General features: G+C 64.6%; 51 protein-coding genes (2 of these 51 only partly in view). 36 read left to right on the top strand and 15 right to left on the bottom strand.

Annotated elements, in window-relative coordinates; all coding sequences use genetic code 11:
- The 4 genes from QCE48_RS06785 to QCE48_RS06800 form a co-directional block, all read left to right on the top strand.
- Nucleotides 1-222: the final stretch of a sugar kinase gene (locus QCE48_RS06785; RefSeq protein WP_309785578.1), read on the top strand. Its footprint begins 705 nt before the window's first position; only the last 222 of its 927 coding nucleotides appear in the window; its start codon lies off the left edge, out of view; it ends in the stop codon at nt 220-222.
- A gap of 39 nt (nt 223-261) precedes the next feature.
- Entirely contained in the window at nt 262-1446 is a 1185-nt protein-coding gene (gene bktB, locus QCE48_RS06790) for a beta-ketothiolase BktB (RefSeq protein ID WP_309785577.1), read from the top strand.
- A gap of 40 nt (nt 1447-1486) precedes the next feature.
- Nucleotides 1487-2128, top strand: a complete 642-nt coding sequence (locus QCE48_RS06795) for a hypothetical protein (protein ID WP_309785576.1) — start codon at nt 1487-1489, stop codon at nt 2126-2128.
- Nucleotides 2129-2220: 92 nt separating this feature from the next.
- Nucleotides 2221-3420, top strand: a complete 1200-nt coding sequence (locus QCE48_RS06800) for a cystathionine beta-lyase (protein WP_309785575.1) — start codon at nt 2221-2223, stop codon at nt 3418-3420.
- Between the two features lie 77 nt (nt 3421-3497).
- Here the strand turns inward: QCE48_RS06800 and serB are convergent, their stop codons facing one another.
- The gene (serB, locus tag QCE48_RS06805; RefSeq protein ID WP_309785574.1) at nt 3498-4337 is read right to left on the bottom strand and encodes a phosphoserine phosphatase SerB; all 840 of its coding nucleotides are present in this window, start codon (nt 4335-4337) and stop codon (nt 3498-3500) included.
- Nucleotides 4338-4492: 155 nt separating this feature from the next.
- On the opposite strand from serB, the gene QCE48_RS06810 reads away from it, so the two are divergent.
- On the top strand, nt 4493-5710 hold the full coding sequence (locus QCE48_RS06810; protein WP_309785573.1) for a cytochrome P450: 1218 nt from the start codon (nt 4493-4495) through the stop codon (nt 5708-5710).
- Between the two features lie 36 nt (nt 5711-5746).
- Here QCE48_RS06810 and QCE48_RS06815 read toward each other — a convergent pair whose 3' ends face one another.
- A complete protein-coding gene (locus QCE48_RS06815) occupies nt 5747-6703 on the bottom strand; it encodes a LysR substrate-binding domain-containing protein (RefSeq protein WP_309785572.1) in 957 nt (318 codons plus the stop codon).
- A 117-nt stretch (nt 6704-6820) separates the two neighbouring features.
- On the opposite strand from QCE48_RS06815, the gene QCE48_RS06820 reads away from it, so the two are divergent.
- The 11 genes from QCE48_RS06820 to QCE48_RS06870 all read left to right on the top strand — a co-directional run bounded on the left by QCE48_RS06820 (nt 6821) and on the right by QCE48_RS06870 (nt 19983).
- Nucleotides 6821-7837 carry a zinc-binding alcohol dehydrogenase family protein gene (locus QCE48_RS06820; protein ID WP_309785571.1) on the top strand — a complete coding sequence of 339 codons (1017 nt, stop codon included), beginning with the start codon at nt 6821-6823 and terminating at the stop codon, nt 7835-7837.
- Nucleotides 7838-7997: 160 nt separating this feature from the next.
- Entirely contained in the window at nt 7998-8567 is a 570-nt protein-coding gene (locus QCE48_RS06825) for a DUF6013 family protein (protein ID WP_309785570.1), read from the top strand.
- 405 nt (nt 8568-8972) lie between these two features.
- The gene (locus QCE48_RS06830) at nt 8973-9884 is read left to right on the top strand and encodes a Ku protein (protein ID WP_309785569.1); all 912 of its coding nucleotides are present in this window, start codon (nt 8973-8975) and stop codon (nt 9882-9884) included.
- A gap of 66 nt (nt 9885-9950) precedes the next feature.
- Entirely contained in the window at nt 9951-12698 is a 2748-nt protein-coding gene (ligD, locus tag QCE48_RS06835; protein WP_309788249.1) for a DNA ligase D, read from the top strand.
- Nucleotides 12699-12728: 30 nt separating this feature from the next.
- Nucleotides 12729-13031, top strand: coding sequence for a hypothetical protein (locus QCE48_RS06840; RefSeq protein ID WP_309785568.1), 303 nt, complete (start codon nt 12729-12731; stop codon nt 13029-13031).
- 275 nt (nt 13032-13306) lie between these two features.
- Nucleotides 13307-13915, top strand: a complete 609-nt coding sequence (locus QCE48_RS06845; protein WP_309785567.1) for a biliverdin-producing heme oxygenase — start codon at nt 13307-13309, stop codon at nt 13913-13915.
- The gene (locus QCE48_RS06850; RefSeq protein WP_309785565.1) at nt 13912-16317 is read left to right on the top strand and encodes an ATP-binding protein; all 2406 of its coding nucleotides are present in this window, start codon (nt 13912-13914) and stop codon (nt 16315-16317) included. Before QCE48_RS06845 ends, QCE48_RS06850 begins: the two co-directional genes overlap by 4 nt.
- Before the next feature lie 9 nt (nt 16318-16326).
- Complete coding sequence (locus QCE48_RS06855; protein WP_309785564.1) at nt 16327-16791, top strand: response regulator; 465 nt, start codon at nt 16327-16329, stop codon at nt 16789-16791.
- Between the two features lie 124 nt (nt 16792-16915).
- Nucleotides 16916-18856: a response regulator gene (locus QCE48_RS06860; protein WP_309785563.1), complete on the top strand. Its 1941-nt coding sequence runs from the start codon at nt 16916-16918 to the stop codon at nt 18854-18856.
- Nucleotides 18857-19004: 148 nt separating this feature from the next.
- Entirely contained in the window at nt 19005-19475 is a 471-nt protein-coding gene (locus QCE48_RS06865; RefSeq protein WP_309785562.1) for a VOC family protein, read from the top strand.
- A gap of 34 nt (nt 19476-19509) precedes the next feature.
- Entirely contained in the window at nt 19510-19983 is a 474-nt protein-coding gene (locus tag QCE48_RS06870) for a VOC family protein (protein WP_309785561.1), read from the top strand.
- Nucleotides 19984-20058: 75 nt separating this feature from the next.
- On the opposite strand, the gene QCE48_RS06875 is transcribed toward QCE48_RS06870, so the two are convergent.
- A complete protein-coding gene (locus QCE48_RS06875) occupies nt 20059-20859 on the bottom strand; it encodes an ABC transporter permease (protein ID WP_309785560.1) in 801 nt (266 codons plus the stop codon).
- Entirely contained in the window at nt 20856-21602 is a 747-nt protein-coding gene (locus QCE48_RS06880) for an ATP-binding cassette domain-containing protein (protein ID WP_309785559.1), read from the bottom strand. Before QCE48_RS06880 ends, QCE48_RS06875 begins: the two co-directional genes overlap by 4 nt.
- A gap of 122 nt (nt 21603-21724) precedes the next feature.
- Between QCE48_RS06880 and QCE48_RS06885 the strand changes: the two genes are divergently transcribed.
- The 7 genes from QCE48_RS06885 to QCE48_RS06915 all read left to right on the top strand — a co-directional run bounded on the left by QCE48_RS06885 (nt 21725) and on the right by QCE48_RS06915 (nt 33210).
- Nucleotides 21725-24082 carry an AsmA family protein gene (locus tag QCE48_RS06885; protein WP_309785558.1) on the top strand — a complete coding sequence of 786 codons (2358 nt, stop codon included), beginning with the start codon at nt 21725-21727 and terminating at the stop codon, nt 24080-24082.
- 463 nt (nt 24083-24545) lie between these two features.
- Nucleotides 24546-25790 (top strand): class I SAM-dependent methyltransferase, encoded by a 1245-nt coding sequence (locus tag QCE48_RS06890; RefSeq protein ID WP_309785557.1) that lies wholly within the window; start codon nt 24546-24548, stop codon nt 25788-25790.
- Between the two features lie 303 nt (nt 25791-26093).
- On the top strand, nt 26094-26237 hold the full coding sequence (locus QCE48_RS06895; protein ID WP_309785556.1) for a hypothetical protein: 144 nt from the start codon (nt 26094-26096) through the stop codon (nt 26235-26237).
- Between the two features lie 258 nt (nt 26238-26495).
- Complete coding sequence (locus QCE48_RS06900) at nt 26496-29975, top strand: type VI secretion system tip protein VgrG (protein ID WP_309785555.1); 3480 nt, start codon at nt 26496-26498, stop codon at nt 29973-29975.
- Complete coding sequence (locus tag QCE48_RS06905) at nt 29959-31467, top strand: hypothetical protein (RefSeq protein ID WP_309785554.1); 1509 nt, start codon at nt 29959-29961, stop codon at nt 31465-31467. Before QCE48_RS06900 ends, QCE48_RS06905 begins: the two co-directional genes overlap by 17 nt.
- Nucleotide 31468: 1 nt before the next feature.
- A complete protein-coding gene (locus tag QCE48_RS06910) occupies nt 31469-31753 on the top strand; it encodes a PAAR domain-containing protein (protein WP_309785553.1) in 285 nt (94 codons plus the stop codon).
- Nucleotides 31754-31764: 11 nt separating this feature from the next.
- Nucleotides 31765-33210, top strand: a complete 1446-nt coding sequence (locus QCE48_RS06915) for a hypothetical protein (protein WP_309785552.1) — start codon at nt 31765-31767, stop codon at nt 33208-33210.
- An 877-nt stretch (nt 33211-34087) separates the two neighbouring features.
- Here the strand turns inward: QCE48_RS06915 and QCE48_RS06920 are convergent.
- Genes QCE48_RS06920 through QCE48_RS06930 form a run of 3 tightly spaced genes read right to left on the bottom strand, consistent with a single transcriptional unit; the run spans nt 34088 to nt 39830 of the window.
- The gene (locus tag QCE48_RS06920) at nt 34088-35539 is read right to left on the bottom strand and encodes an efflux transporter outer membrane subunit (protein ID WP_309785551.1); all 1452 of its coding nucleotides are present in this window, start codon (nt 35537-35539) and stop codon (nt 34088-34090) included.
- A complete protein-coding gene (locus tag QCE48_RS06925) occupies nt 35536-38697 on the bottom strand; it encodes an efflux RND transporter permease subunit (protein ID WP_309785550.1) in 3162 nt (1053 codons plus the stop codon). Before QCE48_RS06925 ends, QCE48_RS06920 begins: the two co-directional genes overlap by 4 nt.
- Nucleotides 38694-39830: an efflux RND transporter periplasmic adaptor subunit gene (locus tag QCE48_RS06930; RefSeq protein ID WP_309785549.1), complete on the bottom strand. Its 1137-nt coding sequence runs from the start codon at nt 39828-39830 to the stop codon at nt 38694-38696. Before QCE48_RS06930 ends, QCE48_RS06925 begins: the two co-directional genes overlap by 4 nt.
- A 244-nt stretch (nt 39831-40074) precedes the next feature.
- On the opposite strand from QCE48_RS06930, the gene QCE48_RS06935 reads away from it, so the two are divergent.
- Entirely contained in the window at nt 40075-40692 is a 618-nt protein-coding gene (locus QCE48_RS06935) for a TetR/AcrR family transcriptional regulator (RefSeq protein WP_309785548.1), read from the top strand.
- Between the two features lie 5 nt (nt 40693-40697).
- On the opposite strand, the gene QCE48_RS06940 is transcribed toward QCE48_RS06935, so the two are convergent.
- The 6 genes from QCE48_RS06940 to QCE48_RS06965 form a co-directional block, all read right to left on the bottom strand.
- A complete protein-coding gene (locus QCE48_RS06940) occupies nt 40698-40937 on the bottom strand; it encodes a DUF2795 domain-containing protein (protein ID WP_309785547.1) in 240 nt (79 codons plus the stop codon).
- 30 nt (nt 40938-40967) lie between these two features.
- A complete protein-coding gene (locus tag QCE48_RS06945; RefSeq protein ID WP_309785546.1) occupies nt 40968-41231 on the bottom strand; it encodes a hypothetical protein in 264 nt (87 codons plus the stop codon).
- 241 nt (nt 41232-41472) lie between these two features.
- Nucleotides 41473-43209: a ClcB-like voltage-gated chloride channel protein gene (locus QCE48_RS06950; RefSeq protein WP_309785544.1), complete on the bottom strand. Its 1737-nt coding sequence runs from the start codon at nt 43207-43209 to the stop codon at nt 41473-41475.
- Nucleotides 43210-43396: 187 nt separating this feature from the next.
- Nucleotides 43397-44200, bottom strand: a complete 804-nt coding sequence (locus QCE48_RS06955; RefSeq protein ID WP_309785542.1) for an aldo/keto reductase — start codon at nt 44198-44200, stop codon at nt 43397-43399.
- A gap of 50 nt (nt 44201-44250) precedes the next feature.
- On the bottom strand, nt 44251-44988 hold the full coding sequence (locus QCE48_RS06960) for a glutathione S-transferase (protein ID WP_309785541.1): 738 nt from the start codon (nt 44986-44988) through the stop codon (nt 44251-44253).
- A gap of 136 nt (nt 44989-45124) precedes the next feature.
- The gene (locus QCE48_RS06965) at nt 45125-46192 is read right to left on the bottom strand and encodes a YeiH family protein (protein WP_309785540.1); all 1068 of its coding nucleotides are present in this window, start codon (nt 46190-46192) and stop codon (nt 45125-45127) included.
- 109 nt (nt 46193-46301) lie between these two features.
- Between QCE48_RS06965 and QCE48_RS06970 the strand changes: the two genes are divergently transcribed.
- The 8 genes from QCE48_RS06970 (at nt 46302) to QCE48_RS07005 (ending at nt 54623) form a co-directional block, all read left to right on the top strand.
- The gene (locus tag QCE48_RS06970) at nt 46302-47192 is read left to right on the top strand and encodes a LysR family transcriptional regulator (RefSeq protein WP_309785539.1); all 891 of its coding nucleotides are present in this window, start codon (nt 46302-46304) and stop codon (nt 47190-47192) included.
- A 129-nt stretch (nt 47193-47321) separates the two neighbouring features.
- The gene (locus QCE48_RS06975; RefSeq protein WP_404983312.1) at nt 47322-48125 is read left to right on the top strand and encodes a sugar phosphate isomerase/epimerase family protein; all 804 of its coding nucleotides are present in this window, start codon (nt 47322-47324) and stop codon (nt 48123-48125) included.
- Nucleotides 48126-48154: 29 nt separating this feature from the next.
- Nucleotides 48155-49159 (top strand): sugar kinase, encoded by a 1005-nt coding sequence (locus tag QCE48_RS06980; protein ID WP_309785536.1) that lies wholly within the window; start codon nt 48155-48157, stop codon nt 49157-49159.
- Between the two features lie 33 nt (nt 49160-49192).
- Nucleotides 49193-50476, top strand: a complete 1284-nt coding sequence (locus QCE48_RS06985; RefSeq protein ID WP_309785535.1) for an MFS transporter — start codon at nt 49193-49195, stop codon at nt 50474-50476.
- Nucleotides 50477-51251: 775 nt separating this feature from the next.
- Entirely contained in the window at nt 51252-52235 is a 984-nt protein-coding gene (locus QCE48_RS06990; protein WP_309785534.1) for a D-glycerate dehydrogenase, read from the top strand.
- A 127-nt stretch (nt 52236-52362) separates the two neighbouring features.
- Nucleotides 52363-53442 carry a LacI family DNA-binding transcriptional regulator gene (locus tag QCE48_RS06995; protein WP_309785533.1) on the top strand — a complete coding sequence of 360 codons (1080 nt, stop codon included), beginning with the start codon at nt 52363-52365 and terminating at the stop codon, nt 53440-53442.
- Complete coding sequence (locus tag QCE48_RS07000) at nt 53443-54255, top strand: YhfC family intramembrane metalloprotease (protein WP_309785532.1); 813 nt, start codon at nt 53443-53445, stop codon at nt 54253-54255. It abuts the gene before it with no gap.
- A gap of 2 nt (nt 54256-54257) precedes the next feature.
- Nucleotides 54258-54623 carry a DUF3022 domain-containing protein gene (locus QCE48_RS07005; protein ID WP_309785531.1) on the top strand — a complete coding sequence of 122 codons (366 nt, stop codon included), beginning with the start codon at nt 54258-54260 and terminating at the stop codon, nt 54621-54623.
- Between the two features lie 18 nt (nt 54624-54641).
- Here the strand turns inward: QCE48_RS07005 and QCE48_RS07010 are convergent, their stop codons facing one another.
- Nucleotides 54642-55073, bottom strand: coding sequence for a PGDYG domain-containing protein (locus QCE48_RS07010; RefSeq protein WP_309785530.1), 432 nt, complete (start codon nt 55071-55073; stop codon nt 54642-54644).
- 140 nt (nt 55074-55213) lie between these two features.
- Complete coding sequence (locus tag QCE48_RS07015; RefSeq protein ID WP_309785528.1) at nt 55214-55735, bottom strand: Spy/CpxP family protein refolding chaperone; 522 nt, start codon at nt 55733-55735, stop codon at nt 55214-55216.
- Nucleotides 55736-56022: 287 nt separating this feature from the next.
- Between QCE48_RS07015 and QCE48_RS07020 the strand changes: the two genes are divergently transcribed.
- The 4 genes in view from QCE48_RS07020 to QCE48_RS07035 are tightly spaced (at most 57 nt apart) and all read left to right on the top strand, a layout consistent with a single transcriptional unit that may run on beyond the window.
- Nucleotides 56023-56325: a hypothetical protein gene (locus tag QCE48_RS07020; RefSeq protein ID WP_309785527.1), complete on the top strand. Its 303-nt coding sequence runs from the start codon at nt 56023-56025 to the stop codon at nt 56323-56325.
- Nucleotides 56326-56382: 57 nt separating this feature from the next.
- Nucleotides 56383-56775 carry a DUF5594 family protein gene (locus QCE48_RS07025; RefSeq protein ID WP_309785526.1) on the top strand — a complete coding sequence of 131 codons (393 nt, stop codon included), beginning with the start codon at nt 56383-56385 and terminating at the stop codon, nt 56773-56775.
- Nucleotides 56776-56828: 53 nt separating this feature from the next.
- Nucleotides 56829-57032, top strand: coding sequence for a hypothetical protein (locus QCE48_RS07030; RefSeq protein ID WP_087630373.1), 204 nt, complete (start codon nt 56829-56831; stop codon nt 57030-57032).
- A 33-nt stretch (nt 57033-57065) separates the two neighbouring features.
- A protein-coding gene (locus QCE48_RS07035; protein WP_309785524.1) for a hypothetical protein crosses the window boundary here: on the top strand, nt 57066-57326 show its 5' portion. Its footprint extends 30 nt past the window's final position; only the first 261 of its 291 coding nucleotides appear in the window; the start codon lies at nt 57066-57068; its stop codon lies off the right edge, out of view.

A 57326-nucleotide genomic window follows, 5' to 3' on the forward strand; every position in this document is an offset into this window, starting at 1 on the left:
GAGCGGCGCGTGGTGCCGGGCCGCGTCGTGCAGGCGGTCGATGCGACCGGCGCGGGCGACTGCTTCGGCGGCGCATTCATCGCGCGCATCGTGGCGGGCGACGATCCCTTCGCGGCCGCGCGTTACGCGAACGTCGCGGCGGCACTGTCGACGCAAGGCTTCGGCGCGGTCGCGCCCATTCCGAATCAGGCGACAGTCGAGCAGGCGCTCGCGCAATGTTAAGATCGTTAGCATACACAACTATCTAAAGTGGAGACGAACATGCAACGTGAAGTCGTAGTGGTGAGCGGAGTACGCACGGCAATCGGCGATTTCGGCGGCGCGCTGAAAGACGTCAGTCCGACCGAACTCGGCGCGCGCGTCGTGCGCGAGGTGCTGTCGCGCGCGAACGTGTCGGGCGAGGACGTCGGTCACGTGGTGTTCGGCAACGTCGTGCATACCGAGCCGAAGGACATGTACCTCGCGCGCGTCGCGGCGTTGAACGGCGGCGTCGCGCAGCACACGCCCGCGCTGACGGTGAACCGGCTGTGCGGCTCAGGTCTGCAGGCGATCATCTCCGCATCGCAGTCGATCCTGCTCGGCGACGCCGACGTGGCGATCGGCGGCGGTGCGGAAAGCATGAGCCGCGCGCCCTACATCATGCCGGCGGCGCGCTTCGGCCAGCGCATGGGCGATGCGCGCATGGTCGACATGATGCTCGGCGCGCTGAACGATCCGTTCGACAAGATCCACATGGGCGTGACGGCCGAGAACGTGGCGGGCAAGTACGGCATCACGCGCGCGGACCAGGACGCGCTCGCGCTCGAATCGCACCGGCGCGCGGCGAAGGCGATCGAGGCCGGTTACTTCAAGGAGCAGATCCTGCCGATCACGCTGGCATCGAAGAAGGGCGATACCGTCTTCGACCAGGACGAACACGTGCGCATGAACGCGACCACCGACGATTTCTCGAAGCTCAAGCCCGTCTTCGCGAAGGAAAACGGCACGGTGACGGCGGGCAACGCGTCCGGCATCAACGACGCGGCGGCGGCCGTCGTGCTGATGGAGCGTAGCGTCGCGGAAAAACGCGGCCTCGCGCCGCTCGCGCGTCTCGTCGCCTACGCGCACGCGGGCGTCGATCCGAAGTACATGGGCATCGGCCCGGTGCCCGCTTCGCAAAAGGCGCTGGAACGCGCGGGTCTCACGGTCGTCGACCTCGACGTGATCGAAGCGAACGAGGCCTTTGCCGCGCAGGCGTGCGCCGTCACGAACGAACTGAAGCTCGATCCGTCGAAGGTCAATCCGAACGGTTCGGGCATCTCGCTCGGCCATCCGATCGGCGCGACGGGCGCGCTCATCACCGTGAAGGCGCTCTATGAACTGCAGCGCATCGGCGGACGCTATGCGCTCGTGACGATGTGCATCGGCGGCGGGCAGGGCATCGCGGCGATTTTCGAGCGCGTTTGATCCGGGCCGCGCCGCGATCGACATTCGAAGGAACCAGAGGATGATGCAAAGGAATACGGCGGTAATCGGCTTGCTGACAATGACGGTGCTGCTCGCCGCGTGCAATTCGCCGATGCCGCCGGACCGGCCGGCCGCGGCCACGGCCACCGCCACCGCAAAAAGCGACGAGGTGATCGGCGCCAACAACGCCATCGCGACGCTCGCGTTGCCGCCCGCGAAGCCGCTCGCGCCGAATCCGGAATACGCGCGGTTCCCGCGCTATGTCGGCACGGTCGGCGGTAAAGAGATCGAAATGCGGCTCGGTGCGAAGACCGACGAGGCATCGGGCATTCACGGCGAGTACCGCTTCGCGGGCAGCCCGTCGGTCATCCTGGTAGCGGGCGATCGCGACGGCGACACGCTCGAAATCGAGGAATCGAACGACGGCACGCACATCACCGGCAACTGGGTCGGCAAGTTCGCCGCGGACGGCAGCGTGTCCGGCGAGCGCATGAATGCCGACGATTCCAACCCGCAGCCCTTCGAATTGCGTCCGGCGGTGGCGGGCGTGACCGTCCCTGCGAATCGCGATGCGCGGCCCGCCGCGCCTTCGCTGGAACCGGCGCCGCCCGCCGCGCCCGCTGCACCCATTGCGCCGCGCAATGCCGTCGGTGGGACGAGCAACGTGATCATCGGCGAGTAGTGCGCGTTTAGCGCCGCGCCGACCGAACCCGCACGCCATCGAACCACTTCGATGGCGTTTCTTTTCCGAACAACACATCAAGCAAGCACGCCATGACCGATTCCAGCCCCAAGGACAAAGGACGCTCGGAGCAGACCCGCATCGTCCATCCGGAAGACCGCCTGACGCCCGGCTTCGAAGCGTTTCCCGTGCCCGTCACGCGCGCGTCGACGATCGTCTTCCCGAATCTCGCCGCGATGCGCAAGCTCGTCTGGAGCGACGATTCGCAATGGCGCTACGGCCTGCACGGCACGCCCACGTCGATCACGCTCGCGCAGCGGCTCGCGGCGATCGAAGGCGGTGAATACGCGCTCCTGCATCCGTCGGGGCTGTCGGCGATCTCGAACGTGTACTTCGGCTTCGTGAAATCGGGCGATCACGTGCTCGTGCCCGACAACGCGTATTCGCCGAACCGCGAGCATGCCGACTGGCTCGCGGCGGACTACGGCGTCGAAGTGACCTACTACGATCCGATGATCGGCGCGGGCATCGCCGACCTCATCCGGCCGAACACGAAGCTGATCTGGGTCGAGGCGCCGGGCTCGGTGACGATGGAAGTGCAGGACGTGCCGGCCATCGCGGCGGTCGCGCGCGCGCGCGGCGTCGTCACGGCGCTGGACAACACATACTCGGCGGGGCTCGCGTTCAAGCCGTTCGAACACGGCGTCGATATTTCGGTGCAGGCGCTCTCGAAATACCAGTCGGGCGGCAGCGATATCCTGATGGGCGCGACGATCGCCGTCGACCGCGAGCATCACATGAAGCTGAAGCGCGCGCGCATGCGGCTCGGGATCGGCATCTCGGCGGACGACTGTTCGCTCGTGCTGAGAAGCCTTCCTTCGATGACGCTGCGCTACGCCGCCCACGACCGCACCGCGTTTGCGCTCGCCACGTGGCTGAAGACGCGTCCGGAAGTATCGGCGGTGCTGCATCCGGCTCTCGCGGATTGCCCCGGACACGACATCTTCACGCGCGATTTCAAGGGCGGCGCGGGCGGCTTGTTCTCGTTCGTGTTCGACAAGCGCTATAGCGCCGCGCAGGTCGATGCGTTCGTCGAGGCGCTCGAATTGTTCGATATCGGTTGGAGCTGGGGCGGCTCGCATAGCCTCGCGATGCCGTACAACGTCGGCACGATGCGCACGGCCGCGAAGTGGCCGCACGAAGGCGTGCTGGTGCGCTTTTTCGTCGGGCTGGAGGACGAAGCCGACTTGCGCCGCGACATCGAACAGGCGTTGACGAAGGCATTCGCGTAACCCACGTTCACGCCGTGCCAATGTCAAAAGGCCGCTTTGCGTTCGCAAAGCGGCCTTTTTTGACCCTCGACGTTCGCTCAGAACAACCGCAACAAGCCGTCCAGTCCCACGAAGTTGAACGCGACGCTCGCCGCTTCGCGCACCACCGGCTTCGCGCGAAATGCCACCGACAGTCCCGCTTGCGCCATCATCTTGAGATCGTTGGAGCCGTCGCCCATCGCGATGGCGCGCGCCGGATCGATGCCGATCTGCACACAGGTTTCGGAGAGCATGCGCGCCTTCACCTCCGCGTTGACGATCTCGCCGGTCACGTTGCCCGTCAGCTTCCCGTCGACGATTTCGAGCGTGTTCGCGCGCGTGAAATCGAGGCCGAGCCGCGCCTTCAGCTGCTCCGTGAAAAACGTGAAGCCGCCCGAGACGAGCAGCGTCTTCAGTCCGGCGGCGCGTGCGCCCGCCAGCATCCGCTCCGCGCCCGGCGACAGGCGCAGCCGCTCGTCGTACACCCGTTCCAGCGCGCTTGCGTCGAGCCCCTTCAGCAGCGCGACGCGGCGCGTCAGGCTCTCGTTGAAATCCTTGATCTCGCCGCGCATCGACGCTTCCGTGATCGCCGCGACTTCCGCCTTCAGTCCGCAAAAGTCGGCGATTTCGTCGATGCATTCGATCGTGATCAGCGTCGAGTCCATGTCCATCGCGACGAGGCCGAAGTCCGCGAGGCGCGCGTCCGGTGCGACGAACGCGTAGTCGAGCCGATGCGCGCCGCAATAGGCGTCGATGTCGGGACGCTGCAGCGGATCGGCGCCGATGAAGCGCACGAGCGTGTCGTCGGCGCGCGCGGTTTCCGACGAGCGGGCGAGGGCGGCGAGCGGCCGGAGGTGCGAATCGGCGATCGGGGAAGGGCTTTGGACGACGAGGTTCATGGGCGCGAAGCGGGAAGGCGAAAGCATCCATTGTAATGGTGCCGACCGATGGCGCTCCCGCGCGCGGCGCGGCTATGATGCGCCAAAGGCAAAAATTCAACCAAGCGACCCGGGCAAGCGTCAGCGCGCTGGCTCCGGTCGAATAAGGAGATGCGATGAACCCCGCGGACCTCGCACGCGATTTCGACCTGCGCCGCCTCGACGCGTCGTTCTATGCGAACCCGTACCCCGTCTACGACGCGCTGCGTACGCACGAGCCCGTGCGGCGCATGCCCGACGGGTCGCTGTTTCTCACGCGCTATCGCGACGTTCAGTCGGTGTATCGGGACGCGAAGTCGTTCAGCTCCGACAAGACCGTCGAGTTCGGCCCGAAGTACGGCGTCTCGACGCCGCTCTACGCGCATCACACGACGAGCCTCGTCTTCAACGATGCGCCGCGCCACACGCGCGTGCGCCGGCTGATCGCGGGCGCGCTGACGGCGCGTGCGATCGCCGCGATGGAACCGGGGCTCGTGCGGCTCGTCGACGGCTTGCTCGATCGCGGCGAGGCGCGCGGGCAGTTCGATCTGATCGACGATTTCGCTTCGGCGATTCCGGTCGAGGTGATCGGCAATCTGCTCGACGTGCCGCACGACGAGCGCGAACCGCTGCGCGAATGGTCGCTCGCGATTCTCGGCGCGCTGGAGCCCGCGCTCACGGCGGAGCAGGAAGCGCGGGGCAATCGCGCGGTGAGCGAGTTCATCGACTACCTGCAAGTGCTGGTGGCGCGCCGGCGCGCGCGTCCCGGCGATCCGCAGCATGACGTGCTGACGCGCCTCATTCAAGGCGAAGCGGACGGCGAGCGGCTCGACGAAGCGGAACTGCTGCACAACTGCATCTTCATTCTGAACGCCGGACACGAGACGACGACGAACCTGATCGGCAACGGGCTCGTCCTCTTCGCCGCGTGGCCGGGCGAGCGCGACCGGCTGCAGCAGGAACCGACGCTCATCGAAAGCGCGATCGAAGAGTGTCTGCGTTTCGAGAGTTCGAACCAGCTGGGCAACCGGATCGCCGTCGCGGATGCAACGATCGGCGATGTTCCGGTGCCGCGCGGCACGCCCGTGACGCTGTGCATCGGCGCGGCGAATCGCGACCCGGAGCAGTTCGCGGCGCCCGGACGCTTCGACATCGCGCGCGAACCCAACCGGCATCTCGCATTCGGCTTCGGCATTCATCAGTGCGCGGGCTTGTCGCTCGCGCGGCTGGAGGCGCGCATCGCGATCGGCCGGTTCGTCGCGCGGTTTTCGCGCTATCGCATGAACGGCGCGCCCGAACGCGCGCCTCGGGCTCGTTTTCGCGGGTTCGTCAGCGCGCCGGTCGCGCTCGAATAGCGCGCACGCGATTCACGCGATTCGCAATGCCGCGCTTCAGCGCATCACGCGCGAGGGGTCAGCGTCCCAGTACGGCGGTTCGCCGAAGCGCGCGGCGAGAAACTCGATGAACGCGTGCGTCTTCGGCGGCACGAACGCGCGGCTCGGATACACCGCCCAGATCGCGACCGTTTCGGCGAGCGGGTAGTCGTCGAGCACGGTCACGAGTTCGCCGCTCGCGATGAGCGGCGCGACGCTCCACGTCGACTTGAGTCCGATGCCGAAGCCCGCCGCGATCGCATCGCGAATCACCTCGCCGTTGTCCGTCACGAGCCGCCCCGACACGCGCACGTCGATCACGCCCGTCGGCGTGACGAATCCCCAGTCGCGCTGGTCGGCGAGGATCACGCATTCGTGCTCAGCGAGATCGGCGGGATGGCGCGGCGTGCCGTGCGCCGCGAGATACGCCGGCGACGCGCACAGCACGCGCCGGTTGCTCGCGAGCTTCCTCGCGACGAGCGTCGAATCCTTCAGCGCACCGATGCGGATCGCGAGATCGATGCCTTCGTCCACCAGGTCGACGAGCTGGTCGGTCAGGCGCAACTCGACGGAAACGCCCGGGTATTGCGTGAGAAAAGCGGGAATCAGCGGCGAAACGTGCTGCCGTCCGAGCGACGAGGGCATCGTCACGCGCAGCCGCCCGTGCGGCTCGGCGAGCGCGCGGCCGACCGAGGCGCGCGCGGCATCGGCCGCATCGAGCAGATGCCGCGCATGCGCCGCGAAGACTTCGCCTTCCTGCGTGACGCTGACGCGGCGTGTCGTGCGATGCAGGAGCCGCGCGCCGAGCGTGCGTTCGAGCGCCGCGAGCCGCGCGCTCGCCGCCGCGGCGGACAAACCGAATTCGCGTCCCGCCGACGACACGTTCGCGAGCGCCGCCGCGCGCACGAACAACGCGACGTCGAGCAGATCGAGCCGGCCGCGCGCGGGGTCGTCGAAAGGGGAATCGGATGCCATTTGCTTGTTTTTCCGAATAATGTTTCAGTGATTATGACGGTTTTCATTGGATGCGGATCGGTTTAGCATCGGGTCCACGCTTTGCAAAACCCTCGCACGTTCATTGAAGGAGCCACCATGAAAGCCATCGGCCTGACCCGTTATCTTCCGATCTCGAATCCGGAAGCGCTGATCGACATCGAACTCGACAAACCCGCGCCGACCGGCCGCGATCTGCTCGTCAGAATCGAGGCGATCGCGGTCAATCCGGTCGACACCAAGGTCCGCGCGCCGAAGGACAAGGTCGAAGACACGCCGCGGGTGCTCGGCTGGGACGCGGCGGGCGTCGTCGAGGCGGTCGGCCCGGAGGCGTCGCTCTTCAAGCCCGGCGACGCCGTGTACTACGCGGGCAGCATCACGCGGCAGGGCGCGAACAGCGAATTTCATCTGGTCGACGAGCGCATCGTCGGCGCGAAGCCGAAGTCGCTCGATTTCACGCACGCGGCGGCGCTCCCGCTCACGACCATCACCGCGTGGGAAGCGCTCTTCGAGCGCCTTAACGTGTCTGCACAAGGCGCGGACGAGGGCAAGTCGGTGCTGATCGTCGGCGGCGCGGGCGGCGTCGGGTCGATCGGCATCCAGCTCGCGAAGAAGGTTGCGAAGCTGAAGGTGATCGCGACCGCATCGCGGCCCGAGTCGGCGAAATGGGCAACGGAGCTGGGCGCGGATCACATCGTCAATCATTTCGAAGACATCCCGAAGCAACTCGAGGCGGCAGGCTTCGCCGAGGTCGACTACGTGCTGATCTTCAACGACACCGACAAGCATTTCCCGGCCGCGGCGCAGGTCATCAAGCCGCAGGGCGGAATCTGCACGATCGTCGAGAACAGCGGGCCGCTCGACATCGCCCTCCTGAAAGCGAAAAGCGCCGCGTTTCATTGGGAGTTCATGTTCACGCGCTCGATGTTCGGCACGCCGGACATGATCGAGCAGCACAAGCTGCTCTCGGAAGTGGCGCGACTGATCGACGCAGGCACGCTGACGACGACGCTCGGCCGCGATCTCGGACGGATCGACGCCGCGAATCTGCGCGAGGCGCACCGGCTGCTGGAAGAAGGGCGCGCGATCGGCAAGCTGGTTTTGACCGGCTTCTGACCGCCGCAAAGCGACGTGACGACGCCCGCGGCGCGCGCGGGTTTTCCCTAAGCCCGCCGGACGTGCGCCGCGCTAGACTGGATCGGCTCGCGTGCGATCCGGCCAGGCGCTTACCGCACCTCGCTGGTTTCGCGTCGACGACCCACTCGGAGGTGCCGGCATGAACCGTCGTCTGAACGTCTGTCGCTTTCGAACCGGCATCGCGGCGCTCGCACTCGGTGCGGCGCTCGGCGTGTGCACGCCGGCCGTCAACGCGACCCCCGGCATCAAGGTCCAGGACGGTGCGTCCAATGACGGACCGATCAAGTACACGGTCAAGATGGCGTCGAAAACCTACGGCAACCAGCAGGAAACGCGCACCATCCGCTCGGGCCAGACCGACGACTTCACCTGGCAGAGCGCTGCGCCCGGCGGGGCGAAGGCGGTCCCCGACGACTGTCCCGGCGCCTCGGGCCTCGCTCGCAATGCCGAAGGCGCGGCGGTCAGGCAGGTGCAGATCCGCTTTGCATCGGTGGTCGGCGACAACGGTTCGGCCAACGTTCAGCTGAGCTTCCAGGCGCGCGCGCCGAGCGGCACGAACAAGGTGATGGTGAGCGGCAAGGCGCTGCAATGTCCGGTCGAGCAGCGCCTGAGCCAGATCGTGCGATTCTCGATGCCGACGACAGGCGGCTCGAAGACCGTCACGTTGTCCGATGGCACTCAGTTGACGGTGAGCGCAGCACGCAAATAGCGGTTCGATCGGCGATGCGCGGGGCGTCGTCCCGGAGCACATACGCAACTAACGGTCGAAGCGTGTCGACCCCGCGACCGGCACGCCGCACCGCTTTCACAGATTTTCAAACCTGCCTCCAGGACCTCGGCTCAAATCCCTCGCCGACGCTCGATCCGGTGAAAAATGCCTCATCGCGGCAATCCTTACAGCCCGGCATCGCCTAACGGCTCGCTCGCCATCGCACGATCATGTCCAACGTCGGCCCCATCGCCCGCTGACGCCGCGCCCGGCGCAAACCCCACGCGGCCCGGCATCTGGCATGTTTCCTGCGGGCACCGATGAGCGCCGCTATTCGAGACGACGCGAGGCCGCAAGCTTCTCAACCCCAACGCGCACCGAGTCAGGTTCGAGCGAGGAATCGCGATGCCGCACATGATCTGGAAAGGCGCAATCAGCTTCGGGCTGGTCCACGTGCCCGTGCAACTCTATCCGGCGACGCAGTCGGAGAAAGTCGGCTTCAATCTGCTCGACAAGCGCTCGATGGACCCCATCGGCTACAAGCAGATCAACAAGAACACCGGCAAGGAAGTCACGCGCGACAACATCGTGCGCGGCTTCGAGTACGAAAAGGGCAAGTACGTCGTGATGAGCGACGCCGAGATCCGCTCGGCGAATCCCGAATCGACGCAGACGGTCGATATCCTCGCCTTCATCGATGCGCCCGACATCTCGTTCCTCTCGCTCGACACGCCGTATTACCTCGCGCCCGATCGCAAGGGCGAGAAGGTGTATGCGCTCTTGCGCGATGCGCTCAAGGACAGCGGCAAGATCGGCATTGCAAGCGTCGTGCTGCACAACAAGCAGCATTTGGCGGCGCTGATTCCGGTCGGTCCCGCGCTCGCGCTCGAAACACTGCGCTGGGCCGACGAAGTGCGCGATTTCAGTCAGTTCAAGTTCCCCGACGAGGACACCAAGAAGGCCGGCGTCACGCCGAAGGAACTGGAGATGGCGAAGCGCCTGATCGAAGACATGAGCGATAGCTGGGACCCCGCGAAATATCACGACACGTTCCGCGACGACATCATGGCGCTCGTCGACAAGAAGGTGCGCGAAGGCAAGACGGCCGAAGTCGCGGAAGTGCACGAGTCGGGCGAGCGCCCATCGTCGGCGGATATTCTCGACCTGTCCGAACTGCTCAAGCGCAGCCTGAAGAAGGGCAAGCCCGCAAAGCGCGGCGCCTCCGCCGATGAAGGCGAAGACGAGGGCAACGACGAAAGCGGCGAGGAAGCGCCCGCGCGTCCTGCCCGCAAGACGACGCGCCGCAAGCGCGCCTGAACGTCGCGCGTGCGCGGCCACCGCGACGACATCACGATCACCGAAGAACGACAGCACACGACTGCGATGCCCGGAAAACTCGACACTTACCAGCGCAAGCGCCGCTTCGACGACACGCCCGAGCCGTCGGGCCGCGCGGCCAAGGCGGCAGCAAAAAAGGCGGCCACGAAGAAGGCACCCGCGCAGTCGAAAGCGCTGTCGTTCGTGATCCAGGAACACGACGCACGGCGCCTTCATTACGACTTCCGTCTCGAACTCGACGGCACGCTCAGGTCGTGGGCCGTGCCAAAGGGACCGAGCCTCGATCCATCTGTTAAGCGGCTTGCGGTGCACGTCGAGGATCATCCGATCGACTACGGCTCCTTCGAAGGCGAGATTCCCGAAGGCAACTACGGCGCCGGCAGTGTGATCGTATGGGATCGCGGAACGTGGGAACCGCAATCGGGCACGATCCGCGAAGCGCTCGAATCGTATGAGAAGGGCAAGCTGAAGTTCAGGCTCGACGGCGAAAAGCTGCACGGCGGCTGGACGCTCGTGCGCAGCCACATGCGCGGCAACGGCGACAAGGAACAGTGGCTCCTCATCAAGGAACGCGACGACGATGCGCGCGCCGAAGCCGACTACGACATCCTCCTGAAGAAGCCCGGCAGCGTGCTCACCGACTCGCTCGGCGCGCGCAACGAGAAGGGCGAAATCATCGCGCGCACCGAACGCAAGGCGCCCGCGAAAAAGACCGCGGCGAAAGCGTCGAAGAAGCCGGCGAAGGACGACCGTCCCGACATCGTCGCGAATCGCAATGCCGAGTCGCTGCGCACGCTCGCGCACGAGCCGTCGGTCGAAGGCGCGGTCAAAGCGAAGCTGCCCGCGACGCTCAAGCCGCAGCTCGCCACGCTCGTCGATGCCGCGCCGCACGGCGACGACTGGTCCTACGAGATCAAGTTCGACGGCTATCGCGTGCTTGCGCGCATCGACCGGTCGGCGTCGTCTTCGGGTGGCGTGCAGATATGGACACGCAACGGCAACGACTGGACCGCGAAATTTAGCCGGCAGGTGAAGGCGCTCGACAAACTGGAGATCGACAGCGGCTGGCTCGACGGCGAAGCCGTCGTGCTCGACGATCGCGGCCTGCCGGACTTCCAGGCGCTGCAGAACGCATTCGACGCGGGCCGTCCGCAGGATATCGTCGTCTACTGGTTCGACGTGCCGTTCCTGAATGGCTACGACCTGCGTCAGGTGCCGCTCGTGCAGCGGCGCGCGATCCTTAAGGCGCTGATCGAACCCGTCGACGATCCCGTGCTGCGCTTCTCCGACGACTTCGCGTTCAGGCCCGACGACCTGCTGAAAAGCGCATGCGACATGGCGCTCGAAGGCATCATCGGCAAGCGCGTCGACAGCACGTACCTGTCGGGCCGCAGCAGCGCGTGGATCAAGCTCAAGTGCCGGCGCCGCCAGGAATTCGTGATCGGCGGGTACTCCGAGCCGTCGGGCAGCCGCGGACACTTCGGCGCGCTCCTGCTCGGTGTCCACGATGCGAGCGGCAAGCTGCAGTATGCGGGGCGCGTCGGCAGCGGCTTCGATCAGTCGATGCTGCGCGAGATCAAGCAGGAACTCGACAAACGCGAAACCGGCAAGATGCCGTTCGCGCGCGAGCCCGTGGAAAGGAGCCGCACGCGCGTGCATTGGGTCAAGCCCGAGCTGGTCGCGGAGTGTAATTTCGCTGAATGGACCAAGGAGCGCATCGTGAGGCAAGCATCGTTCGTCAGCCTGCGCAGCGACAAGCCGGCGCGGCAGATCGTCAGGGAAGAGCCGAAGCCGGCCGGGCAAGTCGAAGAGCAGGCAGCCGAAGAGACGGCGAAGCCGGCGAGAAAGACCGCTGTCAAGAAAGCCGCCGCGAAGAAGACCGCGCCGTCGAAGGACGCGAGTTCCGTCGCCGGCGTGAAGATCAGCCACCCCGAGCGCGTGATCGACAAGTCGGCGGGCATCCGCAAGATCGACGTCGTGAACTACTACGAGTCGGTCGCGGACGCGATGCTGCCGCATCTGCAGGATCGCCCGGTGTCGCTCGTGCGCGCGCCCGAGGATATCGCCGGCGAACTGTTCTTCCAGAAGCACAGCGCGAAACTCGCGATCCCCCACATCACGCAGCACGAGGGCATCGATCCCGGACACCCGCCGCTCCTGACGATCGAATCGGTCGGGGCGCTCGTCGGCACCGCGCAGATGGGCACGGTCGAACTGCACACGTGGAACGCGCTCGCATCGTCGATCGAGAAGCCCGACCGCATGGTGTTCGATCTCGATCCGGGCGAGGGCGTCGGCTGGGAGCGCATGATCGAGGCCGCGCGGCTGACGAAGGAACTGCTCGGCGAACTCGGGCTCGAGGCGTTCTGCAAGACAAGCGGCGGCAAGGGCCTGCACGTGGTCGTGCCGATCGCGAAGCAGGCGGGCTGGGACGAGGTCAAAGGCTTCTCGCAGGCGGTCGCGCAGCACATGGCGAGCACGCTGCCGAAGCTCTTCTCCGCGAAGATGGGAATGCAGAACAGGAAGGGCAAAATCTTCATCGACTATCTGCGCAACAACCGCGGCTCCAGCACGGTCGCGGCGTTCTCGCTGCGCGCGCGGCCGGGAATGGGCGCATCGGTGACCATCGACTGGAACGAACTCGACGAGGTGAAAAGCGGCGACCAGTGGAACATCGGCAACGTGCGCGAGCGGCTCGATTCGCTTCGGGCCGATCCCTGGGCAGGCTACGGCAAGAAGCGCCAGCGCCTGACCGTCGCGATGAAAAAGCGTCTCGGCATAGAAGGCAAATGAGACGTCAACCCGAAAGGACAGGAGGGTCGAATGAAGCAGTCGACGAATGAACCCAAAGGCGTGACCGACCACGGCCGCGAACTGGAAAGCCGCGATGCGAATCAGCAGAAGCGCGACGACGCCCGTGACGCGCCGCTGCCGCACGAAGCCGATCAGAGTCCGGAATCGCAGCATGAAGAAGGCACGCGCGAAGTCGGCGAGCAGGCGCATCGCGATGTCGAGCGGGGGCTCGTCGACACCGACCGGCGCGGCGGCGACGAGTACCAGAAGCAGACCCAGCGCGACGAGCACGCAAACGTGAACAGCCCGGACAAGGGCCCGAAGGGAACCTGAGCGCGTGGCAAAGGCCGGCATCGTTGCGTAAAATGATTCGCAACACGCGGCCACGCGCGCTTCACCGATAAGGCACAGCGGAAGCTGACATTTATACCGGCCGGGGAGCGTTCGAGCCGCGCTTCCCCGGTAAGCGATACCGACGGGGAATCTCTTATTCGCGATGCGGTCGCACTGCTTTGTGACTGCATCGATGTATCGAACGACCCCGCCCGCGCCTCACGCAATAACCCGGTGCCCCCGCTTCGCGGGAGGACGCCGAAACCGAATGGAACATGCAATACGATCTCCTGGCCCGTCTCAAACATGAAACCGCCGCGTGTCATACGCGGCTGGAGAACGCACTCGACCTCATGCGCGACGACTGGTCGCGCGATGACTATGTCGCGCTGCTTGAACGGTTCTTCGGCTATGTCGCCGTCTGGGAGAACGCGGCGGGCAACCGGATGCCCGCGCATCTGCGCGAATTCTTCGACGCGCGCCGCAAGGCCGCGTTGCTTGCCGCCGACCTCTGCGTGCTGACGGGCGACGACCGCCGTGCCGACACCGTGCCGCTCGCTGATCCCGATGCCGATCTTCCCGCGCTCGACGGACTCGGCCGCGTATTTGGATCGATGTACGTGATGGAAGGCTCGACGCTCGGCGGCCGCTTCATCGCGCCGCATGTCGCACGCCTCTTCGGTCTCGCGAACGGCGAAGGCAACGCGTACTTCGACGGTTATGGCGCGCGCACGGGCAGCATGTGGAATACGTTTCGCGAGACGGCCGCCGCGAGCGTTGCGCCCGGCCAGCACGACGACGCCATCGAGGCCGCCATCGCGACGTTCGACGGGCTGCACGCGTGGCTCGCGGGAACGCGTATCGAGTCGGGAGCCAGCGCATGAGCGCGGACCCGGGTGCGCCGTCGAACAAGCCGAACGCGGACGCCCGGCGCTTCTCGCCGCCGCCCGATGCCGACGCACGACGCCGCACGCTCGAATCGGGCGTCGCGAACGGCGATTGCGATGCCGAGCCGATCCACGTTCCAGGCGGCATCCAGCCGCACGGCTACCTGCTCGCGGTGTCCGACGATCTGCGCATCCTGCAGGCAAGCGACAACCTCGCAACGCTCACGGGCAAGCCGGTTAAAACCTGGCTCGGCGAGCCGGTCGAGGCCTTGCTCGGACGCGCGACCGCCGAGCGGCTCGCGCACGCCGCCACGACGGCGCAACTCGACGAAGCGCCGCTCTATCTCGGCATCGTCGAAAATCCGCTGCATGCGCCGCACTCCGCGCAGCTTGCGACACGCGATAGCGAAGGCGCCGAATTCGACGTGACGATGCACCGGCACGACGGCAACCTGATCGTCGAGCTGGAAGTCGCGCGTCACGCCGACGACGACGTGTTCGCGTCGATGTATCCGCTCGTGCGCACCTTCACGCGCAGCCTGCAGGACGTCGCGACGGTCGCGGAACTCGCGCGTCTCGCGGTGCACGAGGTGCGCGCGATCACAGGCTTCGGGCGCGTGATGCTGTATCGCTTCGATGAGGAAGGCCGAAGCCACGTGCTCGCCGAAGACCGCGACGAAAGCTATGCCTCGTTTCTCAACCAGTTCTTTCCGGCCTCCGACATCCCGCGCCAGGCGCGCGCGCTTTATCTGCGCAACCGCATCCGGCTCGTCGCGAACGTCGACTACGCGCCCGCGCGCCTCGTCCCGCCGATCAATCCGGTCACCGGCCGCCCGACCGATCTCACCTACGCGACGCTGCGCAGCTTTTCGCCCGTGCACCTGGAGTACATGCGCAACATGGGCACGTATGCGTCGATGTCGGTGTCGATCGTCGTGCGCGGGCAGTTGTGGGGTCTCATCTCGTGCCACGACCACGATCCGCGGCTCGTGCCGTTCGAAGTGCGCATGGCGGTCGAGCATCTCGGGCACATCCTCTCGCTGCAGATCGAGGCGAAGGAGGAGCGCGCGGAGAGCAGCTATCTGCTGAGCCTGCGGCGCACGATGGCGCGCCTCATCGGCACGATGGGCGAGCACGACAGCTTCGTCGAAGGTCTGCGCTCGGTGCCGGAGGACATGATGTGCTTCGCGTCGTCGGGCGGGGCGGCGATCGTCGTCGACGACGCGGTGACGCTGATCGGCGCGACGCCCGATGCGGATGCCGTGCTCGCGCTCACGCAGTGGCTGGCCGCGAACACGTCGGGCGTCTACGCCACCGACGCGCTGCCGCTCGTCTGGCCGCGCGCCGTGCAGCATACGGATACCGCGTGCGGCGTGCTCGCCGTGCCGGTCTCGCAGATCTTCCGCAACTACCTGCTGTGGTTCCGGCCGGAAGTGACGCGCACGATCGAGTGGGCGGGCGAGCCGGTCAAGCTGCGCGCCGCGGACGGCAGCAACGCGCCGCGCACCGACTTCACGCCGTGGCTGGAAACCATCCACAATCACTCGATGAAATGGCGCCCCGTCGAGATCGAGATCGCGAGCGAGTTTCGGGCGGCGATGCTCAATATCGTGCTGCGGCGCGCCGAGGAAATGGCGCAGCTCGCGACCGAACTCACGCGCGCGAACAAGGAACTCGAAGCGTTCTCGTATTCGGTGTCGCACGACTTGCGCGCGCCCCTGCGGCACATCGCGGGATACGGCGACCTGCTGCGCGAACAGGAAGGCGAGCGGATGTCGGAGCGCAGCCTGCGTTTTCTTAACAACATGCTGCAGTCCGCGCGTTTTGCCGGCACGCTCGTCGACGACCTGCTGACGTTCTCGCAGATGGGCCGCGCGGCGCTCCGACCCGCCTCGGTCGACCTGAATCAGCTGGTGAGCTCGGTGGTCGGTGAGTTCGCGCCGGACACGGCCGGGCGCGACGTGGAATGGGTGATCGGCAAGCTGCCGAGCGTCACCGCCGACGCCACCTTCCTTCAACTCGCGATGCGCAACCTCGTGTCGAACGCGGTGAAATATACGCGCACGCGCGAATCGGCGAAAATCGAGATATTCGCGGACACCACGGCGACCGAACACATCGTCTGCGTGCGCGACAACGGCGTCGGCTTCGACATGAAATATGTCGGCAAGCTGTTCGGCGTGTTCCAGCGCCTGCATCGCGCGGAAGAGTTCGACGGCACCGGCATCGGCTTGGCGAACGTGCGGCGCATCATCGAACGTCACGACGGCCGCACCTGGGCCGACGGCAGCGTCGGCGGCGGCGCGGCGTTCTATTTTTCTTTGCCACTCGTATTCAGGACGGAGCCGGGCGCGCGCCGCACGCCGCCCGCTGCACCGGCAGCATCTGCACAATCGTAAAACTCGACCATGCTCAAACCCATTCTTCTTGTCGAAGACAACCCCAACGACCTGGAGCTCACGCTCGTCGCGCTGGACAAGAGCCAGCTCGCGAACGAAGTGATCATCGCGCGCGACGGCCAGGAAGCCATCGACTACCTGACGAGCGCCGGCGCGTGGAAAGAGCGCGTGCCGGGCAACCCCGCCGTGATCCTGCTCGACCTGAAACTGCCGAAGATCGACGGCCTCGAAGTGCTGGAGACGATCCGCGGCAACGCGTCGCTCAAGAGCATTCCGGTCGTGATGCTGACGTCGTCGCGCGAAGAGCAGGATCTCGTGCGCAGCTACGAGCTCGGCGTGAATGCGTATGTGGTGAAGCCCGTCGAATTTTCCGAATTTGTCGAAGCGATCGCCGATCTGGGCGTATTCTGGGCCGTGCTGAACGAACCGCCGCCGGGCTCGACGCGCTTTCGGCGTCCGAGCGCGAGCGAATGACCCCACGATCACGTTGCGAAAGACCCCGCGTATGACCTTGCGAAACCTTGCGCGAAAGCAGCACCTGCATCGGCCGGCGATGCGGTCCGCCGCCTGCGCGCCGACCGGCGGGGCCGTCTAGAACATGCAGCCCCTGCACCTGCTTCTCGTCGAAGACAACGCGCTCGATGCGGAGCTGACGCTTGCCCAGCTCGAACGCGCCGACTACGCCGTCGAGGCGCAGATCGTCTATGACGAAGTCAATTTCGTCGCGCAGCTGGAATCGACGCGGTTCGACGTGATCCTCGCCGATTTCGTGATGCCGACGTTCTCGGGCATCGAAGCGCTGACGCTCGCGATGGAGCGCGCGCCGGACACGCCCTTCATCTTCGTGTCGGGACTGCTCGGCGAAGAGCACGCGGTGGAAATGCTCAAGCGCGGCGCGACCGACTACGTCTTGAAGCAGCGCCTGCAACGGCTGCCTGCCGTCGTGCGGCGCGCGATGCGCGAGGCTGCGGAACGCCAGCAGCGCATCGCGGTGGAGCGCGTGCTGCGCGAAACGGAGACGCACTTTCGCCTGCTCGTCGACGCGCTCAAGGACTATGCCGTCATCACGCTCGATCCGGAAGGGCGCATCCGCACGTGGAACGCGGCGTCGGAGCGCATCCTGGGATATCCGGCGCAGGACGTCGTCGGCCGCTCGGCGAGCGTCTTCCTGAGCCCGGAAGACCGCGAGGCGGGCGTGTTCGAGGAGGAGCTCGCCACCGCGCGGCGCGAGGGCAGCGCAAGCGACGACCGCTGGCTGTGGCGCAAGGACGGCCATTCGTTCTTCGCCTCGGGTGTCACGACCGCGATCCGCACCGAGAGCCACGAGCTGATCGGCTTTTCGAAGATCATCCGCGACGCGACCGAAGCCCACATGGCCGCCGACGCATTGCGGCTCGCGAAGGAGCAGGCCGAGACGGCGAACCGCGCCAAGGATCACTTTCTGGCGGTGCTGTCGCACGAACTGCGCACGCCGCTCACACCAATCCTCGCCGCCGTGCGCCTCCTGGAAATGAAGCGCCAGCTGGCCGACGATGCGTTGCCCACGCTCGATCTGATTCGCCGCAACGTCGAACTGGAAGCGCGCCTGATCGACGATCTGCTCGATCTCACGAGCATCGCGCGCGGCAAGCTGAGCCTCAATTTCACCCACGTCGTGCTCGATACGCTGATGACGAGCGCGCTCGACATGTCCGTGTCCGATCTGCGCGCGAAGGGGCTGTCGCTCGACACGCGCTTCGAGGCGGGCGGCTCGCTCGTGCTCGGCGACGCCGCGCGCCTGCAGCAGATCGTCTGGAACCTGATGAAGAATGCGGTCAAGTTCACGCCGTCCGATGGACGCATCGAGGTGCGCACGTGGAACCCGGACGCGTCGACGATCGCCGTGTCGGTCGCGGACAGCGGCATCGGCATCAGCGCCGAGGCGCTGCCGCGCATCTTTTCGGCGTTCGAGCAGGCCGACGATTCGATCACGCGCGCGTTCGGCGGCCTGGGGCTCGGTCTCGCGATCGCCAGCACGCTCGCGCAGAAGCACGGCGGCACGCTGACCGCGCAGAGCGAGGGCCGCGACAAGGGCGCGCGCTTCACGCTCACGCTGCCGCTCGTGAAAGCCGAGCCGGAGCACGAGAGTTCGCCGAACGCCACGGCGGAGCCGAACGCCGCCGGTCGCTCGCTCAAGGTGCTGCTCGTCGAGGACAACGAGTACACGTCGTCGGCGATGGCCGAGGTGCTCGAAGTGCTGGGGCATCAGGTGGCCGTCGCGTCGACGGTCGGCGAGGCGCTCGCGCTGGCGAAAAGCGATTCGTTCGATCTGCTCGTGTCCGATATCGGTTTGCCGGACGGCAGCGGCCTTGATGTCGCGCGCGCGTGGCAGGACCTGCAGCCGGGCAAGCCGTCCGTTGCGATCACCGGATACGGCATGGACGAGGACATCCGGCGCTGCCGCGAGGCCGGCTTCGACGATCATCTGACCAAGCCCGTGAATTTCGCGCGGCTCGAAGCGCTGATCCATTTGCTCGCACAGAAACCAGCGAGCGAGTGACGCGTCCCGCGCCGCGGAATTTTGCGCGGCGACTGTCGATTCGGCAGCGGCTTGATCGTCGTAGGGGTGGAGCGCCCGGCAAACGGGCCAGGCGCGATCCGGTTCATCCGACGTACACCTCTGATCCTCAAGCCAAGGAGCCGCCGTCATGTCCACATCCGCCGTCAAACCGATTCCCGAAGGCATGCACTCGCTGACCCCGCATCTCGTGTGCGCGGGCGCCGCCGAGGCCATCGATTTCTACGTCAAGGCGTTCAATGCCGTCGAAATGGTGCGGCTGCCCGGTCCGGGCGGCAAGCTGATGCACGCGTCGCTGACCATCGGCGATTCGACCCTGATGCTCGTCGACGAAATGACCGATTGCGGCGCGCTCGGGCCGAAGACGCTCAAGGGATCGCCCGTCACGATTCATCTGTACGTCGAAGACGTCGATGCCGCCGTCGCGCAGGCGGTCGCGGCCGGTGCCAAGGTGACGATGCCCGTCGCCGACATGTTCTGGGGCGACCGCTACGGCCAGATCGAAGACCCGTTCGGACATCGCTGGTCGGTCGCGACGCATACGCGCGACGTCACGCCCGCGCAGATTCAGGAAGCGATGTCGAAGATGGGCAGTCAGTGAAGTCGGGTAACGCGAACCTTACATAGGAGGTTTCATGCAGAAAATCGCAACGTGCCTGTGGTTCGATGGAAATGCCGAAGAAGCGGCGAAGTTCTACACCGGCATCTTTCCCGATTCGCGCATCCGCGAGACGATGCTTCATGGCGAAGCCGGACCGGGGCCGGCGGACAGCGTGCTGACCGTGACATTCGAGTTGCTGGGCTCGGAATACATCGCGCTGAACGGGGGGCCGAACTTCTCGTTTACGCCGGCCATTTCGATCTTCGTGAAGTGCGAGACGCAGGACGAGATCGATCGCTACTGGGACAAGCTCCTGGAAGGCGGCTCGCCGATGGCGTGCGGCTGGCTGACCGACCGGTTCGGCGTGACGTGGCAAATCGCGCCGCGCAAGCTCTTGGGGATGCTGCAGGACGAGGACAAGGTGAAGGCGGCAAGGACCATGCAGATGATGCGGACGATGATCAAGCTGGATATCGCCGCGCTGGAAAAGGCTTATCGAGGGGAATGAGCGGTTCGCGTCGGCCGGCTGGCTGACGCGGACGTTCGAGGCACGCTGCACGCACGCTTCATTCTGTGCGGCGTCCTACTTCTTGCGCTCCACCAGCTTCCCCGCGATAAACCGATGCTCCGGCGAAAACAGCCGCCGATACGTGAGCACGACCGCGCCGACCGTCCCCAGCGCCGAAGACGCCGCGATCAAAAACATGATCACGATCTGATAACGCACCGCCTGCAGCGGCGACTGTCCCGCGAGCACCTGCCCGGTCATCATCCCCGGCAGGCTGACGAGCCCGACCACCGCCATCTGGTTGAGCGTCGGAATCATGCCCGCGCGCACCGCCTGCCGCGCCGGGCCTTGCGCCGCTTCCCAGCGCGTCGCACCGAGCGCAAGCGACATCTCGACCGCGCCGCGCCCGGCAGTCAGCTCCTCGGTCATCCGCTCGATGCCGAGCGACACACCCGTCAGCGTGTTGCCGAGGATCATGCCGAGAATCGGAATCGCGTATTGCGGCTCGTACCACGGATGAATCCGGATCACGACGAAAAGCCCGAACGCGCCGACCAGCCACGAACTCGCCCAGATCGACGCGATGCTGTCGGCGCGCTGCCCGGCGTAGGTACGCCGTCCGCGATTCGAGGCGGAGACACCGGCGATCAGCGTCATCACGGCCATCAGCGGGAGCACGACGTACCAGCGGTCGAATTCGAACACCCAGCCGAGCACATAGCCGATCAGAAGCAGTTGCACGACCGTGCGCACCGCCGCCCACGCGAGCTTGCGCTCCAGATCGAGCCTGAGCGCCACCGAGAGCGCCCCGTTCACGACGATCAGCGCCGCTGCCAGCGCGATGTCGAAGAGACTCAGGTTCTGATAGCCGCTCATGGCGTGCCCTCATGCGACAAAGCTTCGGCCAGCGTGCCCGCGACCATCGTCAGTTGCCGGTCGCCGACGCGCCGTGCCTGCGCGGGATCGTGCGAGATCCAGATGCTCGCGCGAGCCGGCGCTTCGGCCGACCACGCGGCAACAAGCGCCTCGATTTCTCGCGCGGAGTCCGGATCGAGCGATGCGGTCGGCTCGTCGAGCAGGAGCACGTCGGGCGCGAGTTGCAGGACGCGGATCAGCGCCGCGATCTGCGCCTCGCCGCCGGACAGCTCGCTCGCGCGTTTGTCGAGGAAATCGTCGCTGCGGCTTGCGGCCGCCGCGAGCCGCGCGACCGCCGCGCGATCGAAATGCAGATCGCGGTAGACCTTCAGCCCGAACGGATAGCGCAGATTGTCCTCGACCGATCCGTCGAGCATCGCGGGCCGCTGCGCGATATACGCGACTCGCCGCCGATACGCCGGCACGCGCGCGCGCGCGATGGGCTCGCCGCGCCAGAGAATCTGCCCGGCATCGAGCGGATCGAGCAGCGCGAGCGTGCGCAGGAATACGCTCTTGCCAGAGCCGGACGGACCCGTGATCACCGCGCGATCGCCTTCGCGCAGGACGAAGTCGGTCGGATGGAGCAGGATCGCCCGGCGCACGGGGTCGCGCCGCTCGACGCCGCATGCGGCGATCAGCGCGGCACGCGCGTCGCGCGACGGCGTCTCTGGTAAGGCGTCGAAAGCCTGCTGCGGGTTGGGCATGTCGATGGTGTGTGGGGACTGGCGAGCGATCTTAAAGCGAATCGCCAGAGCGCGGGGCGACGCGCAAAGCGGGCACGCTACATGCTGCGCCGAACGCAACTAGAAAAAATGTTGGAGCCGTCATGGCGCAAGGCCGGAAAATCGGAAAAATCGTTGCATGGTTCTTCGCCATTCTGGCGCTGTTGATCGCGGTGATCGTAGTCGTCTTTTTGACTTTCGACTGGAATCGCGCGCGGCCGTGGGTCGACGACAAGGTGTCGCAGGCCATCGGCCGGCAATTCCACATTACCGGCGATCTCAAACTCGGCTGGGCGCGCCCGCCGAGCGAAACCGGCTGGAAGCGCTGGGTGCCGTGGCCGCGCTTCACCGCGCAAAAAATCACGGTGGCGAACCCGGACTGGGCGAAACAGCAATATTTCGCGACGCTCGACGAAATCGACTTTCAGGTCGCGCTCCTGCCGCTCCTCGCGCACGACATCGTGATTCCGACCATCAACCTGGTCAATCCGTCGATCGATCTGGAACGCCTGAAGGACAACCGCAACAACTGGACGTTCAAGTTCCAGCAGTCGACCGAGCCGTCGACGTGGAATCTCAAGCTGCATGACGTCGCGTTCGCGAAAGGCGCGATCGCCTTTTCGGACGAGGTCACGAAAGCCGACATGCAGGCGGTCGTCGATACGCTTGGTCAGCCGGTGCCGATCGGCGAGGCCATGAAGCAGCAGGAAGAGGCGTCGCGCAAGTCGTCGGCGGAGGTGGTCGGCAAGAGCGGCGCGGGCAAACTCGACAAGCAGGCGAGCGCCGAGGCCGCTTCCGAGGCGTCGGCGGCCTCGGCGGCGTCAGCCGCGGCCGCGGCGAGTGCGGCGCCGGCGAATCCCGCCAGCACGTCGGCGGGCAACAGCATCACGACGAAGAACGGTCCCAAGCCGCCGGTGCCCCCGTATGGCATCGGCTGGACGGTTAGGGGCACCTACAACAAGACGGCCGTGTCGGGCGAGGGCAAGGTGGGCGGCGTGCTGGCGATACAGGACGCCGCGCGGCCGTTCCCCGTGCAGGCGGACGTGCGCGTCGGCGACACGCATATCGCGCTCGTGGGCACTGTCACCGATCCGGCGCATCTCGCGGCGCTCGACCTGCGGCTCTGGCTGCAAGGCGTGAGCATGGCGCATCTTTATCCGATCACAGGCGTCACGCTGCCGGAGACGCCACCGTATGCAACTGAAGGCCGGCTCGTCGGGCAGTTCAAGAAGGAAGGCAACGTCTTCAAGTACGAGAACTTCACGGGCCGCGTGGGCGGCAGCGACATCAACGGCTCGCTCGTCTACGCGGGACGACAGCCGCGGCCGCTTTTGTCGGGCGAACTGGTTTCGCATCTGCTGCAGTTCTCCGATCTCGCGCCGATCATCGGCGCCGATTCGAACGCGAGCAAGGTCAAGCGCGGCGAGGAGAAGAAACAGCCGTCGGCGAAGGCGCTGCCGACCGAAGAGTTCAAGACCGACCGCTGGAAGGCCATCGATACCGACGTCAAGTTCACGGGCCGCCGCATCATCAAGGACCCGGACCTGCCGATCACCGATCTCTACACGCACGTCGTGATGAAGGACGGCGTGCTCTCGCTCGAACCGCTCAAGTTCGGCGTGGCGGGCGGCTCCCTTGCGTCGAACATTCACCTCGACGGCAGCACGACGCCGCTGAAGGGCCGCGTCTCGACCGAGGCCCGGCATCTGAAGCTGAGACAGCTTTTCCCGAACGTGAAGACGATGCAGTCGGCGCTCGGCGAAGTGAACGGCGACGCGGCGCTCTCGGCGACCGGCAACTCGCCCGCGGCGCTCGCGGCGACCTCGAACGGCGAAGTGAAGGCGCTCATCACCGATGGCACGGTCAGCCGTCTTTACATGGAAGCGGCGGGGCTGAATGTGGCGAACGTCGTGTACGAGAAGCTCTTCGGCAAGCGCGACGTGAGGATCAACTGCGCGGCGGCGGATTTCGTCGCGACCAACGGCGTGCTGGAATCGCGCGTGTTCGCGCTCGATACCGACGATGCCGTCATCAACATGGATGGCAACGTCAACCTGAAGACCGAGGAAATGGATCTCGCGATCCATCCGCATACGAAGGGCTTTCGCGTGTTCTCGCTGCGCTCGCCGCTCTATGTGAAGGGCACGTTCAAGGACCCGCACGTGGGCGTGAACGCGGGCGCGCTCGCGGTGCGCGGCGCGGCGGCGGTGGGCCTCGGGCTGATCAACCCGTTCGCCGCGCTGATTCCGCTTATCGCGCCGAGCAACAACAAGCCGCTGCCTTGCCAGCAGATGCTCACCGACATGCGCAATGCGCCGAGCGCGCCGGCCGCGGGCCAGCAACAGAAGGCGAAAGCGGCGCCGGCGTATATGTCGTCGGATGCGGCGCGCGCATCGGCACCGAAGGCGCCCGCGCCGGCGAGCCCGTCGCCTGCGAGCGCGGCGCAGTACAAGGGGAGTTGAGCACGCGGGACTTCCGACACTTCTGATTCTGGCATGGCTGACGGCCGGCGACGCGCAAGCGGCGCCGGCCGGGTGTGTTTGGGGGGGGCCGGGCCGGGGGCCGGGCGGGGCCCCGCGCCCGCGCGGGGGGGGCCCCCGGGGGCGCCGTACCCGGGGTGTTGCCCCGGGGGGACTCCCGACACTTGTTTTTCGGCCTGGGGGGCGGCCCGGCGCCGCCAACGCGCCGCCGGCCGTTTCTTTTTCGTGCGTCCGTCGACGGTGACGGAGCGGAGCCCGTCGCACGCTCGTGTGCGCCACTCGTCGAAGCACACATTTTCACGTTCGATTTTCAGCGCCACGTATAGTGGCGCGCAGCGCTGTATTACCCTACGCATTCCTAAAGAGTTTCCGCAGACACGGGTTTCATGTGGCCGCGCAGCCTTTTATCGACCATCGACAACGAATCTCCAAGCCATCATCGACCATGGGAAATCTGACCCGTTTCGTTTTGAACCGCCTCGTCACCGAACACCGCGTGACGCACCTGATCGAGACGGGCTACGGCCAGGGCACGTCTTGCAACGCGGCGCTCGATGCCGGCTTTACGCAGGCGCTGTCGTGCGAGATCAACGAGCCGCTGTTCGCGAAGGCGCAGCACAGCGCGCGCGTGCAGGTCATGCACGCCGACAGCCTCAGCTTCCTGCGATCGCCGTCCGTGGTCAGTGCGCTGAGCGATTCCCGCTGCCTGGTCTTTCTCGACGCCCACTATCCGGGCGCCGACTACGCCGGCGAAAGCTACTCGGACACCGGCCGCCCCGCCGATCGACGCCTGCCGCTCTTGGCCGAACTCGAACTTTTGCGCGGGAAAATGGATGATGCACTGGTGATCGTCGACGACGTGCGGATTTATCGACGCGATTTCGACGTGGCGTTCGGGCCGTTGCCCGACGCGGTCGAGAACGCGTTTCACAAGGAAACCGAATTCGTCGCGTTGCTCGAAAGCTATCACACCACGCACAGCGTTCACTGGCATGCGGAAGAAACGGGCTTTGCGGTGCTCTGGCCGTTGGCGTGGGGCGCGTGCGACCTGACGAAATGGGTGCGTCCCGGCGACCGGACCAGTCCCAATATCCTGCATCTTGGCGTGCCCGGTACGACGTGCATGTCGATCAATCGACGCATGCACGACGCGCGCTTCAGCAATCGCTGGCTGGTGGGCAACGGCCTGGATATCGGTGGCGGGCCGGACAGCATCGGCCTGTACCGCAGCCTGTTTCCGCGTATGGGCAGCGTGACGGTCTACGACTGGGCGCAGGGCGACGCGCAGTTCCTCGCGAACGTGGGCGACGAGCAATTCGACTTCGTCTATTCGGCGCATTGCCTCGAACATGTGATGCAGCCGCGCGCGGCGGTCCAGCAGTGGCTGCGCGTGCTCACGCCCGGCGGACATCTCGTCGTCACGGTCCCGGATGAGGACATGTACGAGCAGGGCGTCTGGCCGTCCACGTTCAACGGCGACCATAAGCACACGTTCACGATGTTCAAGCACCGGAGTTGGTCGCCGGTTTCGGTCAACGTGCTGGACATGCTTCAAGGGTTCGATGGCGAAGTCAGCATCGAAAAGGTCGAGCGCCTGACTCAAGGTTTTCTGCCGGGACTTCCGCGCTTCGATCAGACGCGCACCGCATTCGCCGAATGCGGTATCGAATTCGTTGTGAAGAAGCTTTGAGGTGATGCGTGGGTGCGTATGAAAGGCGGCTGGTGACTCATATGACGTCGCCGGTCGAGCATCGGACAGTCACATAAGCCTTCGCTGCATCGATTCTCGTATGCGAAAGCTTCTTTGCCCGCCACGCGCGGGCTTTTTTTCGCCTGTTCGGGTTGCGGCATGTTTTGGCAAAACTATATGAGGAAATTCCGATTCTCCATGATTCGTTGTATCAAGTGCACGATTGAGGAGCGGTTCTAACCTGAAGATTTCATCCGGCGCTATTTTGTCGGTTGTTGCAACTAAGCATAACGAACGAACCTGATGAGTAAGAACAATTACCGGCTGGTGCTCGGCCGTCTGAGAAAAATGCCCGTCGCCGTCGATAAAACCGAGACAACAACGGGAAAGGGCGCTGGACAGACGACGGCGCGCGGGCAGAAATCACACCCTGTGATTTTTTCATAGCGGCAAACCGCTTTCGCCGCGTCCGCGGTCATTCAGCCACGCTGAACGGGACGTCCATTGCAGGCGACGGCCCGGCGCCCGGCGTTTCCATCGGCGTGAGCCAGATCGGCGGAATGTACGCGAATCGCATCGCACTGGACGGCGGCGAGCGTATCTGCAACTGCGTGTGCAACAAGAACAAGACTGGACATTGACAGGAGAAGTATGTCGGAATCTGATCGTTTGAGAACGTATCTGACGGGACGGCAGTCTGCGCACATGAAGTTCACGCCGCGCAAGCCGCAGCAGGTTGACCGGGGGACTGGCACTGGAGGGGCGAACCCCTTGCCTGTTGTATCGGTCGTATCGTGGGAAGTGCATGAGGAAATCTGCGAGCCGTACCGGATCAAGGCGGTGATCTCGACGCCAGAACCGGTCAGCAGAAAGAAGGTGCTCGGGCACCTGGCCGAGTTCTCGATCCAGCCCGAGGATGGCCGTGAACTGCGCACATTCAACGGTTTTGTGTCGCGCTTCGATCTGGTATCGGAATCGCGCGATGGTTGCACCTATCACGTTGTGGTGCGCCAGCGACTCGCCATGCTTGATGGCCCAAGCAACTGCGTCACCTACCAGCGGATGACATCGTGGGAAATCATCAAAGCCATCCTTGAGCGTCACGAAATCCGCTTCTGGATGCAGATTGAATTCCGCCTGAAACGTGTGCATCCGAGACATGACTTCCGGTTCCAGTTCAACCTAGGGGACTGGGCCTATATCAGGCTGGAAATGGAGCAGGCCGGCCTGTTCTGCTTCACGACGGCTGACGAGCACGGCGAAGTGCTGGTGATTGCCGATGATGTCGATGGTTACGAGCGGCCCCCTGTCATGGTGCTCGACCGTCCTACGGCCGGATTGTCAACGTTCGAGGAGTCCATCTTTTCCTTCAGGGTGCGTACCCGCACCGTACCTGAATCCTTTGCCGTTGCCGATTACAACCCGGAAAGTGCGTGGGAAGTTCTGCGCAACGAAAGCCGCGTTGTACCGGACGACGAGACGATGGTTGGTACGCCCTACGTGTGGGGCACACATCATGGAGACGCCGAAGGCGCGAAGCGCGAGGCACAGTTGCGGCATGAGGCAGCGCTTGCCCAGCAGGTTCGCTACAAGGTGAAGTCGACCGTGCTGGCACTCAGGCCGGGTCGTATCGTGCGTTCAGACCGGGCGCTTGAGGATACGACATGGGGCATGTTCGTTACGAAGGTCGTGCATAGCGGCGCGCGCGACGCGAGCTACATGAACCGCTTTACCGCCATCCCGGCTGACCGTCCGTACCGGATGGCTATCGACGCAAATCGGTGGCCCCGGATACATGGCACACTCGGCGCAACGATCTGTTCTCCGGATAAATACAAATTTGCCTTCCTGACTGACAAAGGGGAGTATGTCGCGCGCTTTCATTGCGACTTCGGCAACTGGCCGAAGGGCGCGGAGAGTGTCCCCTTGCGGCTGGCGAAGCCCTTCTCGGGCAAGAACTACACCGGCATGCACATGCCTGCGCTGGACGGTGATGAAGCCTTGGTCGGGTTTCGTGAGGGCAATCCGAACAAGCCGATTCTGGTGGGCTTCATGCCCAACAGCCAGCGTCCCGACCTCATCAATTCCTCGCGGCGGCGCATATCGCGTAACGAAATCCGCACCCAGTCCGGCAATAAGCTGTGGTTGGACGACTGGGACGATCAGCAGGGAATCGAACTGAGCACGGAGCATTCGGGCCGCTCGCAACTCAACCTCGGATTCATACCGGACCGTGAGCTGAAGGAGCGTGGCACGGGTGCTGAACTGAGGACGTCGGGTCACCTGGTCGGGCGCGGCGGTGCAGGCGCGATGCTGACTGCCTACAACCAGGCGGGTGGCAGCGGCAAGGTGCTCGCCATGGATGAGACGGATGCGCAACTGAAAGATCATCAGGTGTTCGTCAAGTCACTTGCTGATTCTGCCGGGGCGTCGAAGGCATCGCCCGCCGATCTGGATGCGCAGAAGGGTATCAACGATGGCCTGAAGCAACTGAAAAAGCCCGGCGTTCTGGTCACGGGTCCGGGGCCGGTTGGCGTGGCGTCCGGCGATGGTGTGCATCTTGCCGCAGACGGTTCGATCATCGGCACCGCGAAGAAGGGCGTGCATTTCAGTACGCTCAAGCGTTTCACGGTCGCTGCGCGTGACATGGTGTCGATGTTCTCGCAGAAGGGCATGAGCCTCATTACGTCGGCGGGGGATTTTGTTGCGCAGGCCCAGCGTGGCCGCATGCAGCTCGCGGCGCAGGAGGACATGTCCATCGAGTCGGTCAACGGCGTGGTTCACGTGAAAGCGGCGAAGGAAATCATCCTGAACGTGAACGGCACCTACGTGAAGATCAGCGGGGGCGGCGTCGAGATCGGTTCGCGCGGCGGAGTGGTGTACCGCACGGCTGGCGTGACGGGGACCGGGCCCGCCCAGATGGACCTGAGCGGTGCGGCGTTCGCTCCTGCGTTCGTGCCGTACACGACGGCGTGTGAAGTGTGGCGTACCAATCCAGATTTTGTACCGCCACCAGCGCCAGTGTCTGAGATGGACGGGCCGGAGAGCATGGGAACAGTGCCGCCCGCACCGTCGCTAGGTACGAGCCCGGTGCCGCCGTCTGCGCTGGGTGACTTCTTTAGCGGCAATCGTAACCCGTTGAAGGTCGATGATCCTGAGAATGCGCCGAAAACAGGATTGGAACCCAATCCTAATGAATATCCAAGAGCGGTCAAATTGGAGCAGCCTGCGCCCTGTAATTGGGTAATGAGCGCTTTCAGTACGAGTGCAACGTTGCATCGGGAAACGCCGACTTACCACAGGTACGGTTCCACCGATAGCGCACCAGAAAAGGATGCCAACAATGATCCGATCAGTTGGGCTGGGCCGGCGAATACAACTTGTCACTTTGACTATGATTCTGATGCTAAGACGTTAACGGCAAAAGTAGTCATCGCGCTGGTGCCGAAGTTACTGGTTAAAATGAATCCGGCAACCAAGCAGCCTTTGCGTGATGCTGCTGGCCGATACGTTGTCGTCAATTATGAAACTGTTAACAACGGCGCGAATTCCGGTAAGACTTTTGCTCAACAAGGGCTTATGTTGATCGACCGAAACGTGAGCGACGTTAATGGTTCGGTCTACAAAAACTTAATTGAAACGACATTGAATAAAGGTGGGTACAAACTGATTCTTGACGGTTGTCAGAAAGGTGCGTCCTGCGGTTGTCGAGTCCCTGTGAAATTTTGCGCTGACATCCGGGTTGTTACCCCAGCGGAAGCTGAAAAGCTTAATGCTGATACTACTATTAATCTGTTTCCCAACGTCGATCGGGCAGACGCGAAGAATTGGCCTGCGGCGGATCATTACGGGGTCGATAATTCCGGACAAACGGTGGCGGAAAATTGGCAAGTCAAGGCGCATGAGACAGGACATTTATTCGCGTTCCCTGATGAATATTGGAAATATGGGGGATTTGTGCACAAACAGTACGTCAAGAGTGATATGACACTTGACTTTGCGCGTGGCAGGGAAAATTCAAGTGATAACAAGACGTGGCAAATTGAGTCGCAAGATAATCTTATGGGTTATGGATGCAACAAATCAAGTGCCATTATTCAGCCGTATTATCTTGAGTACATCCGACAATGGTTTTCAAGCTATACCAATAAGAAATGGAGGGTTGGCTATGAGAATAAAGCGTGATTTTGCGGTGGAGCCGAAAGGTGTTGCGAATATAGCCCTCGTCCAGGGGCTGTTCATGTCGACAATTTTTCTCCTGTCCTTCTTCTTTTTATGGAGCACAAACGTTATGGCTGCCGATAACAAAGCGTCCCTTGGTGACGGCGGCAAATTCACGCTGCTGTGGAGCGGCGGACACGACTGGGGTTCGAGGGAGATCAGCTTCGACGGTAATCGAAGGTTTTATTATGCAATTGGGGATACCCTGCACAGCGACTCGCAGACAGGCGTTGGTGCTTTCCAGCTTGAGTTGCAGAATGCTGACCTCGAAGAGGTGAAGACTGCTGCGAATGTTCTTTGTGATAAGAGTATTCAGAAGGATGATTTCAAAACAACTGACTCCCCGGCTATTTTCTCCGTGACATGTTTTGAAGGGAGCGCGGCTGTTACAAAAAAAGGTACCCTTCGGGCGATTCCGGACGATCTCAAAAGCAAACTTTATACAATTACTTCGAGATTATCGGATAAGGCATATTTGGAAGGGAAAAAGCTGGTTAAACTTGACTTCGCGCCTGACAAGGTCGAGTACCGAGATGGAAAATTTATTGTATCAGTGCGATTCGTAAATTCGGGAAATCGGTGGATTAAATTTAATACTCCAGATCAATGGCAGGGAACTACTTGGGGAGGGCGGTTGGGCATAGGCGCGATAAACAAAATTGGAGATAATGGGGTAAGTGAGTCAGTAAAAGGTAGTTGGGGATTCGCGTTAGGCGGGCAAAAATTAATTAATAGGGATGAATTCCACGAGGGGCTTGTTACGCTAAACCCAGGGGAATCGAAGATCCTTAAATTCCAGACGATCCCTGATAACAAGGCTTCGAAGGGGGAGTACGAGTTTTCTGGTGTCGCATATATGAGTATTGAATGTGAAGGAGGTGGGGCGGCACTGTCTGGGCTTGTGGTTTTGGGTCCGATCAAGACACGCGTTACCATCGACCGCGACTATCCCTCAACACCCGAGGAACGCGAGCAGTGGGAAGCGACGCATCGCGCCACCATGTCGTCTCAACCAGTCAAGCCTGGTGAAGCGTTTGCGGAGGACGGCCTGTACCGCGCTGTACGCACGAACTCCAGCACCCATCGCAGCCTCCAGCTCGTGCAGTTCAAGGCCGGGGCCGTCGCCACTACCGACAGCGTCAAGATGCCGATGGAGAACGGCAACGGCGTCAACATCAACGGGCCAGTGCAATGGGAGTGGCAGGCCACCGCGCCGACACCGGTCAAGCAGTGGTCGTTCGACATGATCGATGACACCCGCCAGTTCTGCGCGCCGGGTTCGACCTGTCCGCGCAGCGGGCGCTGGGTGGCCCGCATCAATGCGGGATCGGATTCCCTTTACCCGGAATACCGCCATGACCTGTCGAGCCTCGTGACGCTGCGGCGCGGCCAGCCGATGCCGTCGATCAAAGGTGCGGGCGAGCGGCGGGCCGATTGGGAATGGGTGGGAGCCTGAGATGGGAGCACGCGCCCACATATACGAAGGCGATCACACCACCGCGCGCGGGACCGTGGCCGATGGCATCGATGGCACCGGCTATAACGGACGCAGGATGAGCTATATCGGCGCACCCGTGATCTGTCCGGCTTGTGGCACTACCGGCAGGATAGGCCGCAACGGTGAACGCTTCGAACAGGACTGGTACGGCAAAGTGCCCGCGCTGGAGAACGACTTCTGCCTGTGCGCCTGCAATCCGAAACCTCTGCTGCTTGCCTCGCAGCACGAATGGACGGTTGACTGACAGGAGGCTGGATGAGTTTTCGCTGGAACCCGCAGTTCCCGTCCGAGCGGGTGTCATACGAGCCGTTGCCCATCTGGTTCTATCTCGTGCTGTACGTGATTATCGAGGGTGCCGCCCTCGCAATGGTGGTGCCTGGCTTGCCGAAGACCGGCACCATGCCCTGGGACAGAATTCTGCATTACGCGGTCGCGGTGCCGTTTTTCTGCTGGCTGACACTGAGTTGTCTTGTGCATTGGTTGGCATATGACGTCCCGGCGACGCAGGCCGCAGAACATAACTCGGCGCGCTGGCACGAGATAACCCGCTGGCAGCAGCAAAGCCGCTCGGGCATGGCGGTGCTCGACAGCGTGATCCTTACGCCCGAGCCGGACCTGGCCGAGCGCATGTTGGCACTCGAAGGCACACCGCCCGAGAATCCCGGCAAGGTAATGGCGTTGGGAAGCATCGATGCGGCCGATGATGGCTCGCGTCTGAACCGCCTGCTGGATGCGCTGCTTATGCCGCTGACCGGGAAGCTCGCGCCGGCGGCGAAAGGCGGATCGTTCGAGATCGTGATGCAGTGCGAGGGTGAAGAGTGGTCTACGGCAGTCCTGGCGGCATGGAAGAAGCTGGAGCTACCGGGCAAACCGGTAGTGCGGTGGCTGGATAACCGTCGCGACGTTGGCTTTGCTGATAAGTGGTTCGAGGATGAGGCCCGCCCCTATTGGTATGCGCAGGACAGGACGCCGAAGTATCGGCTCCTGCTCGCCTGGCATCTGAACGACGCGGGACCGGATGAGAAGCCGGAGACCTCGGAAGCGGCGGTGGCACTGCTGCTGGGGTCACCTGCACTCATGGCCGAGAAGCCGGACCTGAAGCGCCAGGCGTGGCTGCTGCGCCAGATTACCGGCGACGCCGATCAGACGGACAGACTGCTCGCCTCGCTGCTCAAGGCCGAACAGGTGCCCAGCGAGCGTATCCGTCACTTCTGGCACAGCGGACTCAAGGGGCTGGCACAGCATGCGACGCTTGGCGCGGTGAGGGAGTCCGGCCTGAAGGTGGAAGCGCATGCGCTCGATCCGGCGATCGGCCCGCAGGCCCCGGTGGCGCGCTGGGTGATTCAGGCGCTGGCCGCGAAGATGGCGCATTTCGGCCAGGGGCCACAGCTCATTGCACTGCCTCACGAGCAGGGTGTCGCGCTGAACCTTGTGGCGAAGGACCCGGCTCCGGTGAACGTGCCTTGGAAGGAGGAATACGGCTACAACCCGCTATTGGGTCCAGAATGCGGCGCACTCACGTCGTTATGGATGGTCAACATGCTGCTGTCACCGGACAAGGGCTGGAGTACAACGGACACGATCGTTACGTGTCTCACTGTCTTTTTCATGCTGGTATTTTTCATCGTCCGTCGTCCTGGACTTGCCTCACGGATGGCGGACTCGACAGTGGACTTCGTGGGGAGCGTTATTGGCTTTTGAGAAGGAGAACCACATGCCTAAATATGCAGGGTATGTCGCGCCGTTCGAATCACGTGTGCAGTCCCGTGAAAGATGGCGCAGGGTCTACACGAAGGCCGGTGTTAGCAAGTGGCTGCTGTTGAGCATTGCATGTGTGGTCCTGCTTGCGGCCTTCGCCTTGTGGGGCTGGTGGGACCGGGCGCCGGCCTGGGAGTATCCCGTGACCGTAGCGGTGTGTGCGAGGGGCGCTAGCGGTTCCTATCATCGCGTCCCATGGGGAGCACGCTCGCTGTTCCCTACATTATGTGCAACGCAGCATCGACAACCAGCCTGTCCAGACTTTAGACAAGCCACTTGCCGTGTAAGTCCTCGTTAGGGACGCTGTTAGCTTGAGTCCTCGACGCGACACATGTCTAATATGTAGGATGGTCCCGCCGTAGGGGGACGAAGGTTTCCCCGCACCGCAACCTGTGGGGAAACGTAGGGGAATGGATGGTTGAGGGAGCGTGGGGGACGGAATTTTCCCCACACGCCGCCTGCAAAGCCTTATGCGGCGGGGCTGTTTATCCCAGGGTGTGATTTGCGCACAGCCTTGTGAACATTTTCTGTGGATAAGTCTGGCGCGGCCGGGCGCCCGCACGACGCTCGCCCAACTGATGCAAACCGCATCGCGAGTGTTTTATCCAGTCGAATCAACGACGTAATGCACTCGCCACGTGCTTGTCCACAGCTCTGTCAACATTCGCCGGGGATAACTCTCCCGTGCCGCAAGCGCCGTTGACGCGCTTCCGCGCAGCATCGAAATCCTTTTGCGCATCAAGCACTTGTCGTCGTTGTCCGAAGCTTTTCAACAGACTGGTCCCCATCGACTGGGGACAACTTTCCCCGTCCGGTCAGTTCATCGCGATGCCGCGTGCGCAATGCCCGTCGGCGACCCCATCGCCTGAAAGAGCGCCGCGGTATCCGTCAGTCGCGCGCTTGCATAGCGGATCGTGCTCAACTGCGCGTTGCGGTACTGCTGCTCGCTCGCGCGCGCCGCGCGCGGCGGCAGGGCGCCGAGCCGCACGCGCCCGGCGGTGTCGTCGAAGACGCCTCGCGACGCGCGGCTCGCCGCGTCGCTCGACGCGAGCGCCGCCGTATCCTGTTGGAGCGACGCCAGCGTATTCGCGACGTTCTGAAACGCCGTGAGCACCGTCTGCTTGTACTGTTCGACGGCGGCGTCGTAGGTGTCGAGCGCCGCGCGCCGCTGCGCAAGCAAGGCGCCGCCGTGAAAGATCGGCTGCGAGAGCGACGCGCCGATGCTCCACAACGCGCCCGCGCCCGACAGCGCGATCGGCCAGCTAAAGCCGCCCTTGCCCATCGATGCCGACAGCGAGAGGCTCGGGAACAACTGCGCCGTCGCCACGCCGACCTGCGCGGCCGCCGCCTTGAGCGCGGCATCGGCGGCCTGGATGTCGGGGCGCGTCGCGAGCAGCTCCGACGGCACGACCACCGGCACGCTGTCCGGCACCGCGAGGCTCGCGAAATCGAGATCGTCGGGAGCCTGGTCCGGCGTGCGCCCGAGCAGGACGGCGAGCGCATGGCGCGTCGCGAGCCATTGGGCGCGCAAGCCCGGCAGCGACGCCGCGAGCGACGCCGCGCTTTGCTCGGCACTGAGCGCCTCCGAGCGCGACGCCGAGCCGAGCGCATAGCGGCGCTGTGCGTCGAGCATGTCGTCGTTGGCGAGCGCGACGAGGCGCTCGGTCGTGTCGATCTGCGCCGCGAGCGCGGCCGCACCGATCGCGCCGGTCACGATGTTGGCGGCGAGCGCGCGGCGGGCGGCGTCGAGTTGGAACGCCTGCTGATCGACTTGCGCCGCGAGCGATGCATTCTGGTAGCGCGCCGCGCCGAACAGATCGAAGGTGTATTGCGCCTGGACCTGGCCGACGAAGAGGTTATAGACGGCGGTCGGCGGCCCGAATTCCGGCACGCCGAGTCCGCGCTGGCGTGAAGCCTGGGCGCCGGCATCGATCGACGGCAAGAGCGACGCGCCCACCTGCGCCTTCAGTTGCTCGCGCGCGGCGGCGAGGCTCTTGTCGGCGGCGGCGAGATTCGGGCTGTTGCGCAAGCCCTCGGCGACGAGCGCGTTCAGCGCGTCCGAGCGATACAGCTTCCACCATTCCGGCACCGGCTTCGCCCCGACGTCGAAGCGCTGCGATGCGCCTTGCACCATCACCGTCCGCTCAGGCTGCGGGAGTGCGCCGTAGTGCGCGGGCTGCGGTAACCAGGACAGGGCCGCGGGCGGCCCGAACGAACAGGCGGCGAGGGCAGAAGCCAGCGACACCGCGCCGATTTTCCAGACTTTCATCATGGCTCGACTCCTTCCGGCGCATCCTCGCCGGGTCGCGCGCGCTCGTCGTTCTTCACGCGAAACGACGCCGCATACAACGCCGGCAGATAGAACAGGGTGAGCACGGTCGCGCTCGTGATGCCGCCCATCAGCGCGGTCGCCATCGGACCGAAGAAGTCGCTGCGCAGCAGCGGAATGAGCGCGAGCACGGCAGCGGCGGCGGTGAGCGTGATCGGGCGGAAGCGCCGCACGGTCGCGCCGACGATCGCATCGAACCGCTTGTGTCCCGCGGCGATGTCCTGCTCGATCTGGTCCATCAGGATCACCGAGTTGCGCATGATGATCCCGAACATCGCGATCACGCCGAGCATCGCGACGAAGCCGAACGGCTTGCCGAACGCGAGCAGCGCCGCGACCACGCCGATCAGCCCGAGCGGCGCCGTGAGCACCACCATCATCACGCGCGCGAAGCTTTGCAGCTGGATCATGAGCAGCGTCAGCACGACGATCACCATGATCGGCATCTGCGCGTTGATCGACGTCTGTCCCTTCGTGTTTTCTTCGAGCGCCCCGCCGAACTCGATCCGATAACCCACCGGCAGTGTCGGACGCAGCGTGCTGTCGAGCTTCTTGCCGATCGCGTTGGTCACGTCGATGCCCTGCGCGCCCGCCTTCACGTCCGACTGCACGGTAATGGTCGGCTGCCGGTCGCGTTCCCAGATCACGCCGTATTCGAGGTCGTTGACGACGTGCCCGAGCGTGCCAAGCGGCACCGGACCGTTCGGCGTCGGCATCGCGAGCGTCGCGAGCCGCGACGGATCGACGCGTTCGGCGAGCGGCGCGCGCAAATCGACGCCGATCAGCTTGTCGCGCTCGCGATACTGCGTGACCGTGTAGCCCGAGAGCGACATCGCGAGAAAGCTCGACACGTCCTGCGAACTCACGCCGAGTTCGCGCGCTTTCTTCTGGTCGACTTCGAAGCGCACCGAGCGCTCGGACGGCTCGTCCCAGTCGAACTGAACGTTGGTCGTGCGCGAGTCCGCGCGCATGTCGGCGGCGACTTGCTCGGCGATCTTGCGCACCGTCGCGATGTCGTCGCCGGAGACGCGCAACTGCACCGGGTAGCCGACCGGCGGCCCGTTTTCGAGGCGCGAGAGACGCGTGCGGATCGCGGGGAATTTGTCGCGCAGCGTCGGTTCGAGCCATTGCGAAAGCTGCTCGCGCGCCTCGACCGTCTTCGCCGTGATGACGAATTGTGCGAAGTTCGGCTGCGGCAACTGCTGGTCGAGCGGCAGATAAAAACGCGGCGCGCCCGTGCCGACGAAGCTCACCACATGATCGATTTCCGGCCGTCCTTCGAGCGCCTTCTCCAGCCGCTTCGCTTCGCGCAGCGTCGCATCGAACGAGGCGCCTTCCTGCAGCCGCACGTCGACGAGCAGTTCCGGCCGGTTCGAACTCGGGAAGAACTGCTGCGGCACGAGGCTGAAGCCGCCGAGCGCGATCACGAACAGCACGACCGTGACGATCAACACGACGAAGCGCCGCTCGATGCACCACGTCACCCAGCCGCGCAGGCGCGCGTAGAACTTCGTGTCGTAGATGTCGTGTTCGTGATCGTCGGGGAGATGCGCCTCGTGCGCCTCGCGCTTTCTCTCGGGCAAGAGCTTGTAGCCGAGCAGCGGAATCAGCACGACGGCGGCGAGCCACGACGCGATCAGCGCAATCGCCGACACCTCGAAGATCGAGCGCGTGTATTCGCCGGTGCTCGACTTCGCGAGCGCGATCGGCAGGAAGCCCGCGACCGTGACAAGCGTGCCGGTCAGCATCGGGAAGGCCGTGCTCGTGTACGCGTAGGCCGCGGCGCGCGTGCGGTTCCAGCCCTGTTCGAGCTTCACCGCCATCATTTCGACGGCGATGATCGCGTCATCGACGAGCAGCCCGAGCGCGAGGATCAGCGTGCCGAGCGAGATCTTGTGCAGGCCGATGTCGAAGAAATACATGAAGAGCGCGGTGACCGCGAGCACGACCGGAATCGAGATCACGACGACCATGCCCGTGCGCACGCCGAGCGACACGAGACTTACGACCAGCACGATCAAGACCGCTTCGGCGACCGCCTCCAGAAAGTCGTCGACGGAATGCGAGACCGCGTGCGGCATGCTCGACACTTCCGCGAGTTTCAATCCGGCGGGCAAGTGCGCGCGCAGATCGGCGGTCTTCGCGTCGAGCGCTCGGCCGAGCCGCACGACGTCTTGCCCCGGCTGCATCGTGATGCCGATGCCGAGCACGGGTTGTCCGCCCGAGCGCATTTGCGTCGCGGGCGGATCGACGTAGCCGCGCTTGATCGTCGCGATGTCGCCGAGACGGAACGACCGGCCGTTCACGCGGATCAGCGTGTCGGCGAGCGTCTTCATGTCGGTGAACTGGCCGCTCGGGCGCACGAACACGCGATCGACGGGCGTGTTCATCGTGCCCGCCGGCGCGACCGCGTTCTGTCCGTTGATCGCGTCGGCAAGCTGTTGCGGCGAGATGTTCAGACGCGTCAGCTGCGTGTTTGGGATATCGACGTAGATGCGCTCGTCCTGATCGCCGAAGTAATCGACCTTCGCGACGCCCGGCACGCGCAGCAGCACCGCGCGCAATTGGTCGGCGTAGTCGTGCAGTTGCGCGGGCGAGAAGCCGTCGCCTTCGAGCGTGTAGATGTTGGTGTAGACGTCGCCGAATTCGTCGTTGAAGAAGGGGCCTTGCACGCCCTGCGGCAGCGTCGCCGCGATGTCGCCGACCTTCTTTCTCACCTGATACCACTCTTCTGGCACTTCGCTCGGCGGCGCGCCGTCCTTCATCGTGAAGAACAACAGCGATTCGCCGGGGCGCGAGTAGCTGCGCAGGAAATCGGTGGACGGCGTTTCCTGGAGCTTCCTCGCGATGCGGTCGGTGACTTCTTCCTGCACCTGGCGCGCGGTCGCGCCCGGCCAGAACGTGCGGATCACCATCACGCGAAACGTGAAAGGCGGGTCCTCCGACTGCGCGAGCCGCGTGTAGGCGATGATGCCGAAGATCGTCGCCATCGCGATCAGGAAGACGACCAGTGCGCGATGCCTGAGCGCCCACGCCGAGAGGTTGAAGCGGCCTTCCTCGTGGCGATAGTCGTTGTTCTGCTGCGGCTCGCGCGTGCTCATGAGGCGAAGTCCTCGGGATGCAGCGGCGCGACAACGCGTACTTTCTCGCCGGCGGAAACCGTATGCACGCCTTGCCACACGACGCGCTCGCCCGCGTTCAGGCCGCGCGTGACGGTGACGGTGCGCTCGCCGTAGCGCGCGACCTCGACGCGGCGCAGTTCGAGCGCGTTATCGCTTTTCACGACCCAGACGGCGGGCGCTTTGTCGTCGTGGAAGAGGGCGGTGGAGGGTAGCGTGAACACGCCCGCGTGCTCTGTCGCGACGGCTTGCGCGAACGTGACGTCGGCGGTCATGCCGAGGCGCACGTCGGGCGTCGGCGCTTCGAGCGTGAGTTTCGCGCGATAAGTGCGGCTCTGCGGATCGGCGGCGGGCGACAGTTCGCGCACGCGCGCGGCGAACGTCTTGCCCGGCAGCGCGCCGAGCGCGACGCGCGCGCGCGCGCCGACCGTGAGCGCGGACAGCGCGCTTTCGGGGACGTCGCAGACCACGTCGATATCGCCGTTCCACGCGAGGTTATAGACGGGCTGACCGGCGGTGACATTCTGGCCGGTATCGGCCTGCTCGGACGTGACGACGCCGGCATGATCGGCGATGAGCGTCGTGTACTTCAGCTGATCGGCGGCGAGCCCCGCCTGCTGCTGTGCCTGATTGAGCTGCGCGATGGCCGTGGCGTAGGCGTTTTGAGTCTGCTCCAGCTGTGCCGCGGCGATCAGGTTCTCGGCGGCCTGGGCGCGATCGCGATCGAGTTGCTGTCGTGCATAGACGGCCCGATGCTGGGCGGCTTCGAGCTGCGCGGCGGCGCTGGCGGCGTTCTTCGACGCATCCGCGGGATCGAGCTTCGCGACGATCTGTCCGGCTTTCACGGTATCGCCGAGACGCACGCGCCGCTCGGTGATCTTCCCGCCGACGCGAAACGAGAGCGGCGTCGAATAGCGCGATTCGATCTGGCCGGGAAGGGTGGCGCGCGGCGGCTGTCCATCGGCCTCGGCGGCCACGGCGACGACCGGCCTCGGCGCGGGTGCCGGCGCTTCCTTCTTGCCGCAGGCGGCGAGCGCGACGAACGTACAAAGGAGGGAGGCGCCGGTCAGCGCGCGGATGCGGTTCGACGGAAACACGCAGCGAAAAGAATTCACGGAAGACCTCGACGCCGAAGGCGGGATCAGGCGGCCCGAAACCTCGGCGCGGGGCGCGCGGCGGTCGATTTCGGGACACGGGGGATGCATGAAGGAGCACGGCAAGAGGCCGGAACGCCAATGACGACGGGCTTTTCGGCGATACACCGGGCAATGCACGCTGAATTCTAATACAGGTATGTATCCGAATGCAAAGCTGTATCAAAAAGCGATCTGAAAGGGGGTTGGATGCTAAACTCGACGCATGAAACCCACTCGCCTCACGCGTGAACAGAGTCGCGACCAGACGCGCCAGCGTCTTTTCGATGCGGCGCTCACGACATTCATGAACAAGGGATTCGGCGTGACGAGCGTCGAAGACATCGCGGCCGCGGCGGGCTACTCGCGCGGCGCGTTCTACTCGAATTTCGGCAGCAAGTCGGAGCTGCTGCTCGAACTGCTCAGGCGCGATCACGACGCCACGATGGGCCGCATGCGCTCGATCTTCGAAGACGGGGAGGCCACGCGTCAGGACATGGAAGCGCGCGTGCTCCAGTACTACAGCGAGATTTATCGCGAAAACAAATACTTTTTGCTGTGGGCCGAGGCGAAGCTGCATGCGAGCCGCGACGCGGCTTTTCGCGAGCAGTTCAACGCGTTCATGCGGGAGTTGCGGCAGACCACGACCGATTACATCAGCGCGTTTTCGGAGCGCGCCGGCACGCCGCTTCCGATGCCGGCCGGGCAGCTTTCGCTCGGCCTGATCGCGCTATGCGACGGCGTGCAGTTCTTCTATTCGTCGGACCCGCAGGCGGTGCCCGCCGACTTCGCCGAAGCCGTGCTCGCGGGCTTTTTTAGACGCGTAGTGTTCGGCGCAAGCTGAGTGCCCTAGATCGACAGACCCGGTCCGCCATTGCCGCCGAGCAACTGCTCGACTGCATCGGCGTCGGCGTAATCCTGCTCGGGCAGCGCGTCGAATACGGTGATCACGTCGTTGCTCACGCCCGCTTCGCGCGCGGCATCGACGATCGCATCCTTGTTCGCCGGAAAATGCATGGCGCGCAGCACCTGCGCGATTTCATCGTTGATCGGCTCGTCGTTCAAGGCGTGTTTGGGCGTGTCGGTCATTCGAATCGTTCCGGTGGTTGAGGTTGCGCTTCAGGTCTGTACCTGCACAGGCTGGCTCGCCATGCCGCGGCTCGGTGCGCGCGATTTCGGAATCTTGACGTGGCGCCAGCGCGCGTGATCGAGATCCTGCGCCGTAATCTCCGGCGCCGGTGCCGAGACGGGCGCGGCGTTCGCGCGCAGTGCGGCGCGCATTGCGTTGGTCGCAGCCGCGGAATCGGTGTCGCTCGTGTGAAGCGGCGCCGCGTAGCACGACACGGAAACCAGAGCCATCGACAACATCGTTGAGGTTTTCATCGCTCAACCCCTCCTGACGTAAGCAGCGAGAAAGCAACGAGCAAAGGCCATGCCAATCGCGTCCATGCCGCTTCGCGCCGCGCGACGACACTAACTGCTTACAACGCGCGGAACGTGGTCGAACGGGAGCGCGGTGAACACACTTCGTGTGAGTTGTGAAGTGCGGCCGCGGCGATGCCCGGTTGCATGCGGCCGGGCCGCCAGGCACCCGCACGCTGCAAATTTGCACACTTGCGCAAGTTCAGCGCGTCGTCGGGTTCAAACGGAAGTATGCGTCGAGAAGCGAAGTCTTGTACACGACGCCGAGCAGGAGCGGCTCGGCGCGCCGCTCGATCACCGGCAGCCGCTCGCCCTGGAACGCGAGGAAGTGCTGCAGCGCCTCGCCGAGCGACATGTCGGGCGTGAGCACGTCGAAGTGCGGCTGGAGATAGTCGCGCGCGGTCTTGGTGTCGGTGTCGCGCTCGTCGAGCAGGTCGGAGGTGATGTCCTTCAGCGCGACCACGCCCTGGAAGTGCTCGCCCTCGTCGACGACATACAGATACTTCACGGGATATTCGAGGAACACGCGCGTCATCTCCTTCACGTTCGCCGTGAGCGGAACGACGGTATCGGCGGGCTTCACCAGTTCGCGCATCTGCGTGGCGGCGAGCCGCGTGCGCTCCTTTTCGTCGCGCGTGCGGCGCAGCGTGACTTCGTACATCGACGTCTGCTCGGAGGTGCGCGCGATGAAGTACGCGACCACGCACGAGAGCATCAGCGGCAGCACGACCTGGTACGAGAGCGTCATCTCGAAGATCATCAGGATCGCCATCAGCGGCGCGTGCGTCGCGGCGGCGAGGAACGCGCCCATGCCGACCATCGCGTAGGCGAAGGGTTCGGAGGTCGAGTGCGGCCAGATCGTGTGCGCGGCGATGCCGAAGAGACAGCCGAGCACGGCGCCCACGAAGAGCGTCGGCGTGAAGACCCCGCCGACCGCGCCCGAGCCGGTGGTCGCGGCGGTCGCGATGATCTTGAAGACGAGCACCGTGAGAAGGGCGGTCCAGGTCCAGGGCGTATGCAGCAGCGAGTTCACGACTTCGTAGCCGTTGCCCCAGACTTCCGGCCACCAGATCGAGATCACGCCGACGATGAGCCCGCCTAGTCCGAGCCTGAGCGGCAAGGGCAGCGGCAGGAGCGCGAAGCGCTTCTTCGAGGCGGCCAGAAGCCGCAGGAAATGCGGTGCGAGCGCGCCGCACAGGAGCCCGAGCACGACGAAAAGCAGCACTTCGACGCCCGTGATGGTCGGGAACACGGGCATCTCGTAAGGTGGACGGTAGCCGGCGAACTCGCGCATCGTGATGTTGGCGACCACCGACGCGACCACGATCGGCCCGAAGCTTTCCATCGCGATCGAGCCGAGCACGATTTCGGTGACGAAGAAGGCGCCCGCGATCGGCGCGTTGTAGGCCGAGGTGATGCCGGCGGCCGCGCCGCACGCGACGAGCAGGCGCAGACGCGGCGGATCGAAGTGGACCCAGCGGCCGATCAGCGAAGCCGAGAGCGCCGCGAGCTGCACCATCGAGCCTTCGCGGCCGATCGAGCCGCCGCTTGCGATCGTGAAGAGCGACGACAGACTGCGCCAGAGGCTCTGCCACACGGGCACGGCGCCGTCGCCGATGGTGACGGCTTCCATGTAGTCGGCGTGGGTCTGTTTCGGCGCGCGGCGCCGCGCGATCAGGAGACACACGCCCGCGACCAGTCCGCCCGCCGCGGGCAGCGCGACGCGCACCGGCCACGGCAGGCGCTTCGCCATCTCGACGAAATTGCCGGCTTCGCCGCCGAACGCGCGCTGCAATTCGTCGATGCCTTCGCGAAACGCCGCCGTCGCGAACGCTCCGGCGACGCCTACGATCACGGCCCACACGAGCATCGTGTGATCGTCGGAGAGCCGGAAGAGCTTTTGCGCGCGCGTGCGCAGTTTGAGCAGGAATGAAAGCACGTGGACGGGCGTATCGGGGCGTTTCGGGAAGGACGGGCGAGCGGCCTGGATCGGTTGCGGGCCAGGCGCGCCGCAAGGATAGCATTCGCGTGTCGCGCGCACGAGCCATGCTGCGCCGGTGCGGTTCGCGCGGACAAAAAAACCCGGCGCTTTAACGCGCCGGGCTCGCGGACTCAGGCGGCGCGCGTCACCACTTCGGCGCGAACGGCGGATTCGCGTTTCGCTTGCCTTCGTCGAGTGCGTCGATGCGGGCGATGTCGTCGGCGTCGAGCTTCAGTTTCTGCGCATCCCAGTTGACCTGCTGGTGCTCCGGATTCGTCGATGCCGACAGCACCACGATCTGCCGCGACAAGAGCCACGCGAACGTCACCTGCGCGGGCGTCGCGCCGTGTTTCTTCGCGATGTCGACGAGCGTGGGATCGGTGTGCGCACGGCCTTCGCCGAGCGGCATGTACGCGGTCACTTTTACGCCGAGCTTCTGCGTCGCCTCGACGAGCGCGCGGTTCGCGAGGAACGGGCTCACTTCGAACTGGTTCGTCACGATGGCGTCGCCGCCCGGCGCGGCGAGCGCTTCTTCGAGCAGCGGCGCCGTGAAGTTCGACACGCCGTAGTGGCGGATGAGGCCGAGCTGCTGCGCTTCCTGGAACGCGGCGAGCGTTTCGGCGATCGGCACGACGCTATCGGGCGACGGCCAGTGGATGAGCGCGAGATCGATTGTGCCGATGCCGAGCTTGCGATGGCTTTCCTTCAGGCTCGCGATGAGATCGTCGCGACGCAGGCGTTCCCACCAGACTTTCGTCGTGACCCAGACGTCCGCGCGCGGAATGCCCGAATCGCGCACGCCCTGGCCGACTTCGGCTTCGTTGTCGTAGTACTGCGCGGTATCGATGTGACGATAGCCGAGTTGCAGTGCGCTCTTCACGGACTGCGCGGTCTTGCCGGCCGCGACTCGAAATGTGCCGAGACCAAATGAGGGAATCGTTTCGATCATGCATGGCTCCATACGAAGAAGTTGCATTGTGAGTTAAAGGCGACGGGCGATTACTTCGCGTCCTGATCGAGTTCGGGATAGTGCCTGAAGATGCCCGATTCGTTGAACGCGATGCGCCGCTCGGAATCGACGTAGGCCGCGATGTTCGGCCGCGCGAGCACCGCATCGTGCAGCGCCGCCACACGCGGATAGTGCTGGCCGAATTTTCGCATCGCGCGCGGAAAGGCGTAGTGCAGGCCGTCGACGAGCTGGAACATCGAGAGGTCGACATACGTGGTCGACTTGCCGACCATCTGCGTGTCGCCGTCGGGGTTCTGCTTCAGCACGCGCTCGAAGTAGCCGAAGAAGTTCGGAATGCGCTGCTCGATGAAATTCTTCGAGCGCACCTTGGCGGCTTCTTTCTGGTCTTCGTAATACAGATCCGTGGCAAGCGGATGGTGCGTGTCGTGGACTTCGGCGACCACGTCGGCAATCGTCAGTTGCAGGCCATGCGCGACGTAGCGCAAGGCCTCGTCTTTCGGCGCGAGCCCGAGCTTCGGTCCGAGATACAGCAGGATGTTCGCGACGTGCGGCACGATCAGTTCGCCGTCTTTCAGAAACGGTGGCGCGAACGGGATGTGCGCTTCGGTCTTGCTGTTCAGAAGCTTCATCATGGCATCCGTGCCGAGACCGTCCTTCTTTGCGCCGCGCGCGACGTCGATGTAGTCGGCGCCTGCATCTTCCAGCGCGAGCCGGACGAATTCTCCGCGGCCCTGCAGGCCGTCCCAGTAATACAGTTCGTAGGGCATGGGCAGTTCCTCCTTGTTCATGCGCGGCCGACGCTTTGCGTCGCGCGCAAACTTTAGGTTCAGCAGGGTCCGTGCCATACATAACGAAAGCCCCGCGCGAGGGCGGGGCGTTCTTGTTATCCGACGTAGCCGGCGTTCAGCCGAAGAGCCGCTCGACGCCGAGCGTGATTGCAAGCCCGCCGCCGATCAGCCAGACATACAGGATCGCGCCGGTCGCCAGCGCGCCGGGGCCCGCCTGACGAATCTGCGCGATGCGCGTTTCCATGCCGAGCGCGGTCATTGCCATCGTGAGGGCGAAGGTATCGAGCATGTTGATCGTGCTGGTCGCGGTGTCCGGGAGGACGTGCAGCGAATTCACGATCACGAGCGCGAGGAAGCCGAGCGCGAACCAGGGCACCGCGAGCTTGCCGCCCTTGCCGCCGGCGCCGGCCGCAGCGCGCGAGCGGTTCAGCCACAGGCCGAGCCCGAGCAGCACGGGCACGAGCAACATGACGCGCGTCATCTTGACGATGGTCGCGATGTGCGTCGCTTCCGGGCTCACGTTGCTCGCTGCGCCGACCACCTGCGCCACTTCATGGATCGTGCCGCCGAAGAAGAGACCGGCGCCGAGCGTATCGAGATGGAGCCACCCGGCGTGCATCGCGATCGGATAGAGGAACATCGAGAGCGTGCCGAACAGCACGACGCTGCCGACCGCCATCGCGCTCTGATGCGGCTTGGACTGCAGCGTCGATTCGAATGCGAGCACGGCAGCCGCACCGCAGATCGCGCTGCCGGCGGCGGTGAGGAGCGCGGTGTCGCGGTCGAGTTTCATCAGCTTCATGCCGGCCCAGGTGCCGATCGCGAGCGTGCTCACGACGATCAGCACCGACACCGTGACGCCCGCGAATCCGACCTGCGCGATTTCCTGCAGGCTTACGCGCAGTCCGAAGAAGGCGACCGCGATACGCAGCAGCTTCCTCGCCGAGAAGTTGACGCCCGCAGCCCAACTGGCGGGCATGCCGTCGCGCAGCGCGTTGCCGTACAGGGCGCCCGCGACGATGCCGACGATCAGCGGGCTGATGCCGAGCCCGGCGATGGCGGGTAGCGACGAGAGCCGGGTGACGGCGGCGGCGAAGAGCGCGACGAAGAGAATGCCGTTCAGCTGGCCGCGCGTGGACGGTTTGCTGGCGGCGAGAGTCTGGGCGGGATGGACAGTGGACATGGCGGGTCGGAGTTTTTATTGCGATGCGCCAATCCTAACTTTGTTATATGGATATGAAAAATCGTGATTTGGGATGTAAAGTATCGGCTGAACCGATACTTATATCGACATGACCCCCGATCAGCTTATAACGTTCGCGACCGTCGCCGAATTCGGCAACATCAGTCGCGCGGCGACGGCGCTGCACCTCTCGCAGCCCGCCGTCTCCGGCCAGCTGCGCCAGTTGCAGGACGAGTTCGGCGAAGCGCTTTATCAGCGCGACGGCCGCGGCGTGCGGCTCACCGCCGCCGGCGAGCAACTCGCGGAGTACGCCGCGCGCATCCGCGAGACGTATCGGCAGGCACATGCGTTTCGCGACGCGCTGCGAGGCCTCGAGCGCGGCACGCTGCGTATCGGCGCGAGCACGACGCCGGCGAGCTATCTGCTGCCGTACCTCATCGCCGCGTTCCACGGCGAGTTTCCCGACATCGCGATCACCACGATCGACGGCAACACGGCGGATATCGTCGCGGCGCTGCCGGGGCTCGACATTGCGATGATCGAAGGGCCGGTCGGCGTCGATCTGCCGCCGGGCACGGGCGTCACGCCGTGGCGCGAGGACGAGATCGTCGCGATCCTGCCGGCTTCGCATGCGCTCGCGCCGGAGCGCGGCGAGGCCTCGCTCGATGCGATTTCCGCGCATCCGCTCGTGTTGCGCGAAAGCGGCTCGGGCGTGCGGCAGATCGTCGAGGGCGCGTTCGCCCGCGCGGGCGCGCCGATGCGCATCGCGCTCGAAATTGCGGGCGTCGAGGGCGTGAAGGAAGCGGTGCGGGCGGGAATGGGCATTGGTTTCGTATCGGCGATGTCGATCCGCCACGAAGACGACGCACTCAGGCGTCTGCGCATCGCGCCTGAACCGCTGACGCGCCGGTTTTCGATCCTGCTGCCGCACTCGGCGGCGCCGTCGCGAGTGGCCGCACGCTTTCTCGAACTGTGTCTCGCCGACGCGAAACCGGGCTAGGGAATTCCACTATGGCGTGCGTCCGGTGACCGGGCGCACCATTCGTTTTGAGACGGACGCCCTGGCGTCTTTTTTAAAACCTGTAAATGGAACCGGTTCCATTCGTTCCAGATACACGAATCGAGCGAGATTTCCGTGAGCGAGCTTCAATCCGACAAACACGCCGAAGTGGTCATCGTCGCCAGCGCGTTCGGCGCCGATGCCATCCGGCGCGACGGCCACGCGGTATGGGCGGCTGTCGCGGCGCGCGCGGGGGCGAGCGGATTCGAAGTGCGCCGCGAACTCTTCGCGCGCTACGTCGACGCCACGCCCGACGCGCTGCGGCGCCTGGGCGAACAGATCGCCGCGCTCGGCCTGTGGGCGGTCTATTCGACGCCCGCGACGCTTTTCACGGCCGACGGCTCGCTCGATCTGGCCGCGCTAGAACTCGCCATCGACGAAGCCGCGGCGCTCGGCGCGCGCATCGTGAAGCTGCAACTGGGCGGCACGGAACACGGCACCGCGACCGATGCCGCCACGCTGGATCGCGCGCTGTCGGCGATAGCGGGTTCGCGGGCGTGCGTCGTTGTGGAAAACGGCCAGTTGAAGGCGGGCGGCACGATCGGCGCCTTTGCCGCGCTGTTCGACGCGCTGCCGAAGGAGTCGCGCGCGCTCTCGATGACCTTCGACACCGGCAACTGGCTGTGGGCGGGCGAAAATCCGGCCGAAGCCGCGCGGCGCCTCGCGCCGCACGTGAGCTACGTGCACTGCAAGGCCGTGGCGGGCGCGGGCGCGCGGCGCTTCGCGGTCGCGCCCGGCGCCCGCGACGTGCTGTTCGCGCATCTGCTGAAACTGCTGCCGCGCGATGTGCCGCGCGGCATCGAATTCCCGCTTGACGCGGCCGCGCCGGAAGCCGACGCGTCGGCGAAGGTCGCGTGGCTCGCCGCCGCGTGACCCGAAACACCGATACCTGGAGACAGACCATGCAGGCAAAACCCGAGGCGCTCGACGTCGTGACCTACGGCGAAGCGATGACGATGTTCGTGGCCGCCGAGACCGGCGACCTCGCGAAAGTCGGCCAGTTCACGAAGCGGGTCGCGGGTGCGGACCTGAACGTCGCGATCGGGCTGTCGCGGCTCGGCTTCAAGGTCGGCTGGATGAGCCGCGTCGGGCGCGATTCGTTCGGCCGCTACGTGCTCGACGTCCTGGCCGCCGAGGGCATCGACGCGCATGGCGTCACCGTCGACGAGCGTTATCCGACGGGCTTCCAGCTGAAATCGAAGAACGACGACGGCAGCGATCCGGCGGTCGAATATTTCCGCAAGGGGTCGGCGGCGAGCCATTTGTCGGTCGCGGATTACGTCGCCGACTACGTGACCGGCGCGCGCCATCTGCACTTGACGGGCGTCGCGCCCGCCATTTCGGCAAGCTCGCGCGAACTCGCGTTCCACATGGCACGCGAAATGCGCGCAGCCGGCAAGACGATTTCCTTCGACCCGAACCTGCGTCCGACGCTCTGGCCGTCGCGCGAGGCGATGGCGGAGTCGCTCAACGCGCTCGCCGCGCTCGCCGACTGGGTATTGCCCGGCGTCACCGAAGGACTGACGCTCACGGGCCACGCGAAGCCCGAGGACATCGCGCGTTTTTACCTCGATCAGGGCGCGAAGGGCGTGATCGTGAAACTCGGCGCCGACGGCGCGTATTTCCACACCGCCGACGGCGATGCGGGCATCGTGCCGGCGGTGCCGGTCGCGAAGGTCGTCGATACGGTGGGCGCGGGCGACGGCTTCGCGGTGGGCGTGGTGAGCGCGCTGCTCGAAGGGCGCGACGTGCGTCATGCGCTGCTGCGCGGCAACCGGATCGGCGCGCTTGCGATCCAGGTGATCGGCGACAGCGAAGGGTTGCCCACGCGCGCCGAACTGGACACGCTGGAAGAACCCGAGACATCCATCGAGAAGACGGCACGAGCCGCCCTCAACCTGGCCTGACCGATCCGCTCGAACGGACACTGGAGAGACACGATGCAAACCACGACACCCCCGAAGCTGGCCGTGCGCCGCTGGTGGGCGATCATGCCGATCGTCTTCATTACCTACAGCCTTGCGTATCTCGATCGCGCGAATTATGGCTTTGCCGCGGCGGCCGGCATCAATCACGACCTGGGCATCAGCAAGGGCTTGTCGTCGCTGATCGGCGCGCTCTTTTTCCTCGGCTACTTCTTCTTCCAGATTCCGGGCGCGATCTACGCCGAACGGCGCAGCGTGAAGAAGCTCGTGTTCGTGAGCCTGATCCTGTGGGGCGGATGCGCCGCGCTCACGGGCATGGTGAGCAACATTCCATCGCTGATGGCGATCCGTTTCGTGCTCGGGGTCGTCGAGGCGGCCGTGATGCCGGCGATGCTCGTCTTCATCTCGAACTGGTTCACGAAGTCCGAGCGTTCGCGTGCCAACACGTTCCTGATTCTCGGCAATCCGGTGACGGTGTTGTGGATGTCGGTCGTGTCGGGGTATCTGGTGAATTCCTTCGGCTGGCGCAACATGTTCATCGCGGAAGGCTTGCCGGCCGTGGTGTGGGCGGTGATCTGGTGGTTCATCGTGCAGGACAAGCCCGCGCAGGCGAAGTGGCTGAACGCGCAGGAAAAGTCCGACCTCGATGCGACGCTGCGCGCCGAGCAGGCCGCGATCAAGCCGGTCAAGAACTATGGCGAGGCGTTTCGTTCGCCGGCGGTGATCAAGCTGTGCGCGCAGTATTTCTGCTGGAGCATCGGCGTGTATGGTTTCGTGCTGTGGCTGCCGTCGATTCTGAAGAACGCGTCGAGCTTCGGCATGGTCGAGACGGGCTGGCTTTCGGCGATGCCTTATCTCGCAGCGACCATCGCGATGATCGCTGCGTCGTGGGCTTCGGACAAGCTGAACGCCCGCAAGGCGTTCGTGTGGCCGTTCCTTCTGATCGGCGCGTTTGCGTTTGCCGGATCGTATCTGCTCGGCTCGACGCATTTCTGGGCATCGTATGCGTTGCTCGTGATCGCTGGCGCGGCCATGTATGCGCCGTATGGGCCTTTCTTTGCGATCGTGCCGGAGTTGCTGCCGAAGAACGTCGCTGGCGGCGCGATGGCGCTGATCAACAGCATGGGTGCGCTCGGGTCGTTCGTCGGATCGTATGTCGTCGGGTATCTTAATGGCGCGACCGGGTCGCCCGGGGCTTCGTACGTGTTCATGAGCGCGGCACTCGTTGCTGCTGTGGTCCTGACGCTGGCCGTGCGGCCTCAAGCTGCTGCTTCGGGGTCTGCGAAGCTTGCGCATTAGTGTCCGGTTCTGTCGGCGGACTGGCGTGTTCGTTGAACACCGCTTGATTTTGATGTGCTTCTATGGAACCTGGTTTCTTTGTGGTCTATTAGCTCTGCCCCTGTCCGGGGCGGGACTTACTTTCTTTGGCTAGCGCAAAGAAAAGTAAGCAAAGAAAGCAGCTTTTCTAGGCAGCAGTCACAGCACGTCATCGCAATTGATGCACTGAGTGGACACACCGCCTAAATGTCGCCCTTAAAGGACCAAGGGGCTTGGTGCGATTGACCACCGTGTCATCGCGCAGTGAACGAAACGGTACAGCAGTCATTCATCTGTCTTCGCTTCGCTCAGACGAGAGGTGCATTGGTCGCGTGGTTGATGTTCGCGGTAGCGGTTGCGGTTGAGGCTGACGTTGCGGTTGTGGACCGATGGTTTTCGGCTATGCGTGTCGTCCGCGAAGCGCGGACGGATGGATGATTGCCTTACCAAGTAGTTGGCTGTGCGAGGACACAATGGTTAATCGCACTGAGCCCTTGGGGATGTTTGAGGGCGGCACTTAGGCGGTATGTCTACTCAGTACCGCCGGTGCGTTGCCGCCTCAAGACTGCTGCCTAAAAAAGCTGCTTTCTTTTCTTACTTTCTTTGCGCTAGCCAAAGAAAGTAAGTCCCGCCCCGGACAGGGGCAGAGCTAATAGACCACAAAGAAAACAAGTTCCATAGAAGCACAGAACCATCAAACGGCGTTGCAAAAACCCCAACCCCAAGCGCGAGCAAAACCCCCGTTCGAGAACCCACCATGCCAGCCGAACAAGCGAAGAAAAAAATCGTAGCCTACAAGACGTTGCCGGACGACGTGATGTCCTACCTGAGCGCCCACGCGGAGGTGGAGACGATCGACCCGACGAACCGCGAAGCGCTGATAGCAGCGCTAAAAGCGGCCGACGGTGCAATCGGCGCAAGCATAAAAATCACCCCCGACATGCTCGAAGGCGCGCAACGCCTGAAGGTCCTCTCGACCATCTCCGTCGGCTACGACAACTTCAACGTCGATGACCTCACGCGCCGCGGCATCGTCCTGACCCACACGCCCGACGTGCTTACCGAATCCACGGCCGATACCGTCTTCGCGCTGATCCTCGCGACCGCCCGCCGCGTCGTCGAACTCGCGGCGTGGGTGAAAGCCGGCCACTGGCAATCGAGCATCGGCGAAGCGTGCTTCGGCGTCGACGTGCAGGGCAAGACGCTCGGCATCGTCGGGCTCGGACGCATCGGCGGGGCGGTCGCGCGGCGCGCGGCGCTCGGCTTTCGGATGAACGTGCTCTACACCAACCGGCATCCGAACGCGCAGGCGGAAAACGACTACGGCGCGAAGCGCGTCGAACTCGACGAACTGCTCGCGAAGTCGGACTTCGTATGCCTGCAGGTGCCGCTCACCGAAGCGACGCGCGGCATGATCGGCGCCGCGCAACTGCAGACGATGAAAAAGACCGCGATCCTCATCAACGCATCGCGCGGACCGACCGTCGACGAACCCGCGCTCATCGAAGCGCTCAGGAACGGCACGATCCTCGGCGCGGGTCTCGATGTCTTCGAAAAGGAGCCGCTCCCCGCCGATTCGCCGCTCCTCGCGATGAATAACGTCGTCGCGTTGCCGCACATCGGGTCGGCGACGCACGAGACGCGTCATGCCATGAGCCGCAATGCGGCGGAAAACCTGATCGGCGCACTGCAAGGCACGCTCGACGTGAATATCGTGAATCCACAGGTGCTCGGGCGCTAAACGAAAAGACGGGCAGGGCGTGCGTTAAGATGCCACTGCCCGGTCGTCGACAAGAACCAGAGCGCGCCGCGGCGCGCTTTTTTGCCTTCGGGCGCCCCGTTGTCCGGCGAGGCCGGTGAGAAGCCACATGCAAGAAGAACAGCATCCGATGACGAGCGCCGCCCGCCGCGCGACGATCACCGACGTCGCGCGCGAGGCGGGCACCGGCAAGACCAGCATCTCGCGCTATCTGAACGGCGAGACGAGCGTGCTGTCGCCCGACTTGCGCGAGCGCATCGAAGCGGCGATCGCCAAGCTCGACTACCGCCCCAATCAGATGGCACGGGGACTCAAGCGCGGACGCAACCGGCTCGTCGGCATGCTGCTCGCCGACCTCACCAATCCGTATTCGGTCGAAGTGCTGCAGGGCGTCGAAGCGGCGTGCCATGCGCTCGGGCTGATGCCGCTCATCTGTCACGCGGCCAACGAAATCGACATGGAGCGCCGCTATCTGCAGTTGCTCACGACGTACCGTGTGGAAGGCGTCATCGTGAACGCGCTCGGGGTGAAGGAAGAACTGCTGCAGACGTTCTCGCTCGGCGGCATTCCGGTCGTGCTCGTCGACCGCTCGGTGGAGGGCTTCGTCACCGATATGGTCGGGCTCGACAACCCGAAGGCCGTCGCGCTCGCGACGCATCATCTCGTCGACGAAGGTTTCGAGGACGTCGTTTTCATCGTGCAGCCGTTCAAGCGCGTGAGTTCGCGGCGCGCGCGCGAAGCGGCGTTTCATGACACGATCGGCGCGCTCGGCGCCCTCGGAGCAAAAGGATCGACCATCGTGCTCGACCTCGCCGATGCCGCACCGGCGCTCGCCGCGATCGATGCGCATCTGCGCGACGCCGGCGCGAACCTGCAACGCGTGGCATTATTCGCGGCCAACGCACCGGTTGCGCTGCGCGTCGCGCTGCATCTGAAAGAACGCTACGGCGTGGACTGGCAGCAACGCGTCGCGCTGATGTCGATCGACGACTCCGAATGGGCCGAACTCGCCGGCATGACGACCGTGCGTCAGCCGACCTACGACATCGGACGGCGCGCGGTCGAGTTCCTGCACGAAAGGCTCGAACGCGGACCCGAAGGCGCGCGCATGCCCGCGCGCGAATGCCTGCTGCCGGGCGAACTCGTCGTGCGCTCGTCCACGCGACGCAAACTATCTCCAGGAACCTGAATGGTCAGTGTATCGACGCTCGCAAGTCTCACGATCGCCACGCTTCTCATCGCCGCGTTGCCGGTCGTGCTGTATCGCCGTCTGCGGCCGCGCTTTCTTTTCGAGCGGCGCGAAGTGATTCTCGGCATCGCGGTGTTCGCGTTCTTTTCGATGATCGTCGAGCGCGCGCTGCACGGCTTCGTGCTCGGCAATGCGACGCTCGTCGGATGGCTCGCGAATCCGGCCGTGTTCGTCGCGTATGGCGCGCTGGCGGCAGGCGTCTGCGAGGAAGTGGGGCGCTTTCTCGCCATGAAATGGCTGATCCGTCGCGAGCCGTTGACCCTCGATCGCGCAGGCACGTCCCTCGGCTACGGCATCGGGCATGGCGGGGCCGAGGCGTGGCTTGTCGGCGTGTTCGTGCAGGCGCAATGGATCGTCTATGCGGTGCTGGCGAACCGCAATCAGCTCGACGAGCATTTCACGAGCGTGCCGCCCGACGCGCTGCTGCGCCTGCATATGGTGCTCGGCACGTTGTCGCCGCAGTACGCGGTGCTCTTCGTCGTCGAGCGTGCGGCGGCCTTCGTGTTCCAGCTCGGGTTCTCTGTGCTGATGTGGCAGTTACTGCGCGAACGGTTTCGCCCGGCGCTGCCGTTCCTGATCGTCACGCATGCGCTGATCGGGCTGCCGGCTGCGCTCTTTCAGGCGCGCGTGATTCCGCTGCTCGCCGCCGATGCCGTCTATCTGGTGCTCGCGCTGTTCGTCGTGCGCGCGCTGATCCGCTATTTTCGCGCGGGGGCCGGGCGGCCGGGCGCGATCTCACCTTCGAAGCACTGAATATGGACGACTATCAATACGACTGTCCGAGCGCCGACATCGACATGCTCGCGCACGTGATCACCGATCTCTTTCCCGAGCAGACGCAGTTCGCCGAACGCATCGACGACGAAGGCCGGACCTCGCTCGTCATTCACTACATCGCGATGCGTTTCGGATCGAGCGCGCGACGCATCACGATCGACGTGCGTTTCGATCCGGCCGTGCTCACGCGCTATCGCGCGCTGCCGGTGCGCATGCACGCGAGGAGCTATGCGGTGCTGCGCGCCTATGTGGAAGCGACGCTCGGCTCGCTGGAGGAAGCGTATGCGAACAAGGAGACCGTGCCGCGCACGGTCGAAATCGAAATGGGCGAGGACTTCGCGTAACGCGTAACGCGTGCGGCGTCAGCCCGCGCGCCTGTAGACCTTCGCGAAGCGTGCGGCCTTTACGACGCCGTAGTCGCCGGGCGCGTACTGCATGACCCAGTCGCCGGCGGCGCCCGCGAGCACGTCGCCGGCTTCCGAGCGGGCGATCGTAAACGCGTCGTGCATCTGCTTCGCGAGCACGACCACCGGGCGATTGCGGTAGGTGCCGGGCTCGCCGTGGGCGACGCTTTCCTCGGGCACGTACTTCGCGTCGAAGCGCTCGCGCGAGACGACCCAGCGCTCGCCGGTCGCGCCGGTAATGAGCGCGTCGCCGGGCTGGTAGCGGTTCGGGCCTTCGAGACTCATCAGTTCGCCCGTGGCCGCCGCGAACTCGACGGCCACGGCTTCATCTTTCACGACGCGAATCGCCGCGGGGTCGGTGCTGAGATCGAGCTGGGTGAGGACGGTCATGGCGGATCGTTGGAGGAAATCGGGGTTCGCGATCGTAACGGCTATCGGCTCATTTTGCACGCCACGGCGCGAAAGACGCAAAAAACAAAACGCCCGCATCGGACGATGCGGGCGTTGTGCAGGCTGGCGCCGAGCTTACGTCACGGCTTCGTGACGGACGCGCCTTCCGGCGCGCCGGCACGCGGCGCGCGATGCCGGCGATGCCCGTGCTCCCGCCCGCCTTCACGGAAGTTGGTATCGGCGAGCTTCTTCTGCTCGGGCGAAAGGCCCGCGTAGAGCGGCTCGAATGCATCGACGAGGCGCTTCGTGCCCTCCGCGTTCGCCTGCGTGATCTGCTGGTACTGCTTCATGTCGTCGAGCGCGGACATCGTGTTGCGCTGCGCGACACGCTGACGATACAGCTCGCCCATCGTGTGCGCGTTCTCACGCATGATGTCGGCGAATTTCGACCATTGATCTTCCTGCTGCGGCGTGATCTTGAGCGCCGAGTGCAGTTCGTTGATGCGATCCTCGACGCGCGCCTCGCGGTGGGTCGCGGCGGGCGCCGATGCGGCCGTCGCAACCGCGGCGCCAGGGGCCGATGCCGCAGCGGGTGCCGAGGACTGGGCGAAGGCCGCGCTCATAGCGAGCGTGGCCGCCAATGCAGCGAGTGTTTTTTTCATTCGTGACACCTTCAGTCGATTAAAAATGGCTTGCGATGCGCCGGGCTTGGCCCCGAGCGCGTATGCAGCGCCGAAAACGCGTTATTAGTATCACGATTGCCGCCCGCTCATGGCGCATTGCGACATCTGCTTACAACCGATACGTCTGCGAAAAAATCGGTTGAAGCGCTCTAGGGAAGCGCGAACCCGATCGTTTTCTGACGCGCCGCACAACGGCTGGGGCCGAATGTCACGATCGCATCAAAGTGCTAGGATGGCCGGGATATCAAGCGGCAATGGAGGCAGACATGTCTACTTTGGCTATCGATGGCGTGCGCTGGACGAACGACCGCGTGACCAACGTGCGCTGGGGCGATTTCGATCCGGGCACGAACGACTGGACGTCGCCGACCACCATCGTCGAGGTGGCTCAGGTCGTCGACGCGATCAAGAGCGGCCGGGAAGTGCGCACGCTCTTCACGCTCGGCGGCCGGACTTTTCTCGGCCCCAAGGTCACGGCGCTGCCTTATACCGCCGGACATATCGGCATCGAGGCGCGCGTGCAGGAAGGGCAGATCGAAAAGTCGCTGGAGGACTTGCCGTCCGTATGAGCTTGCTGCCCGCTGTTCGGACAGCGCCCGCCGCCCCGCATGCAACGGAGCGCCGCTGTGGATCGTGAGAAGCTGCGCCGCTTCGGCACCGAATTCGCGCCGCGCATCGCGAGCCGGATTTCGAGCCTGCTCGATGCCGACGTTCACGTCGAAGTCGTGGCGCACGATAACGGCCGCACGCCTGCGCGCGTGCGGGTCAGCGCCGATCGGGCCGCGCACGGGCGCGCGTTTTTGCCGGGCTATTCGGAGCGGCTCAACGTGTATCTCACCTGGGACGAAGGCGAGATCGAGCGGCTTTTCGACGCGCACGGCAACGAGCGCTTCGAGCGCTACCTGCAGGCGATCCCGGCCAAGCTGACTGCGTGGCAGGGCGCGCGCGACGTCGATCTGGAGTCGCGCTCGCAGGCGGAGTTCGCGGTGTTGATCGGCGGACTGGACTTCGGCACGTGAGCCGTTGGGCTCGCTGGGTTCGTTCAGCAAGTGCATTCTCAACAGGAGACATCATGGCATCGGCTAACCACGCAAATCTGCGCGCAGTCGTCCAGACGGCCGAGCAGGCAGGCGGCTTCGTATGGGTGATCACCCTCGTCGATTTCGCGGCCGGCGAGGTGAAGCGCTCGATGGTCTCGGAGGAAAATTTCTCGACCGCCGACGCCGCGCGCGACGCGGGCGAGGATCGCCTTAAAGCGATGGCTCAGGATCGCTAGGGGCGTTTTCAGTTGGGCCGGCAGGAGCGCTTCGTGCCGTCGTGCTGCCCGGCATGTGTCGGCGCGCGTGCGGCCACGACGTTCGCCTCGCTCGTGGCTTCGCCGCAGACGTTCGACACGCTCCGCGAACTGACCAACCCGGACCCGAAATACGCGGACCACGATGTACAGCGTTACGCGTCGGCGACCGTAACGCCCGGGCAGTTCGTCGCGATTTTCAAAAAGGTGAAGACACTCGACGTGGGCGGCAGCGCGCCACAGACACCGCTCGCCAAGCGCACGCGGGCGGTGCAA

The sequence above is a fragment of the Caballeronia sp. LZ024 genome (assembly GCF_031451455.1).
GTDB lineage: Bacteria > Pseudomonadota > Gammaproteobacteria > Burkholderiales > Burkholderiaceae > Caballeronia > Caballeronia telluris.

Coding starts and splice junctions, on each gene's coding strand:
- bktB (WP_309785577.1), top strand. CDS start 262: ATGCAACGTGAAGTCGTAGTGGTGAGCGGAGTACGCACGGCAATCGGC.
- QCE48_RS06795 (WP_309785576.1), top strand. CDS start 1,487: ATGATGCAAAGGAATACGGCGGTAATCGGCTTGCTGACAATGACGGTG.
- QCE48_RS06800 (WP_309785575.1), top strand. CDS start 2,221: ATGACCGATTCCAGCCCCAAGGACAAAGGACGCTCGGAGCAGACCCGC.
- serB (WP_309785574.1), bottom strand. CDS start 4,337: ATGAACCTCGTCGTCCAAAGCCCTTCCCCGATCGCCGATTCGCACCTC.
- QCE48_RS06810 (WP_309785573.1), top strand. CDS start 4,493: ATGAACCCCGCGGACCTCGCACGCGATTTCGACCTGCGCCGCCTCGAC.
- QCE48_RS06815 (WP_309785572.1), bottom strand. CDS start 6,703: ATGGCATCCGATTCCCCTTTCGACGACCCCGCGCGCGGCCGGCTCGAT.
- QCE48_RS06820 (WP_309785571.1), top strand. CDS start 6,821: ATGAAAGCCATCGGCCTGACCCGTTATCTTCCGATCTCGAATCCGGAA.
- QCE48_RS06825 (WP_309785570.1), top strand. CDS start 7,998: ATGAACCGTCGTCTGAACGTCTGTCGCTTTCGAACCGGCATCGCGGCG.
- QCE48_RS06830 (WP_309785569.1), top strand. CDS start 8,973: ATGCCGCACATGATCTGGAAAGGCGCAATCAGCTTCGGGCTGGTCCAC.
- ligD (WP_309788249.1), top strand. CDS start 9,951: ATGCCCGGAAAACTCGACACTTACCAGCGCAAGCGCCGCTTCGACGAC.
- QCE48_RS06840 (WP_309785568.1), top strand. CDS start 12,729: ATGAAGCAGTCGACGAATGAACCCAAAGGCGTGACCGACCACGGCCGC.
- QCE48_RS06845 (WP_309785567.1), top strand. CDS start 13,307: ATGCAATACGATCTCCTGGCCCGTCTCAAACATGAAACCGCCGCGTGT.
- QCE48_RS06850 (WP_309785565.1), top strand. CDS start 13,912: ATGAGCGCGGACCCGGGTGCGCCGTCGAACAAGCCGAACGCGGACGCC.
- QCE48_RS06855 (WP_309785564.1), top strand. CDS start 16,327: ATGCTCAAACCCATTCTTCTTGTCGAAGACAACCCCAACGACCTGGAG.
- QCE48_RS06860 (WP_309785563.1), top strand. CDS start 16,916: ATGCAGCCCCTGCACCTGCTTCTCGTCGAAGACAACGCGCTCGATGCG.
- QCE48_RS06865 (WP_309785562.1), top strand. CDS start 19,005: ATGTCCACATCCGCCGTCAAACCGATTCCCGAAGGCATGCACTCGCTG.
- QCE48_RS06870 (WP_309785561.1), top strand. CDS start 19,510: ATGCAGAAAATCGCAACGTGCCTGTGGTTCGATGGAAATGCCGAAGAA.
- QCE48_RS06875 (WP_309785560.1), bottom strand. CDS start 20,859: ATGAGCGGCTATCAGAACCTGAGTCTCTTCGACATCGCGCTGGCAGCG.
- QCE48_RS06880 (WP_309785559.1), bottom strand. CDS start 21,602: ATGCCCAACCCGCAGCAGGCTTTCGACGCCTTACCAGAGACGCCGTCG.
- QCE48_RS06885 (WP_309785558.1), top strand. CDS start 21,725: ATGGCGCAAGGCCGGAAAATCGGAAAAATCGTTGCATGGTTCTTCGCC.
- QCE48_RS06890 (WP_309785557.1), top strand. CDS start 24,546: ATGGGAAATCTGACCCGTTTCGTTTTGAACCGCCTCGTCACCGAACAC.
- QCE48_RS06895 (WP_309785556.1), top strand. CDS start 26,094: ATGAGTAAGAACAATTACCGGCTGGTGCTCGGCCGTCTGAGAAAAATG.
- QCE48_RS06900 (WP_309785555.1), top strand. CDS start 26,496: ATGAAGTTCACGCCGCGCAAGCCGCAGCAGGTTGACCGGGGGACTGGC.
- QCE48_RS06905 (WP_309785554.1), top strand. CDS start 29,959: ATGAGAATAAAGCGTGATTTTGCGGTGGAGCCGAAAGGTGTTGCGAAT.
- QCE48_RS06910 (WP_309785553.1), top strand. CDS start 31,469: ATGGGAGCACGCGCCCACATATACGAAGGCGATCACACCACCGCGCGC.
- QCE48_RS06915 (WP_309785552.1), top strand. CDS start 31,765: ATGAGTTTTCGCTGGAACCCGCAGTTCCCGTCCGAGCGGGTGTCATAC.
- QCE48_RS06920 (WP_309785551.1), bottom strand. CDS start 35,539: ATGATGAAAGTCTGGAAAATCGGCGCGGTGTCGCTGGCTTCTGCCCTC.
- QCE48_RS06925 (WP_309785550.1), bottom strand. CDS start 38,697: ATGAGCACGCGCGAGCCGCAGCAGAACAACGACTATCGCCACGAGGAA.
- QCE48_RS06935 (WP_309785548.1), top strand. CDS start 40,075: ATGAAACCCACTCGCCTCACGCGTGAACAGAGTCGCGACCAGACGCGC.
- QCE48_RS06940 (WP_309785547.1), bottom strand. CDS start 40,937: ATGACCGACACGCCCAAACACGCCTTGAACGACGAGCCGATCAACGAT.
- QCE48_RS06945 (WP_309785546.1), bottom strand. CDS start 41,231: ATGAAAACCTCAACGATGTTGTCGATGGCTCTGGTTTCCGTGTCGTGC.
- QCE48_RS06955 (WP_309785542.1), bottom strand. CDS start 44,200: ATGATCGAAACGATTCCCTCATTTGGTCTCGGCACATTTCGAGTCGCG.
- QCE48_RS06960 (WP_309785541.1), bottom strand. CDS start 44,988: ATGCCCTACGAACTGTATTACTGGGACGGCCTGCAGGGCCGCGGAGAA.
- QCE48_RS06965 (WP_309785540.1), bottom strand. CDS start 46,192: ATGTCCACTGTCCATCCCGCCCAGACTCTCGCCGCCAGCAAACCGTCC.
- QCE48_RS06970 (WP_309785539.1), top strand. CDS start 46,302: ATGACCCCCGATCAGCTTATAACGTTCGCGACCGTCGCCGAATTCGGC.
- QCE48_RS06980 (WP_309785536.1), top strand. CDS start 48,155: ATGCAGGCAAAACCCGAGGCGCTCGACGTCGTGACCTACGGCGAAGCG.
- QCE48_RS06985 (WP_309785535.1), top strand. CDS start 49,193: ATGCAAACCACGACACCCCCGAAGCTGGCCGTGCGCCGCTGGTGGGCG.
- QCE48_RS06990 (WP_309785534.1), top strand. CDS start 51,252: ATGCCAGCCGAACAAGCGAAGAAAAAAATCGTAGCCTACAAGACGTTG.
- QCE48_RS06995 (WP_309785533.1), top strand. CDS start 52,363: ATGCAAGAAGAACAGCATCCGATGACGAGCGCCGCCCGCCGCGCGACG.
- QCE48_RS07000 (WP_309785532.1), top strand. CDS start 53,443: ATGGTCAGTGTATCGACGCTCGCAAGTCTCACGATCGCCACGCTTCTC.
- QCE48_RS07005 (WP_309785531.1), top strand. CDS start 54,258: ATGGACGACTATCAATACGACTGTCCGAGCGCCGACATCGACATGCTC.
- QCE48_RS07010 (WP_309785530.1), bottom strand. CDS start 55,073: ATGACCGTCCTCACCCAGCTCGATCTCAGCACCGACCCCGCGGCGATT.
- QCE48_RS07015 (WP_309785528.1), bottom strand. CDS start 55,735: ATGAAAAAAACACTCGCTGCATTGGCGGCCACGCTCGCTATGAGCGCG.
- QCE48_RS07020 (WP_309785527.1), top strand. CDS start 56,023: ATGTCTACTTTGGCTATCGATGGCGTGCGCTGGACGAACGACCGCGTG.
- QCE48_RS07030 (WP_087630373.1), top strand. CDS start 56,829: ATGGCATCGGCTAACCACGCAAATCTGCGCGCAGTCGTCCAGACGGCC.